General features: G+C 66.6%; 55 protein-coding genes (2 of these 55 cut by a window edge). 39 read left to right on the forward strand and 16 right to left on the reverse strand.

Annotated elements, in window-relative coordinates:
• Both ACFWUP_RS17755 and ACFWUP_RS17760 read right to left on the reverse strand, forming a co-directional pair.
• On the reverse strand, positions 1-11 hold the 5' portion of the coding sequence (locus ACFWUP_RS17755; RefSeq protein ID WP_379235497.1) for a PIN domain nuclease. Its footprint begins 391 nt before the window's first position; 11 of the gene's 402 nt are visible here — the first part of the coding sequence; the start codon lies at positions 9-11; its stop codon lies beyond the left edge, outside the window.
• Positions 8-232, reverse strand: coding sequence for a type II toxin-antitoxin system VapB family antitoxin (locus tag ACFWUP_RS17760; protein ID WP_379235499.1), 225 nt, complete (start codon positions 230-232; stop codon positions 8-10). Before ACFWUP_RS17760 ends, ACFWUP_RS17755 begins: the two co-directional genes overlap by 4 nt.
• Before the next feature lie 260 nt (positions 233-492).
• Here ACFWUP_RS17760 and ACFWUP_RS17765 point away from each other — a divergent pair, with 260 nt between their 5' ends.
• The 3 genes from ACFWUP_RS17765 (at position 493) to ACFWUP_RS17775 (ending at position 2227) form a co-directional block, all read left to right on the forward strand.
• Positions 493-639, forward strand: coding sequence for a hypothetical protein (locus ACFWUP_RS17765; RefSeq protein ID WP_379235501.1), 147 nt, complete (start codon positions 493-495; stop codon positions 637-639).
• Positions 640-1034: 395 nt separating this feature from the next.
• Positions 1035-1787, forward strand: coding sequence for a hypothetical protein (locus tag ACFWUP_RS17770; protein ID WP_379235503.1), 753 nt, complete (start codon positions 1035-1037; stop codon positions 1785-1787).
• Entirely contained in the window at positions 1784-2227 is a 444-nt protein-coding gene (locus ACFWUP_RS17775; protein ID WP_379235505.1) for a hypothetical protein, read from the forward strand. The genes ACFWUP_RS17770 and ACFWUP_RS17775 overlap by 4 nt, the downstream gene beginning before the upstream one ends.
• A gap of 76 nt (positions 2228-2303) precedes the next feature.
• On the opposite strand, the gene ACFWUP_RS17780 is transcribed toward ACFWUP_RS17775, so the two are convergent.
• Positions 2304-2957 (reverse strand): Uma2 family endonuclease, encoded by a 654-nt coding sequence (locus tag ACFWUP_RS17780; RefSeq protein WP_379235507.1) that lies wholly within the window; start codon positions 2955-2957, stop codon positions 2304-2306.
• 25 nt (positions 2958-2982) lie between these two features.
• Positions 2983-3423 carry a hypothetical protein gene (locus ACFWUP_RS17785; protein ID WP_379235508.1) on the reverse strand — a complete coding sequence of 147 codons (441 nt, stop codon included), beginning with the start codon at positions 3421-3423 and terminating at the stop codon, positions 2983-2985.
• A gap of 172 nt (positions 3424-3595) precedes the next feature.
• Between ACFWUP_RS17785 and ACFWUP_RS17790 the strand changes: the two genes are divergently transcribed.
• Positions 3596-3808: a hypothetical protein gene (locus ACFWUP_RS17790; protein ID WP_379235510.1), complete on the forward strand. Its 213-nt coding sequence runs from the start codon at positions 3596-3598 to the stop codon at positions 3806-3808.
• Here the strand turns inward: ACFWUP_RS17790 and ACFWUP_RS17795 are convergent.
• Positions 3801-5354, reverse strand: a complete 1554-nt coding sequence (locus tag ACFWUP_RS17795) for an alpha/beta hydrolase (RefSeq protein ID WP_379235512.1) — start codon at positions 5352-5354, stop codon at positions 3801-3803. The two genes, ACFWUP_RS17790 and ACFWUP_RS17795, sit on opposite strands and share 8 nt — an antisense overlap.
• A gap of 424 nt (positions 5355-5778) precedes the next feature.
• On the opposite strand from ACFWUP_RS17795, the gene ACFWUP_RS17800 reads away from it, so the two are divergent.
• The 10 genes from ACFWUP_RS17800 (at position 5779) to map (ending at position 12234) form a co-directional block, all read left to right on the forward strand.
• Positions 5779-6432, forward strand: coding sequence for a YoaK family protein (locus ACFWUP_RS17800; RefSeq protein WP_379235719.1), 654 nt, complete (start codon positions 5779-5781; stop codon positions 6430-6432).
• 256 nt (positions 6433-6688) lie between these two features.
• Positions 6689-7087, forward strand: a complete 399-nt coding sequence (gene rpsH / locus ACFWUP_RS17805; protein WP_194825885.1) for a 30S ribosomal protein S8 — start codon at positions 6689-6691, stop codon at positions 7085-7087.
• 15 nt (positions 7088-7102) lie between these two features.
• Positions 7103-7642, forward strand: coding sequence for a 50S ribosomal protein L6 (gene rplF, locus ACFWUP_RS17810; protein ID WP_379235514.1), 540 nt, complete (start codon positions 7103-7105; stop codon positions 7640-7642).
• A gap of 2 nt (positions 7643-7644) precedes the next feature.
• Complete coding sequence (gene rplR / locus ACFWUP_RS17815) at positions 7645-8052, forward strand: 50S ribosomal protein L18 (RefSeq protein WP_378903950.1); 408 nt, start codon at positions 7645-7647, stop codon at positions 8050-8052.
• A gap of 31 nt (positions 8053-8083) precedes the next feature.
• Positions 8084-8743, forward strand: a complete 660-nt coding sequence (gene rpsE / locus ACFWUP_RS17820) for a 30S ribosomal protein S5 (protein WP_379235516.1) — start codon at positions 8084-8086, stop codon at positions 8741-8743.
• A gap of 1 nt (position 8744) precedes the next feature.
• Entirely contained in the window at positions 8745-8924 is a 180-nt protein-coding gene (gene rpmD, locus ACFWUP_RS17825; protein ID WP_056819257.1) for a 50S ribosomal protein L30, read from the forward strand.
• Positions 8925-8926: 2 nt separating this feature from the next.
• The gene (gene rplO / locus ACFWUP_RS17830) at positions 8927-9370 is read left to right on the forward strand and encodes a 50S ribosomal protein L15 (protein WP_101464424.1); all 444 of its coding nucleotides are present in this window, start codon (positions 8927-8929) and stop codon (positions 9368-9370) included.
• A gap of 165 nt (positions 9371-9535) precedes the next feature.
• Complete coding sequence (gene secY, locus ACFWUP_RS17835) at positions 9536-10858, forward strand: preprotein translocase subunit SecY (RefSeq protein ID WP_379235518.1); 1323 nt, start codon at positions 9536-9538, stop codon at positions 10856-10858.
• Positions 10855-11400, forward strand: coding sequence for an adenylate kinase (locus ACFWUP_RS17840; protein WP_379235520.1), 546 nt, complete (start codon positions 10855-10857; stop codon positions 11398-11400). The genes secY and ACFWUP_RS17840 overlap by 4 nt, the downstream gene beginning before the upstream one ends.
• 36 nt (positions 11401-11436) lie before the next feature.
• Positions 11437-12234: a type I methionyl aminopeptidase gene (gene map, locus ACFWUP_RS17845; RefSeq protein WP_379235522.1), complete on the forward strand. Its 798-nt coding sequence runs from the start codon at positions 11437-11439 to the stop codon at positions 12232-12234.
• A 24-nt stretch (positions 12235-12258) separates the two neighbouring features.
• On the opposite strand, the gene ACFWUP_RS17850 is transcribed toward map, so the two are convergent.
• The 4 genes from ACFWUP_RS17850 to ACFWUP_RS17865 all read right to left on the reverse strand — a co-directional run bounded on the left by ACFWUP_RS17850 (position 12259) and on the right by ACFWUP_RS17865 (position 14967).
• Complete coding sequence (locus ACFWUP_RS17850) at positions 12259-12597, reverse strand: hypothetical protein (protein WP_379235524.1); 339 nt, start codon at positions 12595-12597, stop codon at positions 12259-12261.
• Between the two features lie 21 nt (positions 12598-12618).
• A complete protein-coding gene (locus ACFWUP_RS17855) occupies positions 12619-12915 on the reverse strand; it encodes a hypothetical protein (protein WP_379235526.1) in 297 nt (98 codons plus the stop codon).
• Between the two features lie 125 nt (positions 12916-13040).
• On the reverse strand, positions 13041-14291 hold the full coding sequence (locus tag ACFWUP_RS17860) for an amidase domain-containing protein (protein WP_379235528.1): 1251 nt from the start codon (positions 14289-14291) through the stop codon (positions 13041-13043).
• The gene (locus ACFWUP_RS17865) at positions 14275-14967 is read right to left on the reverse strand and encodes a hypothetical protein (protein WP_379235530.1); all 693 of its coding nucleotides are present in this window, start codon (positions 14965-14967) and stop codon (positions 14275-14277) included. The genes ACFWUP_RS17860 and ACFWUP_RS17865 overlap by 17 nt, the downstream gene beginning before the upstream one ends.
• A 251-nt stretch (positions 14968-15218) precedes the next feature.
• Between ACFWUP_RS17865 and ACFWUP_RS17870 the strand changes: the two genes are divergently transcribed.
• From ACFWUP_RS17870 to ACFWUP_RS17895, 6 genes are read left to right on the forward strand one after another with little or no spacing between them, the layout of a single operon-like run.
• Entirely contained in the window at positions 15219-16304 is a 1086-nt protein-coding gene (locus ACFWUP_RS17870; RefSeq protein WP_379235532.1) for a BMP family protein, read from the forward strand.
• A 9-nt stretch (positions 16305-16313) separates the two neighbouring features.
• The gene (locus tag ACFWUP_RS17875; RefSeq protein ID WP_379235534.1) at positions 16314-17825 is read left to right on the forward strand and encodes an ABC transporter ATP-binding protein; all 1512 of its coding nucleotides are present in this window, start codon (positions 16314-16316) and stop codon (positions 17823-17825) included.
• Positions 17826-17833: 8 nt separating this feature from the next.
• Positions 17834-19096 (forward strand): ABC transporter permease, encoded by a 1263-nt coding sequence (locus ACFWUP_RS17880; RefSeq protein ID WP_379235535.1) that lies wholly within the window; start codon positions 17834-17836, stop codon positions 19094-19096.
• Positions 19093-20370, forward strand: coding sequence for an ABC transporter permease (locus ACFWUP_RS17885; RefSeq protein WP_379235537.1), 1278 nt, complete (start codon positions 19093-19095; stop codon positions 20368-20370). Before ACFWUP_RS17880 ends, ACFWUP_RS17885 begins: the two co-directional genes overlap by 4 nt.
• 45 nt (positions 20371-20415) lie before the next feature.
• A complete protein-coding gene (locus tag ACFWUP_RS17890; protein WP_379235539.1) occupies positions 20416-20634 on the forward strand; it encodes a ribbon-helix-helix protein, CopG family in 219 nt (72 codons plus the stop codon).
• Entirely contained in the window at positions 20631-20975 is a 345-nt protein-coding gene (locus ACFWUP_RS17895) for a type II toxin-antitoxin system PemK/MazF family toxin (protein WP_379235721.1), read from the forward strand. Before ACFWUP_RS17890 ends, ACFWUP_RS17895 begins: the two co-directional genes overlap by 4 nt.
• Positions 20976-20979: 4 nt before the next feature.
• Here ACFWUP_RS17895 and dtd read toward each other — a convergent pair whose 3' ends face one another.
• Entirely contained in the window at positions 20980-21423 is a 444-nt protein-coding gene (dtd, locus tag ACFWUP_RS17900; RefSeq protein ID WP_379235541.1) for a D-aminoacyl-tRNA deacylase, read from the reverse strand.
• A 91-nt stretch (positions 21424-21514) separates the two neighbouring features.
• The gene (locus tag ACFWUP_RS17905) at positions 21515-23014 is read right to left on the reverse strand and encodes a hypothetical protein (RefSeq protein ID WP_379235543.1); all 1500 of its coding nucleotides are present in this window, start codon (positions 23012-23014) and stop codon (positions 21515-21517) included.
• Positions 23015-23270: 256 nt separating this feature from the next.
• Here ACFWUP_RS17905 and ACFWUP_RS17910 point away from each other — a divergent pair, with 256 nt between their 5' ends.
• The 3 genes from ACFWUP_RS17910 (at position 23271) to ACFWUP_RS17920 (ending at position 26454) form a co-directional block, all read left to right on the forward strand.
• Complete coding sequence (locus ACFWUP_RS17910; protein ID WP_379235545.1) at positions 23271-25229, forward strand: hypothetical protein; 1959 nt, start codon at positions 23271-23273, stop codon at positions 25227-25229.
• Complete coding sequence (locus ACFWUP_RS17915; RefSeq protein WP_379235547.1) at positions 25226-26020, forward strand: ESX secretion-associated protein EspG; 795 nt, start codon at positions 25226-25228, stop codon at positions 26018-26020. The genes ACFWUP_RS17910 and ACFWUP_RS17915 overlap by 4 nt, the downstream gene beginning before the upstream one ends.
• A gap of 116 nt (positions 26021-26136) precedes the next feature.
• Entirely contained in the window at positions 26137-26454 is a 318-nt protein-coding gene (locus ACFWUP_RS17920; RefSeq protein ID WP_379235548.1) for a hypothetical protein, read from the forward strand.
• 173 nt (positions 26455-26627) lie between these two features.
• On the opposite strand, the gene ACFWUP_RS17925 is transcribed toward ACFWUP_RS17920, so the two are convergent.
• The 3 genes from ACFWUP_RS17925 to ACFWUP_RS17935 are packed head-to-tail and all read right to left on the reverse strand — an operon-like array spanning position 26628 to position 27963.
• Complete coding sequence (locus tag ACFWUP_RS17925; RefSeq protein WP_379235550.1) at positions 26628-27074, reverse strand: hypothetical protein; 447 nt, start codon at positions 27072-27074, stop codon at positions 26628-26630.
• Positions 27071-27559 (reverse strand): DUF6301 family protein, encoded by a 489-nt coding sequence (locus tag ACFWUP_RS17930; protein WP_379235551.1) that lies wholly within the window; start codon positions 27557-27559, stop codon positions 27071-27073. The genes ACFWUP_RS17925 and ACFWUP_RS17930 overlap by 4 nt, the downstream gene beginning before the upstream one ends.
• 20 nt (positions 27560-27579) lie before the next feature.
• A complete protein-coding gene (locus ACFWUP_RS17935) occupies positions 27580-27963 on the reverse strand; it encodes a hypothetical protein (RefSeq protein WP_379235553.1) in 384 nt (127 codons plus the stop codon).
• 327 nt (positions 27964-28290) lie between these two features.
• Here ACFWUP_RS17935 and ACFWUP_RS17940 point away from each other — a divergent pair, with 327 nt between their 5' ends.
• The 15 genes from ACFWUP_RS17940 (at position 28291) to ACFWUP_RS18010 (ending at position 53623) form a co-directional block, all read left to right on the forward strand.
• Positions 28291-43110, forward strand: coding sequence for a hypothetical protein (locus tag ACFWUP_RS17940; RefSeq protein ID WP_379235555.1), 14820 nt, complete (start codon positions 28291-28293; stop codon positions 43108-43110).
• 22 nt (positions 43111-43132) lie between these two features.
• On the forward strand, positions 43133-43882 hold the full coding sequence (locus ACFWUP_RS17945) for a hypothetical protein (RefSeq protein WP_379235557.1): 750 nt from the start codon (positions 43133-43135) through the stop codon (positions 43880-43882).
• Positions 43883-43898: 16 nt separating this feature from the next.
• Entirely contained in the window at positions 43899-45095 is a 1197-nt protein-coding gene (locus tag ACFWUP_RS17950; RefSeq protein WP_379235559.1) for a hypothetical protein, read from the forward strand.
• 97 nt (positions 45096-45192) lie between these two features.
• Positions 45193-45669 carry a YbaB/EbfC family nucleoid-associated protein gene (locus tag ACFWUP_RS17955; RefSeq protein ID WP_379235561.1) on the forward strand — a complete coding sequence of 159 codons (477 nt, stop codon included), beginning with the start codon at positions 45193-45195 and terminating at the stop codon, positions 45667-45669.
• A 166-nt stretch (positions 45670-45835) separates the two neighbouring features.
• Positions 45836-47602: a hypothetical protein gene (locus ACFWUP_RS17960; protein WP_379235563.1), complete on the forward strand. Its 1767-nt coding sequence runs from the start codon at positions 45836-45838 to the stop codon at positions 47600-47602.
• Positions 47599-48381, forward strand: a complete 783-nt coding sequence (locus ACFWUP_RS17965) for an ESX secretion-associated protein EspG (protein WP_379235565.1) — start codon at positions 47599-47601, stop codon at positions 48379-48381. The genes ACFWUP_RS17960 and ACFWUP_RS17965 overlap by 4 nt, the downstream gene beginning before the upstream one ends.
• Before the next feature lie 29 nt (positions 48382-48410).
• Entirely contained in the window at positions 48411-48743 is a 333-nt protein-coding gene (locus ACFWUP_RS17970) for a hypothetical protein (protein WP_379235567.1), read from the forward strand.
• 25 nt (positions 48744-48768) lie between these two features.
• On the forward strand, positions 48769-49065 hold the full coding sequence (locus ACFWUP_RS17975) for a YbaB/EbfC family nucleoid-associated protein (protein ID WP_379235569.1): 297 nt from the start codon (positions 48769-48771) through the stop codon (positions 49063-49065).
• 99 nt (positions 49066-49164) lie between these two features.
• Complete coding sequence (locus tag ACFWUP_RS17980; protein WP_379235571.1) at positions 49165-49476, forward strand: type VII secretion target; 312 nt, start codon at positions 49165-49167, stop codon at positions 49474-49476.
• 2 nt (positions 49477-49478) lie between these two features.
• Positions 49479-50834, forward strand: a complete 1356-nt coding sequence (locus ACFWUP_RS17985) for a hypothetical protein (RefSeq protein ID WP_379235573.1) — start codon at positions 49479-49481, stop codon at positions 50832-50834.
• A gap of 27 nt (positions 50835-50861) precedes the next feature.
• Complete coding sequence (locus ACFWUP_RS17990) at positions 50862-51164, forward strand: PE family protein (protein WP_379235575.1); 303 nt, start codon at positions 50862-50864, stop codon at positions 51162-51164.
• Positions 51164-52144, forward strand: coding sequence for a PPE domain-containing protein (locus ACFWUP_RS17995; protein ID WP_379235577.1), 981 nt, complete (start codon positions 51164-51166; stop codon positions 52142-52144). Before ACFWUP_RS17990 ends, ACFWUP_RS17995 begins: the two co-directional genes overlap by 1 nt.
• Positions 52141-52929 carry an ESX secretion-associated protein EspG gene (locus ACFWUP_RS18000; RefSeq protein WP_379235579.1) on the forward strand — a complete coding sequence of 263 codons (789 nt, stop codon included), beginning with the start codon at positions 52141-52143 and terminating at the stop codon, positions 52927-52929. The genes ACFWUP_RS17995 and ACFWUP_RS18000 overlap by 4 nt, the downstream gene beginning before the upstream one ends.
• Positions 52930-52971: 42 nt before the next feature.
• Positions 52972-53301, forward strand: coding sequence for a WXG100 family type VII secretion target (locus ACFWUP_RS18005; protein ID WP_379235581.1), 330 nt, complete (start codon positions 52972-52974; stop codon positions 53299-53301).
• A gap of 28 nt (positions 53302-53329) precedes the next feature.
• Positions 53330-53623 carry a WXG100 family type VII secretion target gene (locus ACFWUP_RS18010; RefSeq protein ID WP_379235583.1) on the forward strand — a complete coding sequence of 98 codons (294 nt, stop codon included), beginning with the start codon at positions 53330-53332 and terminating at the stop codon, positions 53621-53623.
• Positions 53624-53877: 254 nt separating this feature from the next.
• Here ACFWUP_RS18010 and eccE read toward each other — a convergent pair whose 3' ends face one another.
• Positions 53878-55617, reverse strand: coding sequence for a type VII secretion protein EccE (eccE, locus tag ACFWUP_RS18015; RefSeq protein WP_379235585.1), 1740 nt, complete (start codon positions 55615-55617; stop codon positions 53878-53880).
• Positions 55618-55735: 118 nt separating this feature from the next.
• Between eccE and eccB the strand changes: the two genes are divergently transcribed.
• On the forward strand, positions 55736-57244 hold the full coding sequence (gene eccB / locus ACFWUP_RS18020) for a type VII secretion protein EccB (RefSeq protein WP_379235587.1): 1509 nt from the start codon (positions 55736-55738) through the stop codon (positions 57242-57244).
• A gap of 44 nt (positions 57245-57288) precedes the next feature.
• Here eccB and eccA read toward each other — a convergent pair whose 3' ends face one another.
• A protein-coding gene (eccA, locus tag ACFWUP_RS18025) for a type VII secretion AAA-ATPase EccA (protein WP_379235589.1) crosses the window boundary here: on the reverse strand, positions 57289-57671 show its 3' portion. 1459 nt of this gene lie beyond the right edge of the window; the window shows 383 of its 1842 coding nt (coding positions 1460-1842); its start codon lies beyond the right edge, outside the window — the gene reads right to left on this strand; its stop codon occupies positions 57289-57291.

Here is a 57671-nt window from a genome sequence, read left to right on the forward strand (position 1 = left end):
CGTTCGGTCACGCGGCTGACTCATGACCTGGGCGTACCGGCTCGGCTTCGGGTAGGTCGATCTCACCACTGGCCACCAGTGCCCGCATCCGGGCAATCGCCTCAGCACGGCGGCGGCGATCGATGATCTCGCGCAACGCGGCGTTGACGGTATCCTTCTTGGTCGTTGTTCCCAGGTATCGAGCCGCCTCGGCTAGCGCGGCATCATCGAGATCGACCACTGTCCGTGCCATCTGAACCTCCGGTTGATATCTACTTTTCAAAAAGTATATCCGACCGCGAAGGCCCAGCAATCCTTCGTCGGGGTTCCGGCACTCGATGCCGACGAACTGCGACGCGACCTCGACGCGCTGGTGGTTGACGAACTCGCCGACGATCCGTGGCCGGTGATTGTTCCCGCATCCGCGCTATCGCCGCAGTTCAGCTGTGGCGATTGACCGGCAGGCACGCGAAAGGCACGGATCTCCGGGATGGAAGTCCGTGCCTGCTGTCGATGGTCGACGACCAGCAGGAGCGGTACCTCCCGGTGCCCTCACACTCCTTCTGGCACAAGCAGCCCGAGGCGATCCGGTTGGTGATCGACCAGATGGAAGTGCAGGCACCGCACTACGCGCGGACCGCCGAGGAACCAGCGCGGTGATCTCGGTTCTCGGCGTGCATCCGGGACCGATAGGTTCTCCGGCCCGGCGATACACGCAGGATCAGCCTGCGACGCAACGGTTCTGCTGCCGAGGTCGCTAAGATCGTCGCTCGTATCTGCTGCTGGCTTCGGGCCGGGCAACAGCTGTCCGACCGCAGGGAGGCGCGAGCCAAAAGTGGGTAACCAGGGATCCTGGGAAGAGTCGAGTCTGGCCGAAGTACGTGCTGCGTACAAGGGGACCAAGGAGGTCCCGGCGACGGTCGAGAAGTGGCTGAAGAGGGGGTGGAGAGTTCGCAAGCAAGGGCACGGATACGGGCTGTGGCCGCCGGACCCAGGGTTTCGATGGGCTCCGCCCCCGGCGCCGTTCGCGAGGTTCGATCACACGCCGAAAGGTGATGGAAAGAGTCAAGCGCGAGTCCTCGATCGCCAATGTCAAGGGCTGGAGAAAACAATCGCTGAGCTGCGAAAGGATCGTGGCAACTGATAGTGCGCCGAGCCTGTTGTCAATTGACAACAGGCTCGGCGGAAGGCATCATGGTGGCATGACTGCTCATGAGTTCGAGATCGCGTTTGTGATCGAGACAGTCGAGGCTGACGATCCCCGCATCGATCAGGCGATGGAAGCGTTGCCGGGCACCACGATCAGCGGGGCGCTTGGCTTGACTGTTGCAACGACCCTGGTCGATGCCGAGACAGCGATCGAGGCTGGGTTACGCGCGGCGAAGGCGCTCGCGGCCGCAGGAGTAACGCCGCTGCGCACCTACCAGGATCTTGTCTCCAGACAGGACATTGCGGACCGGTTGGATATGTCCAGGCAGGCTGTCGGCAACTGGGTTCGTGGCGAGAGGCACAACGCACGGTCGTTCCCTGCTCCCGTCACACTGGCTTCCGGCGGGTTGTGGCTGTGGGCGAGTGTGGTTCGCTGGATCGAGGCTGTCGGCGTGACTGAACTCAACGAGTCAGCACTGCCGACACTTGAGGACCATTGCGTACTCGACAGGATGATCCAGCAGGGTGTTTCTCACTTCGACGCCTTCTCATTGCCAGTGAGCCAACCTAATTACACGCCCCTCCGGGTCGCAGTCGCGCTGCAGGGCGATGACGTTTACGGCGCTGTGGGCGTACAGCAGTTTGTGCTAGCAGCATGAGCGAGGCGACCGACGAGACTCGTACGTATGCGAGTGTCCACGACCTGGTTGACCATGCGGAACTGGTGGATATTCGATTCTACGAAGTTGCGGCGTCGCGGACGGACTCGGAGGAGAGTCGGCACTCGATACAGGTGGTAAGCCGTGTCGAGTCGGCTGAGATCGAAATCCGTTGCCGTGCCGCTGTGGATGGGGGTGGCGCGCAGTACAAGGTCGACGTCGGCGCGGTATTCACTCTCTCTCCGTCTGGAGCCGTGGTGCCTGAAATTGTTCGTGAGTTCACGGAGAAGGTTGGGGTGATGGCCGTGTACCCGTACGTACGCTCGGCGGTCAGTAATCTCGGCGCACAGCTCGGCGTCGATCGCCCAACCTTGCCACTCTTGCGCTTCGGGTCAATACGCCTGGATAAACAAGGGGCCTCGCCCGAGTCGACCGACTAGGTCTTGGCAGGCGGAGCGAAATCCACTCCCGACCGATGCTGAGGCCCGCCTGGTAGTGGTTGATTGTCGCGGGGTTTCAGAGCGACAGTTCGGCCCAGGTGATGGTGATCGGGAACGGGTTGGCGATGGTGATTTCGCTGGAGTTGGCCGGTGACCACGCGTCGGCGAGAAGGTAGTTGGCCTTGTGGAGCGGTGAGACGCCCGCAGGCAAGGCCCCGGTGCCTGATGCCAGGCCGTATGCCTGCACGTACGCGATCTCGCTGCGTTGTGGGTGCAGGGTCACTTCCCAGTACCAGGGGATACCCGCTGCCGCGTATCTTGCCCGCTTTTCGTCCATCTCGGCGGCTGTGTTCGAGGGAGAGAGAACCTCGCCGACAAGGACCGCGTCGTCCGCTCGGACGTAGGCGTACGGTTCGCCCAGGCATCGATGGATCATGAAGTCCGGTGTCACGAAATCGGATTTGCCGTGCTGGCCGAAGAAGACGTTCGTCTCGGTGCGAACCCCCCAGCACTGCTCGGGCTCGTTGGTCATCGCGCGCTTGGCATCTCGGCGGAGAGTGCTCCATAGCAGGTTGCTGGCTTCTTGATGTTCTCCCGGCCCACGCCGCGCCCAGACCACGCGTCCCTCCCACAGTTCGATGCACGAGGCGATTTCCTCGGGGAGTTGCTCGAGTTCTTCCCACGTCATGTATTCGGGCAGGTCGGGGCGCTGGTGGTGCGCGTTCGTCATGGCTCGATGATAGGCGCGGGGGTGGTCAGCGTTCGTGGTGGCGAGTCCATTCGGTCCAGGCCTCGTCGAGGAGTGGCGCGACGGCGTCGTAGGTTTCCCAGGTGTCGGGTGCGTGGTAGATGGTCTCGTGGCGGGCTATTTCGGGGACGTAGTCGTAGGCACGAAGATAGGGGCGGTAGGCGGCGTCGGCGAAGGCTCGGCCGCGATCGTTGAGATCGCCGTGGTCGAGTTGGCCGGCACAGTGGTCGAGTAGGTATTGGCCCGGTGTCTTGGTGCGATCGCGCAACTCAGCGAGCTCCGGTCGGGGCCGGGGCTCGGGTTCGCCCCAGAAGAGTCTGGTCGGCGAGTGCAGGTCGTGGGCGACGGCCCAGGCGTAGAAGATTCCGATGTGGGTGGCTGCGGCGTCGCGATCCAGACCTAGGTCCGAGGTCGTGTCCGAGTGCCATTCGCTGTCGTCGTAGGTCATGAATCCCCCGTGAAGTGATAGCGGTCCGAAGTCCGGCTCCGTGCGAACTCTACGGCGGCGGGGGTTCTCGGGGCGAGATCGATGCTTTCGCGGATTTGTGGGATGTCACCGACTTTGGATGAAATGTTTACATTTCACTCCATTGGCGGGGATTGATGTGTTCTTTGGGCGCATGAAGAAGTTCGCCACAGTCGCAGTCCTGTCCGTCGCACTCCTCGGTGCCCCCGCCGCCGTCGCATCCGCTGCCCCCAGTGCCGATTCCGGGTCGGGAGGGTCGGGGTCTTCTGAGACCTCGCTGATCTGCTCGCCGCTGGCGGGGATTCTGTTCGCTACGGGCAGTGTGGAGAAGCCGCCGCTCTACGATCTGCTGTGCATGTTCAGCTGAACGGGGAGCGGTCGATTCCGCAGCTGATGCCGGCCGGCGGGAGCTGGGCCGTGAACAGGTAGTCGCGTTTGAGGTGTTCGGCGCAGGTGCTCCGGACGTACATGGAGCTGTGGCCCGCGCCTTCGATGACGACTACCTGGGCCCGGTTCAGTTGGGCCGCACCGGCTTTCGCGCCACGTAGCGGGGTGGCGGGGTCGTAACGGCTGTTGAGGACGAGGATCGGGGCGGCGGTTTCGCGGTTCCATGGGCCGGTGTAGCGGTCTCGGTCCTCGCCCTGCCAGAAGGCGCAGGGGGTGGCGTTGAAGACCGCGGTGCGGCCGAAGTCGCGCGACTGGAGGTCCTCGGCGGCGGCCACCTGGCTGTAGACGGCGGGGTCGCGCGGGACGGTGCTGTCGGAGCACTGGATGGTGTAGAAGGCTTCGACGCGGTTGGCGGGGTGCTCACTCGAGAAGAGGGCATCGGGGGTCCTGGTGGGCAGGACGGTCGCCGAGTCGAAGAGATTCTGGAGCAGAATCGCCAGGTCGGGATAGGTTTCGGGGCGGGAGAGGCTGCCCGCGGCGCTCACCACCTGCGAGTACGTCCATGGGGTGCCGTCGACCGTGATCGGGGCGATGCGGGCGCGTTCGGCCAGCGCGATCCACTTGAGTTTCGGGTCGCCCGCGGCGAACGCGCAGCGTGGACCTGCGGCGGAGCAGTCGCGCAGGAAGGTGTCGAAGGTTTCGGCGATACCCGCCGCTACGCCCTGGCGAGTATCGAGAGGCAGGTTCGCGCCGTCGGCACCGTGGCCGTTGACATTGCCCTCGAAATCGAGCGAACCGTCGAACGCCATCGCGCGGACCCGGCCTGGGAACATATTGGCGTACACCGCGCCGACCTGGGTGCCGTAGGAGATGCCGTGGTAGGTCAGGGTTTCGTCACCGACCGCGCGGCGGAGTAGATCCAGGTCGCGGGCGGTATTGGCGGTGGAGGCGTGGTGCAGGATCGGGCCCGCGTTGCGGGCGCAACGGTCGGCGATGTCGGCGGATGCGGCGAAGAACGCGGGTTCGTCGTTCGGGTCGGTGGGGGTTCCGGGGAACGAGCCGAGGTAGTTCGCCTGCTCGGCGGTGCTGTCGAAGCACTGGGTGCCCGCGCTGCGCGAGACCGAGCGCGGATCCCAGGACACGAGGTCGAAGCGGGCGCGCAGTTCGTCGGAGAACAGCCATGGCCAGCGGGCGCGTTCGCGGAGTCGATCCACACCGGAGGGGCCGGGGCCGCCGAAGTTGACGAACAACGAGCCGATGCGCTGCGCGGGATCGGCGGCGGGCAACTTGATGACAGCCAGATCGATCTGCGCGGCTTGCGGGCTGTTGTAGTCCATCGGTACCTGGGCCAGCGCGCATTCGAAGCCGTCCGCGCAGGACTCCCAGGCCAGCGTGGGGGTGGCGGCGTTGTCGGCGAGCTGGTCGACATACGCCTCTGCCTTCGCGGGCGCGACGAGCGCACCGATCCCGAGCAGTGCGGCGAGTAGAGCGGCCGAGCCCCGGCGATACGCACGGTGGGAAAACAACGGCCGAGCCTCCTGCGCAGATCCGACGAACCTCGCGAAACTACCACACTCGTGAGCACGGCTTATGAGCGCAAAGTCGTTGTGATCGAACACAATTCGCGATGCGAGCGCGCCGCGGAGGTGACATCGCCGCAGGTCGAGCCGTTCATTGTTCGGAATTCAGTGCAAATTGTTCGGTTACCGCAGTATTACCCGCGCCTGATAATCCTGTGTATTTTTCGAGAGTGTGATCTCAACGCTGGTCGGCAATTTATTTCGCCGCTACTGTCGAGGGGGCTGCGTGAGAATGCAGCATGTAGATGGGTGTCAGTGTCGATCCCTTGCCGACCGAATGCAGAGGATGTGAATTGTGACCCTGACCACAGAAAATGGAACCCGTGACCTGGCCCACCGGGCGCCCCTACGCGGGATTCCGGCGGGTGCGATGCCGATGGTCGCCTTTCTTTCGATTTTGGCCGGATTCATCGGCGCGGCGGCTTATACGCATTCCGCCGGGTATTTCGTGACATTTATGACCGGTAATACCGAGCGGGCCGTTCTCGGCTGGTTCGACAACGATCATCTGCTGGCCGTCGGTGCCATTACCTTGCTTTTCTCGTTCGGCCTCGGGGTGTTCGTGGCCTCGATGCTGCGCCGACGGCTGTGGCGCAGCGGGCACTACGGCGCGTCCGTGGTGACCACCGTGGCGCTCGCCGCGGCCGCGGTCGTCGACTACGCCCTCGACCAGACCGGCGGCCAGGAGGTCGGCTTCATCCCGATCGCGTTCGTCGCCTTCGCGGTGGGCGCGCTCAACACCGCCTTCGTCAAGAACGGCGAGGTCAGTGTGCCGCTGAGCTACGCCACCGGAACGGTCGTGAAACTGAGCCAGGGCATCGAAAGCCATGTCAGCGGCGGCAGTTCGCGCGATTGGCTCGGCTACGGCCTGCAATACGGCGCCTTCGCGCTCGGCGCCCTGCTCGGTGGACTGATGAGCATGGTCGTCGGCGGTGAGATGATGCTGATCGTCGCCACGGGCGTCTCGGCTTCGGCCATCCTGATCACCTACCGGTCCACCGGGGCCGATCACACCGCCGCGTGACGAAGGTCGCCGTACCCCCGGGTTTTGTCCTGACCACGGGATTGCCTACACTAGAGCGGTTGCCTGGGCAGATCTGTGTCCGCTCCACGTTCAGCGTGAGTGGACCCCCAGGCGCCGAGAGCTCGCAAGAGAACTCATCCGGTCGGTAAGTGCCGACCGGACCAGCCGAATTGTTGTAGGCCCACGGTCACCTGCGCGTATGCGTGCCGGGGATGTTGCATGGGAACCGCAGCGAGAAAGGTGTCGAGGTCTAACCATGACCATGACTGATCCGATCGCAGACTTCTTGACGCGTCTGCGCAACGCCAACTCGGCGTACCACGATCAGGTGAAGGCTCCCCACTCGAAGATCAAGGTGAACATCGCCGAGATCCTCAAGCGTGAGGGCTACATCGCCGATTACCGCACCGAAGACGCGACCGTTGGCAAGGCCATCGTCGTCGATCTGAAGTACGGCCCCAGCCGTGAGCGCAGCCTGCAGGGCCTGCGTCGCGTCTCGAAGCCGGGTCTGCGTGTGTACGCGAAGTCCACCAACCTGCCCAAGGTCCTCGGCGGCCTCGGCGTGGCGATCATTTCCACGTCGACCGGTCTGCTCACCGACCGTCAGGCATCCAAGCAGGGCGTCGGGGGCGAAGTCCTCGCCTACGTCTGGTAAGGGAGGTCAGGACTAATGTCGCGTATTGGTAAGAAGCCCATCGAGATTCCGGCCGGCGTCGATGTCACGATCGACGGCCAGGTTGTCACGGTCAAGGGCCCTAAGGGCACCCTCTCGCACACCGTGGCCGAGCCCATCGTCGTCACCAAGGGTGAAGGCAATGAGCTCGAGGTCGCTCGTCCCAACGACGAGCGCGCGAACCGTTCGCTGCACGGCCTTTCCCGCACCCTGATCGCCAATATGATCGAGGGTGTCACCAAGGGCTACGAGAAGAAGATGGAAATCTTCGGCGTCGGTTACCGCGTTCAGGCCAAGGGTTCGAACCTCGAGTTCGCCCTCGGTTACAGCCACCCGGTGCCGATCACGGCCCCGGCAGGCATCACCTTCGCGGTGGAATCGCCCACCAAGTTCTCGGTGTCCGGGATCGACAAGCAGGCGGTCGGTCAGATCTCCGCTGTCATCCACGGACTGCGTAAGCCCGACCCGTACAAGGGCAAGGGCATCCGCTACGCCGGCGAGGTCGTTCGCCGCAAGGTCGGAAAGACGGGTAAGTGATCATGGCGCAAACTGCTAACCAGAAGGCGAAGCGGATTCCGCTGGGCAAGGACGCTTCCACGAAGCGTCGTCTGTCCAAGACCCGTCGTCACTTCCGTCTTCGCAAGAAGGTCGAAGGCACCACCGTGCGTCCGCGCCTGGTGGTCAACCGCTCCGCGCGCCACCTGCACGCTCAGCTGATCGACGATTCGGTGGGCCGCACCATTGCCGCCGCCTCCTCGATCGAAGCCGACGTGCGTGCGCTCGAAGGTGACAAGTCCGCCAAGGGCGCGAAGGTCGGTCAGTTGATCGCCGAGCGTGCCAAGGCTGCCGGTATCGAGGCGGTCGTGTTCGACCGTGGTGGTCACGACTACCACGGCCGTATCGCGGCGCTGGCTGATGCCGCTCGTGAAGGTGGGCTGAAGTTCTGATGACTGAATTTGCGAACGAAGGGAACGTCTGATGCCGGGACGTCAGCGGCGCGATGGCGGCGGCGGACCCGCCGGACCGAACAACAACAACAACAGCAACGCCGGTGGCCCTGAGGGCAACCGTCGTGGCGGTGGCGATCGTCGCGGTGGTAACGACCGTGGCGGCAACGCTGCCGAGAAGAACCAGCTCGAGCGCGTCGTCGCTATCAACCGCGTCTCCAAGGTCGTGAAGGGTGGTCGTCGCTTCAGCTTCACCGCCCTCGTGATCGTCGGTGACGGCAACGGTCTGGTCGGCGTCGGCTACGGCAAGGCCAAGGAAGTTCCCGCGGCCATCCAGAAGGGTGTCGAGGAGGCTCGCAAGAGCTTCTTCCGCGTCCCGATGATCGGCTCGACCATCGTCCACCCGGTTCAGGGTGAGGCGGCGGCCGGTGTGGTCATGCTGCGTCCGGCTTCGCCCGGTACCGGTGTGATCGCCGGTGGTGCGTGCCGTGCCGTGCTCGAATGTGCCGGTATCCACGACATTCTGTCGAAGTCGCTCGGTAGCGACAACGCGATCAACGTCGTTCACGCGACGGTGGCCGCGCTCAAGATGCTGCAGCGTCCCGAAGAGGTTGCCGCTCGTCGCGGTCTGCCGATCGAGGATGTCGCTCCGGCGGGCATGCTGCGTGCGCGTGCGGGACAGGGAGCCTGACATGGCTGATCTCAAGGTAACTCAGATCAAGAGCACGATCGGTGCCAAGTCGAACCAGCGCGACAGCCTGCGGACACTCGGCCTGCGGAAGATCCGCCAGTCGGTGGTTCGTGAGGACAACGCTCAGAACCGCGGTCTGATCAACGTCGTGCGCCACCTCGTAACAGTTGAGGAGGTCTAGACATGACCATCAAATTGCATCACCTGCGTCCCGCCCCTGGCTCCAAGACCGAGAAGACCCGTGTGGGTCGCGGTGAGGGTTCCAAGGGTAAGACCGCCGGTCGCGGTACCAAGGGCACCAAGGCACGCAAGAACGTCCCCGCGGCGTTCGAGGGTGGCCAGATGCCGCTGCACATGCGTCTGCCGAAGCTTCGCGGCTTCACCAACCGCTTCCGGGTCGAGTACCAGGTCGTCAACGTTGGTCGCATCGCCGAGCTGTTCCCCCAGGGCGGCGTCATCGGCAAGGCAGAACTCGTCGAGGCCGGGGCCGTTCGCAAGAACGAGCTCGTCAAGGTTCTCGGCGACGGCGAGATCGGTGTCGCCATCCAGGTGACCGCCGACAAGGTGACCGGCTCCGCCAAGGAGAAGATCACCGCAGCCGGTGGCACTGTCACCGAACTGGCCTGACGGTACTGTTAGTTAACAGCTGACACCGGACGAGTCGCGAGCTCGTCCGGTGTCACTGTTAGAGTTCCAAGTGTTGTCTGCCAAGCTCGTCATCGGCTGACGATTCCACATGCTGTCCAGTGGTTCAGTCGCATGGCATGACCATGTCGTTCGCCAGGAGGATTTGTGCTTTCCGCCTTCGTATCGGCCTTCCGGACTCCGGACTTACGGCGGAAGATTCTCTTCACGCTGGGGTTGATCGCGCTGTACCGGTTGGGTGCCGCGTTGCCGTCCCCCGGCGTCAACTACCAGAACGTCCAGGAGTGCGTGAAGCTGGTTTCCGGTGGCGATTCCGCCGGTATCTACCAGCTCATCAACCTGTTCTCCGGTGGTGCGCTACTTCAGCTTTCGGTGTTCGCGATCGGCATCATGCCGTACATCACGGCGAGCATCATCATCCAGCTGCTGACCGTCGTCATCCCGCGGTTCGAGGAACTGCGCAAGGAAGGCCAATCCGGCCAGACCAAGATGACGCAGTACACCAGGTATCTGTCGGTCGCGTTGGCGATCCTGCAGGCCACCGGCCTCGTCGCGCTCGCCGCGCGTGGTCAGCTATTGCAGGGCTGCCAGGAGGACATCCTCGAAGACACCAGCATCTTCGGCATGGTCATCATCGTGCTGGTGATGACCGCCGGTGCCTGCTTGGTCATGTGGTTCGGCGAGCAGATCACCGAGCGCGGTGTCGGCAACGGCATGTCGCTGCTCATCTTCGCCGGTATCGCCGCCCGTATCCCGCTCGACGGCAAGGCCATCCTCGACACCCGTGGTGGCCTGGTCTTCGGCCTGGTGTGTGTCGCCGTGCTGGCGATCATCGTGGCCGTGATCTTCGTCGAACAGGGTCAGCGCCGGATTCCGGTGCAGTACGCCAAGCGCGTCGTCGGTCGCAAGATGTACGGCGGCTCGTCGACCTACCTGCCGTTGAAGGTCAACCAGGCCGGTGTCATCCCGGTGATCTTCGCGTCCTCGCTGCTGTACCTGCCCAACCTGGTCGCGCAGCTCACCTCGTCCAGCACCACGACGGATCCGAGTTGGTGGCAGGAGATCATCCAGAAGTACCTGGTCGACCCGACCAACCCGGTCTACATCGCCATCTACTTCGGCTTGATCGTTTTCTTCACCTACTTCTACGTCGCGATCACCTTCAACCCGGAGGAGCGCGCCGAGGAGATGAAGAAGTTCGGTGGCTTCATTCCGGGCTATCGTCCGGGCAAGCCGACCGCCGACTACCTGAACTATGTGCTGAGCCGCATCACCCTGCCCGGCTCGATCTACCTCGGTGCGGTCACCGTGCTCCCGAGCCTGTTCCTCGGCGCGGGCAGCACAGGCCAGTCGGCGAACATGGCCTTCGGCGGTGCCGCGGTGCTCATCATGGTCAGCGTGGGTCTCGATACGGTCAAACAGATCGAGAGCCAGCTGATGAATCGAAATTACGAAGGGTTCCTCAAGTGAGAGTTGTTCTGCTCGGTCCGCCGGGTGCCGGCAAAGGTACTCAGGCCGTCCTGCTGTCAGAGAAGCTGGGCGTTCCGCACATCTCCACCGGAGACCTCTTCCGCGCGAACATCAGCCAGCAGACCGCCCTCGGTCGCGAGGCACAGAAGTACATGGACGCGGGCGACCTCGTCCCCAGCGACGTGACCAACCGGATGGTCGAGGCCCGCGTGGCCGAGCCGGATGCCGCCAACGGCTTCGTGCTCGACGGCTACCCGCGCACGGTCGACCAGGGTGACGCGCTCGAGAAGATCCTCGAGCACCACGGCACCAAGGTCGACGCCGTGCTCTGCTTCGTGGTGCCCGAGTCGCTGCTCAAGGAGCGGATGCTCGCGCGCGGCCGGGCCGACGACACCGAAGAGGTGATCGACAACCGTCTGCGTGTCTACCGCGAGGAGACCGAGCCGTTGCTCGAGTACTACGACGGTCTGGTCGTGACGGTCGAAGGAGTCGGCGAGGTCGACGAAGTCAACGCGCGGGCGCTCAAGGCGCTCGGCAAGTAGCTCTTCCCTTCCCCCCGATCGGAGTACTGAGGCCGGATGGTCTTCAACCGGAAGAAGAAGGTCGTGCCGTTCCGTTCGGCGGGCGAGCTGGATGCCATGGCTGCAGCCGGCGCGATCGTCGGCGCGACGCTGGTCGCCGTTCGCGCGGCGGCCAAGCCCGGCGTTTCGACGCTGGAGCTCGACGAGGTCGCCGAGGCGACGATCCGGGACGCGGGCGCCGTCCCGTCGTTCAAGGGTTACCACGGCTTCCCCGGCTCGATCTGTTCTTCGGTCAACGACCGTGTGGTCCACGGGATCCCCTCGGCGAGTGAGATTCTCACCGAGGGTGATCTCGTCTCCATCGACTGCGGTGCCATCCTCGACGGCTGGCACGGCGACTCGGCGTGGACGTTCGGCATCGGCAACATCATCGAGGCCGACCGTCTGCTGTCGGAGGCGACGATGTGGTCGATGGAAGCCGGGATCGCGGCCATGATCCCCGACAACCGCCTCACCGACGTCTCGCACGCGATCGAACTCGGTACGCGCGCGGCCGAGGAGATCCACGGTCGCCAATACGGCATCGTCGACGGTTACGGTGGCCACGCCATCGGCCGTGAGATGCACATGGATCCGTTCCTGCCCAACGAAGGCGCGCCCGGTAAGGGGCCGCGCCTGGTGGTGGGCTCGGTGTTGGCGATCGAGCCGATGCTCACCCTCGGCACCACCGACACCAAGACGCTCGGCGACGACTGGACCGTGGTCACCACCGACGGTTCGCGCGCCGCGCACTGGGAGCACAGCGTCGCCGTCACCGAGGACGGTCCGCGCATCCTCACCCTCCGCCCGGAGTGACTTCGGGAGTATGCTGATCGCCACTCAACTCTCGGACGGTCTTCCGAGCCCGTTGAGCGCCGTGGCGATGCGACTGATGCCGGTCGCGTTTCCGGCGTCCATGTTCTGGAGCTGGTTTGCCGCGGTCACGATATTTTGCCCGGCGGTGGCGAGGTCGGTGATGGAGTCGGTCAGTTCGGTTTTGAGCAGACTGGCCAGCGCGACAAGCTTTGCGCCTGTCTCGAAGCCCGGGTTTCCATTCTGTGCTGGTTCGGCGGAATCGAACATCGGTGCCAAGGCGGCCGTTGCCTCATCTGCCTCGGTTGTCAGTAGGCCACCTGACGTTATTACCTGGTCGGGGGCGATATCGATCTTGTCGCTCATCCGGACTCGCCTTCTCTCGCGCTAGGCACTGCTCGGGCACGGCCCATCGCCGCCCCCGAGGGGACTGTCTACACTCATGTCGAGGTCTATTGCCAACAGGGTCACGATTGCAATGAGCAGGTGAATTGCGGCATAAGCCGCTCCAATCGATGCGATCGCGACAATGAGCAGGCGCAACTTCTCGCGTTGCCTTATCCACACCACACCGATAATGACGGATATTGCTAACGCGACGAATCCACAACCCAAGTTGACTGCATCTAGAAGAATGACTTCGTCGCGCCACGGAACATCGCCCCGGCACTTCAGATCGCGCATGGCCGTAGTCCACTCGTCGACTCGATGTTGTCGAGCCCGAGCCAATAGATTGAGTGCGATAATCGCGAGTAGCCCGATGCCGCTCAGGAGCCATGTCCAAACAAGAGTCCTTCGGCGCTGTCCCACTACCATGTCTGCTTCGGTCGCACTATGGATATCGCCTGTTGCCCCTCTGAGAGCTCGACCATGGGTAGCCGATCCTGCAGGCTGAGATTCACCTCATTGCTGGTGTGCTGGGTGTAGAGCACCTCGCCGTTCGGCAACACGGCGCTCACGACCGCTGCATGGTGGCTTTCCCCATTATCGGGGCCGCCGTCCGCGTAATTGAAGTACACAATGTCGCCGGGACGGGCTTGGCTGACCGGGACCTCTGTGCCTCCGTTCTCGAGGAAGAATTTGCGGTTGAGGTCGGCCGCTGACCATGTATCGCTATGTGTCGCCCCCGGGTACGAGGAGATGACATCCGCCAATGGCGCCCTTCCCCAATTCTCGTCATTGTGAATGCCGCCGAACTCGTCCAGCTTCTGCTCCAGGCCACCATTGAGTAATGCATGTGAGACGAAAGTCGTGCAATTTCCGTTCTCGCCGTAGACGTCGATGCTCGTGTTGTTGACGTTGTTCAACGCCCACTCGACGGTTTTCGTCGGGTTGTAGCCACTGCTGTCATCTGACAGTGTCTTCTTCACCTCGTCGGGGATTCCGTCGAGATTCATGAGGTCGACCGGCAGCGCCCGCATCATGTCGGTTTGTTGCTGCGGCGTCAGGGAGTTCCACCAAGCCGTGACGTCGCCGGACAGCATCCCGACGGGAAGTTGATCTCGCAACGCCGCCAGGCCCTGATGGACGGCATCTCGCTGACGGATGCGCGCGTCGATGGTCGTAATGGTGTTGGGATCGACGGTCAAGGTGGAGAGCCCCTGGGCGCACGCGATGTCGGCCTGCGTCGCTGCCTGCACGGCGTCATCGATCAGCCGCCGTGCGCGCCCGAAAGCCAGCATCGTGTCGAAGCCGAAATTGCCCTCGGCTGATGTGATGTTGCCCTCTCCGTCTACCGCGAGCCCCGCACGTTCGGCGTTGGCGACGGCCGTAGTGAGTTCTCGCTGGGCCACATCAATCGCATCCTGGAAAACGTCGAGTACCGACGTTGCGCCACGGGCGAGCACACCGGCATTGACCAGGCGATTGGCGACTTCGACAAGAGTTCCGCGGGCGATGTCGCCGGTGCTGTCTTTCCAGTTCTCCTGCAATGCCGAGATGCCATTGGCATGGATGTTCGAGCTTGTTCGCTCAGATTGCTTTGCGACAACGAGCATGTCATCGGCCGCCACCTGCCACAGGCTTGGTTTCGCGGCTACGAGGTCAGCGAAGGTAACCATCTGGGGCTCCTAGATCAGCGAGGTACTCGGCGTGACGAGCCAACCTGAGGAACAGTTCCCCATCCGGTTGCGCGTCGAGTTCCGGGTCGGTGACGAGCACCGGTAGTTGCGCCTTGATTGCGGCTACACATTCGAGTAGTTCCGCAGTCAGAGCTTGGCCGCCTGCGACTCGTGCCCACCGCGCGTTGACTTCGATCGAGGTCAGCTGAAATCTGGTTGCCTCGACGCGCACCGTTGGCTCGATGTCCCCAGCGGGGATGTGGCCTTGCGCCCGGTGGACTATCTCGCCCATCAGATCCAGGTATGTCTGGCGATACTCCTCGGCGGTTCGGGCTAGTAGCAACACGGGCGCCGCTTCGCGGAACGAAGCGGACGTGGGTAGCCGGATCAGGCGGTCATCCTCGGTACGAAGCGCGCTCAGCGCGTCGTTATAGGCGTCCATGAGCGCACCGTCGTACCTACTGGGCGTAACGCGCAATGTCCAGTCATCCGCGGCGTGAACGTCTTGCGGAAAACACTCGTCGTCGAGGACGAATCTGATCACGCTCAGTTCTGGAGTGAAATGCTGCTGTACGGCAGCTCCGGTGCGTGGGCCGACTCGGTCGCGTTCTGGCTCTTCGCTCCAGTATTCGTCGTCTGGATCGTCGTAGTGGTTGTACCAACCAGCGACCGCCACTGTCTGCCCCCCGGCAATGATCTACCACGACAACTGATTTGCGTCGTCGTCTGGTCTGCACAGTAGCGGTGGCGAACTGGTCGGTCAATCGGTGGCGGCCCTGCTGCTGGCCGATGCCCCGTCTTCGACACCCAAGGCCAACTCACGAAAACGACTGGACCGTGGTGACCACCGAAGATCTTTCGCGACTTTTCGGTGAAGTAATGTTTCGAATGCGGGTTCGGGTGGGGGTGATCCTGTATCTCTGAGTAATGAGATCCGGGATCGCGATGGTCGTCGCCGGTTGTGTGGCGACGGTGTTGCTCGGCGGGTGTGGTGAGCCGCCTGCCGAGTCGCGCTACATGGGCTCGGGGAATACCTACGGGTCGGCTGGTGCGGGTTTCGAGACCTGCATGGTCACCGACGCGGGCGGGGTGGACGACAAATCGTTCAACGAATCCGGCTGGAACGGGGTCAAGGCCGCGATCGACGCCAACCCCGGCGTCTACGGTTCCTATCGCCAGTCCAACAGTTCCGCCGACTACGAGCCCAACCTGCGCGCCTCGGCCGATGACGACTGCGATCTGGTGATCGGCGTCGGCGGCCTGATGGCCGAGGCGGTGGCGCAGGTCGCCTCGGAATATCCCGATCAGCGTTTCGCGATCATCGACGCGCACATCGACATGGCCAATGTGTACTCGATGGAGTTCAACGCTGCCCAATCCTCTTATCTCGCAGGCTATCTCGCTGCGGGGATGTCGAAGACCGGTCGGGTCGCCACCTGGGGCGGCATGCAGATTCCCGCGGTGACGATCTTCATGGACGGGTTCGCCGCGGGGGTCGCGGGATACAACGCGGCGCACGGGAGCAAGGTCGAGGTGCTCGGCTGGAATGTGGGCGACCAGAACGGCTCGTTCACCGGCAACTTCGACGATACGAGCGCGGGCCGCTCGCTCACCGAGAACTTCATCGCCCAGGGTGCCGATGTGATCCACCCGGTCGCAGGCCCGGTCGGCATGGGTGGAGCCTCGGCGGTGCAGGACTCGTCGAATGTGTCCATGATCTGGGTGGATTCCGATGGCTACCTCGCGGTTGCCGAGTACAAGGACATCATGCTGTCGTCGTCGATGAAGGACATCGCCGCCGCGGTGCGCGTCGCGATCGACAACGCCTACGGCGGGGGCGTCAAGGACGGCCGGTACGTGGGCACGCTGAGCAATGGCGGGGTCGGTCTCGCACCGTTCCACGACTTCGACGCGAAGGTGCCCGAGCCGTTGAAACAGGAGCTCACCGCCCTGCGACGCGACATCGTCGACGGCAAGATCGTGATCGACTCCCCGGCCGCCCCGAAGCTGTAGAGGACCGTTATGCGACTCGAAGTACAGGGATTGACCAAGGCATTCGGCTCCTTCCTCGCCGATGACAGCATCGATCTGATCGTCGAGCCGGGGCAGGTACACGCGATCCTCGGGGAGAACGGCGCGGGCAAGTCGACGCTGATGAACATGCTGTACGGCATCCTCGAACCGACCACCGGGCAGATCCTGATCGACGGTGAGCCGGTGCGGCTGCGCTCGCCCAGCGATGCCATCGCGGCCGGAATCGGCATGGTGCATCAGCATTTCAAGCTGGTCGGGCCGTTCAGCGTCGCCGACAATGTGCAGCTGGGGCGCGAACACGTGAAGCGGGGGAGCCTGGATCGGGCGACCGCGCGGCAGGCGGTCCTGGACGTGTCGCAGCGGTACGGGCTCGCGCTCGACCCGGACGCGATCTGCGAGGAGTTGCCGGTCGGGGTGCAGCAGCGCGTGGAGATCGTGAAGGCGCTGTCGGGGCGGACCGATCTGCTGATCCTGGACGAACCGACCGCGGTGCTCACCCCGCCCGAGGTCGCCGAGTTGCTCGGGATCGTTCGCAATCTCACCGCCTCGGGAATGTCGGTGATCTTCATCAGCCACAAGCTCAAAGAGGTGAAGGCCATCGCGGATTCGATCACTGTGCTGCGACGGGGGAAGGTGGTGGCGCAGGCGTCGCCGTCCGATACCGAGGCGGAGCTGGCGGCGGCGATGGTCGGCAGGTCCGTGGTGTTGACGGTGGATCGGCCGCCCGCGCAGCCGGGTGCGGTGGCGCTGGACGTCAAGGATCTGACGGTGCTCGGTGACCGGGGTACGCCGATGCTCGACGGGCTGAATCTGCAGGTGCGCTCGGGTGAGATCGTCGGGCTGGCCGGGGTCGAGGGCAACGGGCAGACCGAGCTGGCCAGGGCGGTGCTCGGGACGGTCACGCCCGATGACGGTTCGGTCGAGATGGGTGGTGTGCCGGTGACCGGGTGGGATCCGTACCGGCGGATCGTCGCCGGGCTCGGCTACATCCCGGAGGATCGTGGGCGTGACGGGTTGGCCGCCGATTTCACCGTGGCCGAGAACCTTGTGCTCAACCAATATCGCGACAAACCGCTATCGCATCGGGGCGTGGTCGATACCGCGGCGGTTCGCACGTTGGCAGACAAAGCCATCGCCGATTTCGACATCCGCACCAGAGGGCCCGGCGAGTTGGTGTCGGCGCTGTCGGGCGGTAATCAGCAGAAGGTGGTCATCGCGCGCGAATTCTCCAGACCGCGTTCGGTTCTGGTGGCCGCGCAACCCACCCGTGGCGTTGATGTCGGTGCCATCGAGTTCATCCACCGTCGCCTCGTCGCCGAACGTGATTCGGGCACCGCGGTTTTGCTCATCTCCGCTGAGCTGGACGAGATCCTGGCCCTGTCCGACCGCATCGCGGTGATCCACAACGGGCAGATCGTCGGCGTGCTCGACCCGGATACGCCGCGCGAGATCATCGGTCAGCTGATGGCAGGCCACCGTCCCACAGACCCCGCGAGCTGAGGACATCCATGCCGAGTACGACTATCGAATCGCCCGGCGAACGTAAGCCCAAACGGGACGTCGGCCGGACCTTCATCGGGTACCTGACCGAGGCCAACAGCGTGATGGTGACGATCTATTCGTTGCTGTTGGCCTTCGCGATCGGCGCCCTGCTGATCATCTTCTCCGACGCGTCGGTGCGCGGCGCCTGGGGCTACTTCTTCCGCAAACCGTCCGACGCGCTGAGCTTCTCGTGGCAGGCGGTGAGCACGGGATATCGCGACATGTTCGAGGGCGCGATCATCGACTTCGCCCGCCTGCAACAGTATTTCGACGGCGACGCCACCCTCGCCCAGGTGCTGCGGCCGATCTCGGAGACCCTCACCTACGCGACCCCGCTGATCTTCACCGGACTCGCCGTCGGCCTCGCCTTCCGGGCCGGACTGTTCAATATCGGCGGGCACGGGCAGTTCATCCTCGGGATGCTCGGCGGGGTGATCGTGGGGTTCGCGCTCGATCTGCCGCCGCTGCTGCACGTGCCGCTGGCGCTGCTCGCCGGTGCGCTGGCCGGTGGATTGCTCGGCGCCGTCCCCGGCTTGTTGAAGGCGAAAACCGGTGCGCACGAGGTCATCTCGTCGATCATGTTGAACAATATCGCCACGTATTTCCTGCTCTGGGCATTGGGGACCACGTTCATCCACTCGACGACCTCGCAGGAACTGGTCTCCAAACAGGTGGACGTCTCGGGGCGGCTGCCGCGGCTGCTGGGCTGGGCCGGATCGGGGTTGCGGGTGAGCGTGGGGTTGCTGATCGCGCTCGCGCTGGCCGCCGGAATCTGGTGGCTGCTCAGTAAATCCACCTTCGGGTATCGGATCCGCGCGGTCGGCGCCAACAACCACGCGGCCGAGACGGCGGGCATCGATATCGGGCGGACCTGGGTGACCACGATGGGTGTCTCAGGTGCGCTGGCCGGGCTCGGCGGCGCCGCGCTGGTGCTCGGCCTCAACCCGTACACGGTCAATCCGGGCACGGTCGCGGAGTTCGGGTTCGACGGGATCACCGTCGCGCTGCTCGGGCGGGCGCATCCGGGCGGGATCGTCGCGGCGGCGCTGCTGTTCGGTGCGCTGAAATCGGGCACTTTGCACATGCAACCTGCTATTCCGGTCGAGATGTCGACCTTGCTGCAGGCGGTGATCGTGCTGTTCGTCGCCGCGCCCGCGCTGGTGAAAACCCTGCTGCACCTGCGAACACCGCGTGGTGGGCTCAACACTCTGGAAGCGAGGGGCTGGTGAGTACCGCTATCGCATCGCCGGTCGAGACCACCCGGCACAGTGTGGCCGGGGTGGTGCTCGTGGTGCTGGGTCTGGGTCTGAGTGCGCTCGGGGTGGTGTTCATCGCGGACGGGCGGACCACCACGTTCCGGCTGGATCAGACCGTCGAAAGTAGTTGGACGCTGCCCACCCTCGCGATCGTCTTGTCCCTCGGCCTACTCACAGCGCTGCTCGGCATCGCCCTGTTGGCTCGCGCGTTGTCGCCGCGTGTGCACGGGGTGATCGTCGGTGTCGCGGTGACGGCGCTGGTGATCGCGGTGCTGTCGTGGGTGGTGACGCCCGGTGTGGGGTTCCCGGTGGAGTTCGTGCTGGCGTCGACGCTGTTCCTGGCGCTGCCGTTCATCTTCGGCGCGTTGTCCGGGGTGGTCTGTGAACGTTCGGGCGTGATCAACCTTGGTATCGAAGGGCAGTTCCTCGCGGGTGCGTTCACCGCGGTGCTGTTCGCCTCGATCGCCGACAACCCCTACGTCGGCATCCTCGCCGCCGTACTCAGCGGCATGCTGTCGACGTTGCTACTCGCCTGGCTGGCGACCCGTTTCGAGGTCAACCAGCTCGTCACCGGCGTGATCCTCAACCTGCTCGCGCTCGGTCTCACCGGGTTCCTGTTCGAACGTCTCATGCGCATGGACCATTCGCTCAACCGGCCGAGCACCGTGCCGCGGATCGGCGAATTCCTCCACGACATCGGCCTCGGCTTCCTGACCGACATCCCTCTTTTGGGCCCCGTGCTGTTCGACCAGAACCTGTTCGTCTACGTCGCCCTTGCCTGCGTCTTCGGCCTGTCCTACCTGCTGTTCCACACCCGATGGGGCCTGCGCACCCGAGCCGTCGGCGAACACCCCGCCGCAGCCGACGCCGCGGGCATCGACGTGAACCGCCTTCGCTTCTGGAACGTCACCGTCGCCGGCGCCCTCTCCGGCTTCGGCGGCGCCTTCTTCACCATCGCCAACAACGTGGCCTTCAGCAAGAACATGACCGCGGCGCTGGGCTTCGTCGCCCTCGCGGTGATGATCGTCGGCCGCTGGAAGCCGATCGGCGCCCTACTGGCGGCCCTGCTGTTCGGCTTCTCCAGCGCCCTGGAACGCTTCCTCAACACCATGCCCGGCAACCCGATCCCCACCGAATTCCTCGGGATGCTGCCGTATGTGGTGACCCTTGTCGTGGTGGCCGGGTTCATCGGAAAGGCGGTCGCACCCGCTGCCGACGGCATTCCCTACCGGCCGGGGGACAAGTAGTCGACGGCATGCCACTGCGGTTCCTACTCTGGTAGCATTTTAGGTATGAAACTCAGTGTGAGCCTCTCGGAGGAGGATCTCCAGGTTCTCGACCAGGAAGTCTGTCGGTCGGGACTGCCGGGGCGTTCGGCCGCCATCCAGCGGGCGATCGCCCTGCTGCGGGCACGTGCACTCGAAGATGCCTACGAGTCTGCCTGGGAAGAGTGGGAAGCGGCGGGCGAGGATACGGTGTGGTCGGAATCGCTCGCTGACGGCCTCTCCTGATGCGCCGTGGAGATATCGTGCTTGTCGATTTCGACCCGGTTCGCGGGAATGAGGTCAACAAGACTCGTCCTGCAGTAATCGTCAGCAACGACGGAGCGAATCGGCGAGCGGATCAGCTCGGCCGTGGTGTGATCACAGTGGTGCCCGTAACCAGCAATGTCGACCAGGTGTACCCGTTCCAGGTCCTGCTCGACGATGTCGGATTGCGTGTGGCGTCGAAGGCACAGGCAGAGCAAGTCCGGTCGGTGTCGGTTGATCGGGTCGGTCGCGTAGTCGGTCGGTTGACTGCCACGCTTGCCGCAGATCTGGATCGGGCGCTCAGGGTGCACCTGAATCTTTAACGCGTCAGCTTTCGAGCAGGACTGTCACCGGGCCGTCGTTGGTGAGGTCGATGTGCATGTGGGCGCCGAATGTGCCGGTGGCGACGGTGGCGCCGAGTTCGCAGAGGGTTTCGGTGAAGGTGTCCACCAGGGGTTCGGCGATGTTGCCTGGGGCGGCGGCGTTCCAGGCGGGGCGCCGGCCCTTGTTGGTGTTGGCGTAGAGGGTGAACTGGCTGACCACCAGGATGGGGGCGTTCAGGTCGGCGGCGGAGCGTTCGCCGTCGAGGATACGCAGGCGATATGCCTTGTCGGCCAAGGCTTTCGCGATGGCGTCGGTGTCGGTGTGGGTGGCTCCGACCAGGGCGAGCAGGCCGTGCGGGGCGCCTGTTGCCGCCGGGTCGATACGCCCGACGACCTCGCCGTCGACACTCACCTGGGCGGTGGTCACACGCTGCAGCAGTACTCGCACAATCACCGATCATGCCGGGCGACCGCATGACGCGGCATCCGGGGCCACCCATTCCGGCACAGGCGGCTGGAGATATTCAGAACTGTTCCGGTCAGTCCTTGCCGAAGAAGAGGATGTTCGGGCCGTAGTCGGTGAGGGGGGCCTTCTCGGCGGCTTGGCGGATGCCCGCGCCGGGGAGTTCGGTGACCTTGGCGAACATTTCGGCGTTGCCGAAGGCGGCTCTTACCTGGGTTTCGGAGGCGTAGTCGGCGCCGTAGTCGGCCAGTGTCGCGAAATCCAGGGGGGCCAGCGGGGTGTCGAGCGGTGCCTGTCCGGCGGGCCTGCCGAGGGCGGCGTACTGGGTGGCTACGCCGTTGTCGTAGAGGCACAGCTCGTAGGAGATCTTCTCGATCGTGGCGACGGTGAGTACCGGCCATTTCGCTGAAAGGGCAACGGCGAGAGGGTGTTTGCCGAGTGCGCCGATCTCCCAGTTGAGGCTCTTCACCGAAATCCAGCTGCCCGAGGATTTTTCGACCAGCACGACGTCGGCACCGAGTTCGGTGTCGAGGTTGGTCTTGGGTTCCTTGACGCCCCAGTGCTTGTCGTGCACGCCTGCGAAACGGCCCGCGTCCACGGGCTCTGCGCCGTCGTCGGCATAGGCGGCGACGATGGCGGCGCGTACTTGGGCCAGCCCGTCCGGTGCCGAACAGCGGACGGCGATCGCACCGTAGGTCGCCGAGATCTCCACCGGGCGCGACGGCGGTTCCGGCATCGCCCCTGCGGCAAGGGGTTTGAGGCCCACCAGGGCCAGTCGCCAGTTGATCTCGTCGATCGTGGCCAGATCGCCACCCGACTGGTACAGGATCTGCTGCTGGGTGAGCCGCCCCGCGCGTTCCAGCGTATGAGCCCCGAGCTTCACCAGTGCCTGCCTGGCCTTGACCGTGAGATCCAGTTCCTCGACGCGGGTTTCGCGCAGTTTCGCGGTACTCGCGGTCGTGGTCACCTCGGAATACAACGCGCGATAACTCGCGATGGCCTGCTTGCGCGAGCGCCCGACCATCAGGGTGCGCAGCAGGCTGCTCAGGCTCGCCAGGTACTTGCCCGGCTGCTCGGACGTGCGCGCGTACATTCCAGCCCGAATCCGCACCGCCGACTCACTCGCCGCCACCGCCGCATCGTGATCGAGCCGCATCAACCACACGCCGCACTTGGACAACCCGTCGGCGCACATGGCCGAAACGTCGGGGTAGTCCTGCGCGACCTGCCGATACGCCGAACAGGCGCTGCGAATGGTGTTGGTCGCGAGCTGACGATGCCCGACCAGCCGCGTCGCCTGCTCGAACAACCGCAACGCGTCCTGCAACGCCCCCGCGTACTCGTAGGAGACGAACCCCTCGACCAGCCAGTGCAGGCGGATCGCCACCGCTTCCTGCGCGGGCTCCAACGCCTCGGCGGTGCGATCGCGACCCGACGGATCGTCGCGGGTGGCGAGCAGGCCCTGCGCGAATTCGGTGAGTGAGCCGGCCAGGCGAAGGTAGTCGTCGGCGTGCTGGCTGCGGGTGTTGGCGCGGTTGGCCACCACGCGCCGTTCGAGGTCGCCCAGGTCGGTCATGAGCAATTCCATCGCGGCGTCAAAGCTGGGCCCTATCGTTCGTTCGTTCATGGCCGTCCGGCGGCCGCTAGCGCTTCGATCGAGTCTGTCACAGATCGGTGTCGGCTGCCGGATCGTTCGGCGGAACCGTCTGTTCATCTCACGTCGGTGCCGGAGTTTCCTTGCTGCTGTGCATATTTCGCAATGCTCACTAGAATGCGAGGCGATCGAGTCGCCTGCGAGGGTCGGCGGCGGGGTGCTGCGAGGAGCGGTTGGCGTGGGCGATTCTCCCTTCGAGGGGCTGGCGGGCAAGGCGAAGGTCAAGGTCGAGACGGGAGCCGCGCTCGAGGCCGCCAAGGCGTGCAGTCAGGCGATCGAGGTGTTCAAGGGTTGCCAGAATCTGTTCCGCGACCACGACCTCAACAACTACGACGAGTCCAAGCTGGGCGGCAGCCAAGTCGATGCCGGACCGCCGCTGCGGACCAAGTTCATCTCCGAGGCCACCCAGGCCAAGGACCTGCTCGGGCGCTATATCGACTCGCTCGAAGACCTGGTCTCCATGTTCAAGGCCGCAGGCGAGTCGTACACCGAGACCGACAAGGGTTCGGGCGACAACATCGCCGCGCTCAAGGGCGATCTGAAGAACGTGAACTCCTCGCCCGGCGCCAAGGACATGAAGGGCGAGGTGTCCCAGGCCGGTGGCTACTACCCGGCCCACTGGGAAGTCGACGTCAAGGTGCGACCGGGCACCGGCATGGACATCAAGATGGAGAAGCACAACTACGACATCGAAACCGCGAACGTGCCCAAGCACGCGGGCACCGCGACGGCGGAAACGGGCGGTGTGCGGATACCCGTCCGCGCCGCCGACAACATGTCCTGGCGCGATATGTACGACCTCGGTCAGCGGATCTCCTGGCAGGAGGTGGCAGGCGACGCACCGATCTGGGAGGCGATGGCTCACGCCGTGCACGGCGCCGCCTACAACCTCGAGCAGAAGCTCGGTGAGATCACCGGCGACCGGTGGGAGAGCCAGGGCGGCGAGGCCGCTCTGGCCGCGATCACCACGTTCGGCAAGTCGGCGATGGTGGCCAGCGATTCCTTCAAGATGATGCAGCAGAATCTCGAGTACACGGCGAACTGGCTGTACGCGACCAAGGTGTCTATGCCGATCGAGACCGAAGACAAGTGCGATGACGATCTGCAGGAGAACCGGGATCGGTACGAGCGCCACTACGTCAACGGTGTGACCAATACCGAGAAGTTGTTCCCGGCGGCGGCGGAGCCTGCTGCGCCGAAGGGGCCGGTGAAGACGCCTGACAACAACAACGGCAACAACGGTAATAACGGCAACGGTGGAAATAACAACAACGGTGGCACCGGTAACTCCGGTGGTAGTGGCAATTCCGGCGGAAGCGGCAATTCCGGAGGCGGCAGCCAGCAACAGGCTGTCGCGCCCGAGGTGGCCAAGCAGCAGGCTGCCCAGCAAGCCGCTCAGCAGGCGGCGGCGGCTCTGCAGCAGAACGGCGCCAACGGTTCGCAGCAGGGTGCGAACGGCCAGACGTCGGGTTCGACAGGTTCGACCGGATCCGCGGCGGGGTCGAGCGGGTCCAGCTCTGGCGACATGTCCGGCATCCTGTCCTCGGTGATGTCGGCGGTCACCTCCGCGGTCTCCTCGCTCACCCAGGCCTTGCCGTCGTTGGCGACCGCGCTGCAGCAGGTATCGGCCGACACCAGCGGGACCGGCGCCACATCGGGCCTGCCCGATTTCACCCAGCTCGGCAACCTGTTGGGGCAGTTCCCCGACCTGTCCGAGCTGCTGTCGCAGTCACCTGAGATCAACCAGCTGATCGCGGACAACCCGGCCCTCTCGCCGCTGGCGGAACTGCTCGGCATCGAGACCGCGACGACGACCGTCGACGGGGCGGGCGTGCCGGAGGCGAGCACCGAAGCGGCTGCGGGAGAAGCATTCCCACGTGCCTCGCTGCCGGACTTCTCCAACCTGTCGAGCCTGGGCGATGTTGTCACCCCGCTCACCGGCCTACTCGCCGAGTCGATGTCGACCGAGGCGCCCGCGCAAATTGTCGAGGCGCCCGCGCAGATTGTCGAGGCGCCCGCGCAAATTGTCGAGGCGCCCGTGCAAGTCATCGAGGCACCCGTGCAAGTCATCGAGGCGCCGATCGAATCCGGCAGCACCGACTCGATCGCGCACGCACGGCCGGAGGCGCGGGCGTGACGCAGAAGTGGGAACTCACCGACATCGAATTCCGGGTGCTGTGGCAGCGATTCGTCGGCACCGATCTGCCGCGTCCGCTCACCTTCCAGACCAGGACTCGTCTGCACGAGGAGTACGAGCAGGAGAAGTACCAGGTCTGGCAGCGTCTGCAGCACGCGGTCGATCCGATGCTTCGTTCGGTCTTCGATGTGTTGGAACGGCCGGAAGTGTATGTGCGGCTGCGTGGTTGGAACGATCGGGCGCGTGACGACGCCGACCGGTGGCTCAAGGCCAGGGCGGCAAGGGCCGGTGCCAACGGCTATCTGATCTACCAGCAGCCTGGTGAAACACCCACGCACAGTGGTGGTTACACGGTGATCGACATCGGCCCCCACGGGCTGGCCGACGCCATTGTCGACCTGATGCCGACCACCGGTGCGGCCGTGGGCGGGATGATTCCGCTCGTCACCGACGCGGGCGGTGGCGACGAATACGGGCAGCGATCCTCGATGTTCTTCGAGGAAGCCGATACCTCGATCGTCGAGCGCAGCACCGAGTTCTTCAACCGTCCGGCCGACCGCACCGGCACCATCAACATCCTGCAGAACCAGTCGATGTTCGGCTCACGCGGCATGCATCGCGACATCCTGGTGTGGCGCGATCTTCCCGACGACGGACGCTATGTGATCGAGCTGCCGAGCGAGAACCCGATCGCCACCCCGATGTCGCGTTCGGATCTGACAGACAAGATCAATACCTCCATCGAGCGGATGATGTCGCGCGTGGAATCGCACTGGGAGGCAAGCGCTTAGGGAACCCGTCGTTCACGGCGGTGTCATCCGCGGTTCGTCCGATCATGCGAGGCTGTTGCGCACGCACACGAGTTGTGATGTGCTCGGCAGGCATCACTTGTGGAGGGATGAGCGCGATGACATTCGAATACAACGCCGACGACTTCCGGACCGCGGCAGGCAAGTCGCGCAGTGTCGGCAATCAACTCACCGGCATCATCAACACGCTGAACGCCTCGCTCAACGGCCGCGGAAATGTCTGGGGCAACGACAAACTCGGGCAGAGCTTCAACGACGGCCCCGGCGGCAACGACGGCTACGACTCCTCCTGGACCAATACCAGTGACAACGTCAAGACGATGGCGAAGTCCATGGGCGATTTCGCCGACGGCCAGACCGAAAGCGCCGACTACATCGACAAGATGGAAGACGGCAACAGGAACGGGCTGACTTAGTCAGTTCGGCAGTCCGTCACAGCAGGCCCTGCTGGGACAGCAGCACGCCATCGTCGAACAAGTCCAGCCAGTCGTCGGCCGCCAAGGTCAGGGTGATGGAGCGAGTGAGTCCAGTGTGCGCAGGCGACTGCCCAGCTCAGCGACCTCGTCAGGGGGCCTGGTTCGGAAGGCGGTCACCTCTGGTCCGGGATTCCGAGGCCGGGCAGATGTAGCCTGCTGTTTCCGGCCCGCTCCACCCAGCCTCGGTAGACCAGCTTTGCGGGGGAGTCGATGCCGAAGCCGTCGCGGAGTCCGGCGACGGTGATCGCGGCGAGTTGTCGGTAGTCGTCGGTGCCTGCCGACCAGGGGAATTCGATCCACCAGTTGCCCATGTGATCTTCGTTGGGTTGGTGCCAACCCGCGTCGGTGATGGCCTGTACGCCGTCGGCACCGGGGCGGAAGGCGGGCTCGAGCCATTCGTCGCCGCTGAGTTCAGCTGATACGACCGTGCCCGTCTTGAGGAACTGGACGAAACGCCGTTCTCCCGGCTCGGTTGTTTCGCCGATCACCAGCACCGTACTGTCGGGCGAATTCTGGAGCTCGGCCGCGAGCCCACTGGCGAACTCGGTCCAGTCGGTCACAGCAGGCCCTGCTCGTCGAGCTCGATGCTGCGGTCGTCGAGGGCCAGCCTGGCATTGGTGACCAGATACAGCCATACCGAGGCGGCAGAGCGTTCGAGTCGGATCGTGGCTTCAGCGCCGGCCCACCGGTACTGCATGGGTGGGCCGGCGACGCGCGCGGTCGGCTCGCCGAGTTGGGCGGTGATCGCCGCGGTGATGCTGTCGAAAGCTGTGGTGACCTCGGCGTTCTCGGCCGGGTTGTCGGCGAAGTCGGTGAGTTGTAGTTCGATCGAGGTGACCTGGCCGTTCTTGGCGCGGATCGTGCCGCTGTCCGGGCCGAATCCGACGTCGAGCATGATTCGGCGCGGTCGGCTGGAGATGGTGTGCCAACCGAACTTCTCGACGATGGCTGGGGCGTCGTCGAGGACCCACGACCAGTCGAGTGCGTACAGTGCGCGCGCTAGATCGGCTGCCTTGTCGGCAGGCATGGCGTGCCAGTTCGTCATTCGGTGCCTTCTCCTCTCGGTCAGAAGTACGACAGGAACGCCGCGTCGAAGTCGGGGTCGCGGGTGTCGAATTGTTGGGGGACGTAGTCGAAGGAGCGCACACGCTCGATGAACTCGGAAGGCAGGGTGAGGGGCTGTTCGGCGAGGTACTTCAGGGAGTCCTCGCGCCAGATCCAGACGCCGTCGGAGTACAGGGAAGGCCCGCCCTCGATGTCGGTGTCCTTGGTGAACAGGTCGGGGGATTCGCCCATGACGTCGAAGATGGCGCGGACCTTGCGCATGTAGTTCAGGATCTGGTCGCGGTCGTCCTCGACGGTGCCGGTGGGTGCGTCGAAGACCGAAGGCAGTTCGTCGTGCCCGCGCTCGTACATCTCGCGGTACATGGCCACCGGCTTCAATTCCATTGCGTGCGTCCCGTTCTCGATGTCATGGAGTCTGTGCCGGGCTCCCGTGCTCGTCGGCGCGGGTGCCCGCCTCGCGTCTGCACTTCGGCGAGCCGCCGACCTCGATCCTTCGCCCGCACCGGCTGGTCGTCAAGTCGCCCGTACAGCAGGAGTGGCGCGGGGCATTCCAGCCGCCTGGCGTTCATTTCGTCGTCACCGCGGCTTCGCCGGTGCCTGCCACTGTTGTTGCGGAGGCGAACGAGTTGTGGTGTGCTCGAACAGCATCACTATGAGGGATGAGGGGCGATGGCGACGTTCACGGACTCGAGTTGGTGACGTAGCGCTCCCATGATCGATCTCCCCGATGGGCTGCATTGGCTCTCGATTCTTGCCGGCATGGAATGGCCGGAGGGCAATGAAGACGAGATGTGGGCCATGGCCGAGGACTGGCGCACGGCCGCTGACGGTCTTCGTGGCCTGGTAGACGACGTCGATGCTGCCAAAGATGCCGCGTTCAAGGCGTATCCGCAGGGCGAGGGTGTCGATGACATGCTCAAGGCCTTCGAGGGGATGGCCCGCGGCGACCAGTCGGTGACCAAGCTGGCCGAACTGTTCGACATCCTCGGCGACTCGGTGTATCAGACCGGCACCGAGATCGAATACACCAAGATCATGTTCCTTTCCTCGCTGGGCTTGCTGGCGCTGGAAATCGCTGCGGCGTGGGTGTTTCCGCCGACAGCGCCCGCGGTGCAGGCGGCCGCGATCGGCGTGACCCGCATCGTCGCGCGGGGAATCTTCGCTCGGGTGCTTGCGGCGATCCTGCGCCACGGCGCGAAGGCCGTGATCACCCGGGTGCTGAAGTTCGTCGGTCAGCACGTGGCGATCGACACGGCCCTGGGGACACTCCAGGAACTCGGTGCCCAGCAGTGGCAGGTGGATCAGGGGCACCGCAAGGAGGTCGACTGGAACCAGGTGAAGGCGGCCGCGGTCTCCTCCGCCGCCGGTGGTCTGGCGGCCGGCCCGTTCGGCAACTTCCTCGGCAAGCGGCTCGGCGACGGAATGTCGCCGTGGCTCAAGGGCGCGATCACCGGCACCGGTGCCGGTCTGGTCGGCGCGGGCGGCGGCATGCTCGGCCAGTTCGGGTACGAGGGCGTCACCCAGGGCTGGGGCCAGGCCTGGAACAACCTGCAGACCGCGGCGTCCGACCCGCTCATGTGGAGCGCGGGTGCCAGCAACGGTGGTCTTTCCGGTCTGAACAAGGCCGGGGCGAATTCCGCGTGGTCGGCGATGAAACCCGGACTGTTCGAACGGCCGAGCTTCAGCTCCCAGGTTCGCGATGCCATGCCCGGCCACGACCTCGGAACATTCGGGCAGAGCGAGAGTGCGGGCGGGGACGGGTCGTCCAACCGTCCCGGCGGCGAGGGCGAGAACCGGGCCGGTGCCGATGAGGAGGGGACCGGGGCCGGTGGTGACGACGGCGTGCGCGCGGGTGTGGGCGACGACACCATGGGCGGCGAGGGCGCGGGTGAGTCGCGGGCCGGTGCGGGTGACGACAGTCAGTCGATGCACCCTGCCGGAAGTACGCAGTCGCCCGAGGGCGAGGCCCAAGGGCCGACGAATTCCGAAGCGGGACAGGCGAACCAGCAGACCGGTGACGACCGGCAGTCCTCGGCAGATGGTGGCGCGGGTACGGGCCGCCAGGAGTCGAAGCCTGAAGTGCAGGGTGGCGAATCGCCAGCGGGTGACGGCGGTCGTCAGGACGGCGGGAGCCGCGCCGAAGGGGAAAGTCCTGCGGCGCACACGGATTCCGGTCAGGACAGGTCGCGCGCGGGCGAGGCCGAGCAGCAGGCAGACGGGGCGAGCCTCGACGAGGGCACGCGCACCGACGCGCAGTCGAGTGGTCAGCCGGTTACGCAGGTCAACGACACTCAGACGACGAACCGGGACACCACGACGCAGGCGGGGGCGCCGGTTGCTGGGGGTGTGGCAGGCGCAGGGCCCGCCGCGACGGCTGGACCGTCGCCCGCCGCGACCGGGCAGGCGCCGGTCACCAGTCAGGCGACGGCGCCGACGACCGGTCAGCCAGCGGCCGGTGCCACTCAATCACCCACTGCACCAACACAATCGACGCCAGGCCAGTCGACACCCGGTCAACAGTCGACCCCTGGTCAGCAGTCGACGCCCGCCCAGGGTTCGCAGCCCGCTGCCCGTCCCGGTGTGCCGGAGACCAGAGCCGGGCTGACCGACGGTGCGCAGCCGGGGTCCGACATTCGTTCCGGCGCACCGGAAGTCAGAACCGACAGCCCGACTGTCGACGAGTCGCGGGTGGCCGACCCGCAGGGCACCGCCGAAGAACCCGATGCGAGTCGACCCGGTGGTGAAAGCCGCGCGGGTGTCGGTGAACAGCGCGGTGCCGGGGTGGCCGAGACGCCGCTGCAGGGGTTGCGGGCCGCGCCGGGAGAAGCGCCGCCGACCCGCGCGGGCGAGCCCGAGGCCACCGCCGATCGCACTCGTGCCGGGGACTCCGAGGTTCGGCCGGAGTCCGATCCGCTGGCCGATATTCCACCGGTGGTGCCGATTGTCGGAGCGGATCCGGGCGCGAGCCCGCGGCCGGGCCCGGAGGCGAGTCGCCCCGGTCGACCGGGCGCCGACGACCCCGCCTCGCCGCGGGATCGCGCCGATGCCGGCGATGACCGCAGGCAGCCGCGGCCCGACGAGGACAGCGGCCCGGTCTACGACAGCCGTCTGCCCAACGGCCAAGGCGTCGTCCATCATCCGACCGGCACAGCCATCGGTGAGGATGCCCGCACCCACCGGGTGAGCGAGAACGTGCGCAACGACGGCTCCCACGACGTGGTCGTGCACGGGCGGCGCGACGGTTCGGTGACCCCGAGCAATGGCGACCCGGTCCACCCGCGAGACATCGTCGACGCGATCCGCAGCAACCCGAATTACGTTCCAGGAACGCCTGTTCGGTTGCTTTCCTGCCACGCGGGCAACAGCAAGGGCTGGGCGCAGTACATCGCCGACCAGCTCGGCGTCGATGTCACCGCGCCGACCGATCGGGTGGGCGTGCGGCGCGAACCCGGCTCCGATCCGGTGATCGACAGCGGCGGCAAGTGGCGGACGTTCAGCCCGGAGTCGGCTACCGCGACCGGTGAAACACCCTCGCCCAGACCTGATTCCGATCCCGCCGATAACCGGGACCTGCTCGACGGCGACGGATCACCACGGGATCGCGAACTCGTCGACTTCATGAGCGACGAGGACCCGTCGACCCGCCCCGCCGCGATGTCGTTCCTCGACCCAGGAAACGGGACTGACAACGCACCGTTCAGCCGGACGCCCGGCGTAGACGCGCACCTACTCGGCGTGCTGGACACGAACGACCCGATGGTGCAGACCGCGGGCGATCCGCCCCGGATCACCCATGTCGGCGGCGAACCGATCGACGAGTTCTCCCACCGGCTCAGTGCCGAGCGTGGCCAGGCGTTCGTCGACGCGTCCACGCCGGACGCGGCCCTGGTCGCCGACTACGAGCAGCACAAGGCCCAGCAAAAGGCCCTCGAAACCGCGAAGTCCGACACGGGCCGGGCGGTGCGCGATGCCTCGATAGCTCTCAAAGATGCCAGGGCAGCACACACCCGCGCGGTCGAGGCCGCCTCGGACGCGCGTAACCGTGGCGCCGAGGATGCCGATGCGCTCGACCGTGCCGCCGACGAAGCAGCGGACGGCGTGCGCCGGGCTGAGGCAGGTGTCGCGGACGCCAAGGAGCAGGCTGCGGCGGCCAAGACCGCCCTCGACAACTTCCTGGCCGCCGACGCGGCCGAGACCAGGGCAGGCGATTCGCCCGCCAAGGGCTTGGAGAAGGCCGAGGCCGAGCGGCTGTCGGCGAAGCGGCGGGGACACGTCACCTCCATCACCATCGACCGTCTGACCGGTCGCGTCTACGAAGCCGCCAACGGCACCTCCGAGCAGCTGATCCACCCCTCCGAGCTGCACTCGACGCTGTACGACAACATCGTCCGCTACCAGTACCCCGAGCACGCCTATCATCACGGGCGTGACCCGGCGGGGTTCCCTCACCCGGACAACCCACTCGGCCACGCCGAGGTGCGCGGAACCAACGCCGCCCTGCGTGACCGGGAACTGCTCAACCAGCAACGTGATCCCGGCGATCAATTGCCGACCGACTTCGACGGCCTCGCCTCGATCCTCAACTCGCCGTTCGTCCCCAGCCGTGGCGTCGAAGCGCCCTGCTGCGCCAACTGCACCCGGGTGGTGCAGGGCACCGAAAGCACCGCGGGCCACATCATCGAGGAAGGCAAGCCTCGAGTCGACCCGCTGCGCCACGCCGATCTCGAACAGGCGGCGCGCGACGGCAAACCCACCGAACCCCGATTGGTCTCACCCGAATACCCGGAGACCGACTTCATGGGCGATGACGACGATGTCGCCGGTCCGGATCGTGGATCCGACGATTCGGTCCCGGAGGGGATGGTTCGCGGGGACGACGGGGTGTTGCGCAGGCCCGGTGACCGGCTGGACAGCTATCGGGATCCGGACGGGACCTGGCATCACGTCGACGACCCGGCCGGCACCAAGCGCAACGTCAACTTCCGCCTGTACGACTCCGGTGGGTTCGTCGAGGACCACCTCACCGGCCGCGAGTACCAGCACCGTGTTCAGAAGGGCGATTCGGAGCCGTACGAGATGCGGGATCCCGATCGCGCGGCGGAGCTGAGCGAGGCGTCCGACCGGCGTATCGAACTGCAGACCGAGCGGAACAACACTGGCAAAGAGCTCGGCAAGGTCATGAAAGAGTTCGGGCTGACGGACAAGCACGAACTCGCGCCCAAGGCGCTGCCGGAGAAGATCAAGAACCTGCGTCAGGAGCTGCGCGCCGACACCACGCTAAGCGAGGAGGAACGGACCCGCAAGCTCGAGCGGCTCTACGATCTCGAGGACGTCGCCACCGATTACAACGACCTCGGACTCGAGATGGTCGATGTCTCGAAGAAACTCGGTGAGCTGGCCGGCCTCGATTACGCCCTCGATCCGGATGCCAGGCCCGGCGCGGTCAAGCTCTCGCCCTTCGAGGGCGCGTTCGACGGGGCCGGCGTGGTGGACATCGCGTCGTTCGTCCCGCGTGGGGACGGGGACTCGGGACCGACGCTGTTGATCGTGGAGGCGAAGGGCGTGGGCGCCACCCTCGGTGGCTCCAAAGTCATCAGCGCAGAACAGGGTTCACCCGAATACCTTCGCCACATTCTGAGCAACGACCGCAACCTCGTGCGACTGCTCAACGAGACGCCCGAGCAGATGCTCGAGCGGGGCATCGACCCCGACAGCCCCGAAGGCCGGGCGATTCGAGACGCGGTGGCCCAGTTGCGCGCGGCCATGGAGGACGGCACGCTCCGGGTCGAGTACCGGCTGGTGCACACCGATATCGATGGGAAGATCACCGTCACCGAGCTGCTGCTCACCCGCGACCGAGTCGATCTGCTCGCCGACGTCCCGTTGCCTTTCGGGATCGACCCCGCCACGATCGACCGGTCCGCGGACGACGACTTCATCACCGGCGACAGGGACGTGCCCGACGACAGCGTGGACACGCCGGATCGGCCGGACGTCGACAGCGACAACATGGACTGGTTGGGCGTTGACGACGACGCATCCACCCGGCGCAAACCCGATTTCGCCGAACCGGAACCGCCGGAACGTGAGGTGCGGGTCGAGCTCGGTGCCAACGGGGAAGTCGTCGCGCTGCACATTCAGATGGCCGATGGGCAGTGGGTGGTCGCGCGCAACGACGGCGACGAGGCCACGCAGAATGTGCCCGCGCGCAACGACGCGAACATTCCCGAGGTCGACAACCGCAATGCTCTGCGCAAGCTGGTCGATGATCTCAATGCCGGGTATCAAGGGCTCAATCTCAAGTACCCGTCCGGATCCGGTCTCGATCATCAAGGCCAGACCGCGATCCGCGACGGTGTCACCGGTGGCGCGCAGCTGATCTCCGGTCCGGCGCCGACACCAGCGCAGCCGACACCGCCGGTGGACGGCCCGGTGATGGGCGAGGCACCGCCTGCGGGAGCCGATCCCGTGTTGAATGCGGCGCGGATCGGCCGCGAGGGCCTCACCTGGTATCACAACCGTGAGCACGTTCCGATCATCGGCGGACTGCTCGGGCGCGAGGCGGATTCGGCAGGCAATTACCGACCGGTGTACTTGCCCGACGGCACCGAATACCGGCCGTGGATCTCCGATGCCGATCCGAATGCCGTGCGCGACACCGTGATCAGCGAATTGCGCGCCAACCGGATGGACGCCGACGAGGTCCGCGACGTCCTGAAAAAGCTGTTCGGCGACGCGCGCGATCCGCGGCTGCGCCAGGACCTGATCGACGATCTGGAATTCAACGGGCTCATCGATACCGACGAGGCCAGGGCGATGGAGGATTCGCCCATCCCGCCCGTGGATCCGAGGCCCGAGCAGCAGGGGCCGCCGCCCGAGGGCGAGACGCTGACCGAGATGGCGGACCGCCTCGGCATCCACCTGCGTGGTGACGGTGTGGCGGAGATCCGCCGGGCGATCGACCGGGAATCTCACCGGATGTTGCGCGAGATCGGTGCGATCGAGGGCCTGGCCGATGCCGCGCGCCGTGCGGACGAAGAACAGACCCGCCCGTACCGGCGCGCCGACCATCCGGTCGACGCGGAACCGGTGGCAGCCCCCGACGAGCGGACTCTGTCGGGGTCACAACCCCTTCGCGAGGTCGAATCACGCGACGACACCGCCGATGACGACGACCAGGTCGATGGCGAACAGCCGCGGCGCAGCTACTGGGGTGACACGAGTTCCCCACGCCCCGTGCCGTTCTCGAACGAAGTCAGCTTCCTCGACAACGATCCGCTCGGCCGGTTCCTGCGCGACCTGATCGTCGCCTTCGACGGCGTCACCTCGCTGCGTGACTACGACCGGGTCGCCAACGGCGCGGACCGGCTGCCCGAATGGGCGAGTTTCTCCGACGATCGGGAACCGGGCCGGGACGAGGCTCGGGCCCGCGAGTTCTTCGAGCACGCGCTGCGCCGCGACCAGCTGCGTGACGAATTGTCCGGCTGGGCAGCGATGTTCGGCCGCGACCTCAGCGATCTGTCGGGCGACCGGATGGATTCGACGCTGAACGAACTGCGTGACGGGGCGCGGCAGCGAGCGCAGAATCTCGCCGATTTCATCGCCGCCGCACAGCCGATCCTGCAGGGTGACGGCGCCGAACCGGTGGGCATGACCTACGGCGATCAGGTCGCGCGGGTGCCCGATGCCGATGGCGGGCCGGACCGCCTGCTGGTCCTCGACGGTGCGCTCGATCGCGAACAGGCGCTGGCCCGCGCACTGCGGGACAACCCGGAGTTGGCGATCGACATCGACAATGGGATGCTGCGGCCGGACTTCCGGGCCGTGCACGCCGACGGTGCGGGCAGGCAGTTCCTCGATCCGGTGACGACACCGGAGGTGCACCACATTCGGCGCACGGTGGACGGTGCCGAACTGCAGGTGACGATGATGCGCGGCGAGGACGGCCAATGGCGGCCGGTTCAGCCGACGCCCGAACCGACGCCCGCGCCCCGCGACCGTGCCGACATGGTGCGCGAAATCGTCGATCTGGCAAGGCAACTCGAGCTGGGACCGGCCGCACTGCACCCGGACAATATCGACGCCACCATCCGTGCGCTGCATCTGGACAACGCGGTGCGCGCCGGGCAGGCCGAGGCGCTGGCCGATTACGCCCGCACGATGTCCGACATCGAAAGCTTCTATCTGATCGGTGACGCGCGCGATCAACTGGCGACTCGGCTCGGCATCCCCGACGGTGAGCTCACACCGAGGCGCATCGCCGAAGCCCTGGCTGATCCGAAGCAGCGCCGCGGCAAACGTCAGCAGCAGTTCGAGGACCTGCTCGATGGGCGCCAGCGCGACCCGAGCAAGACCGCCGGTTACTCCCAGCAACTGCGCAATGTCGACGAGGCGGCGGTCAAGGCGGCGCAGGAAGCGCTGATCAACGCACTGAGCCCGGGGAATCCGGCGGCGCTTCGCCCGACCGTCAGCGTGACCGACCCGCGCACCGGCCGGTCGAAGGTCGGCCCGGCCGATACCGGCATCGACCCGGCCAAGCTGCGCAAGCTCGTCACGCGGATGCACAAGCTCGGCGCGGGTGACCATGCGCGGGGTGCGCTGGCTGCCTACGCCGACGTACTGATGCGGATCGACCCGTACACCGATCATCCCGCAGGCACCAGAGCGGCCGATCCGCGCACGACCGGCGACCCGCACATCTACGACCACGACGCGATCCACGGACTGCGCGACGTGGTCGATGCCGCCGAGTCCGGTGCGAGTCCGGTCGATTTCGCCGCCATGGTCGCCGACAACGTCGCCCGTTCGTACGGCGCGGACGAGCCGGTCGGACCGAACGATCCACGGCCACAGCCGAATCGTGACTGGGCTCGTTTGGTCGGGGTGGACGTGTCCACGGCCGACGGCGCGAAGTTCGTCGAGATCTACGAGGCCTATCGCGACGGCAAGATCGAGAAGCACGAGGGCCTGAGCCCGGAGAAGCTGGCCGCCGAGATCGCGGCCATCCGCGAGGAGATCCGGCTCAGGACCGAGCGGCTCGAGCAGTTGAAAGCGCTCACCGACGAGTTCTACCGACCGGTGGCCGACCTGCCGCCCGGTGAGAGCACTCCGGCCAGGGAACACCCGGGCCCGCGGCCCGAAGCATTGCCCGAGGGGCGACGCGGGTTGCCCGCTGGTCCGGATAATGGTGGCTCGCAGCCGGATTCGGGCCTGCCCGACGTGCCGCCCGAACGCGGCCGCGACCTGGACGACCGGGCCGAGGCGAAGCTCGACCAGACCATGCGCAAGCTGGACGAGGTCGCCGATGAACTGGCCGAACCGATTCCCTCGCTGGACGACCTGGTCGGACCGGGCGAGCCGGTCGATCCGCTGGCGATGATCGACGACGCTGTCGAACGTCAGAACAAACTGCACGACCAGGCCGACGAGCGCCGCGCCGACCGTGCCGATGTCGCGCTGGACGAGGCGTTGCGTGATCTCGACGGTGTCGACGCGGATCTGGCGGCGATGGAGTCGTATCTGCGGGTGCAGCAGGAATTCGATGCTGCTCGTGCGGAAATGGCGGCCAGGTTCGACGCCGTGGTCGAACGACCGGGCGGGGAATCGACGCCGGACAGCGGGGACGGGGCGACGGGCGAGAGCGTCAATGGTTCGCGTTCCGAGGACGGTTCGCGAGAGAGCGACGGATCACGGGACGACGACGGTTCGCGCGAGGACGGTTCGCGCGACGACGACGTCTCGCGTGACGATGACGATGATTCGGGTGACCCGCCCGCATCGCAGACGGCGCCCGGCGGTCCACCGTCCAAGCCGCCGTCGCGTCCACCGACCGCACCGAGCCCGGAACCCGAAGAGCCGGCGAAGAATTCGTCGCCATTGGACTTCGGCCTGCCCAGGACGCCCGCCGAACTGGCGGTGCCGGGCGAGGCCGCGCTGGATCAGCCGGCCACCGACGGTATCGACACAGACGACGCACCAGGGCACGCGTACCAGCGCAGGGATTTCCTCGACGACGTCTTCCAGTTCCTCCGGGAACTGAGCGATCTGCCGCCCTCGGTACACGCCGACACCCCACCGCTCAGCCCGGACCAGGCCGAGCAGGTCCGCATCCTCGCCGAAGCCCTCGGCCTCGGTGACGCGCTCACCGGCCAGCGTGATCCGCTCGGGGCGCTCGCCGAGATCGCCGATATGGCGCGGGCTCGCGGATTCCTCGACAGCGCACTGGATCCCGACGCCGAACTCGGCAAGCCCATGCGGTACCCGGACGACTACGAACCGCTCGACCTCGACGAACTGCAGGACGGGCTCGATCACTGGCGGGTCGAGGGCGATCCGCAGGTACGTGCCGAGGTGGCAGAGGAACTGCGGCTGGCCGGACTCGACGAGGCACGACCCTCGCTCGGCACCGAACCGGAGCCGAGCCCGCGGGCGACGCCGGTGCACCCGACGTCGATCCTTCCGCCGGAAGACGGTGCGCGGCAGCCCGGCGGTCCGCGGATCGAGCCCGCGCAGCAGGCGATGGATCGCCTGGCCGCCAGATTCGGTGTGGATCTCACCGATCCGGGCGCGCTCGATGCCGCGCGGTACCGGCAGTTGTTGCGGGCGGGTGCGGTCGAGGCGTTCGCCGCCGCGGTCCGGCACGCCGAGGCCGCTACCGACCCGCGGCAGCGGGCGCTGCGCGAGGCCATCGCTCGACGCTGGGCTGCCCGGCTCGGTCTACCTGCCGACCCGGGTCTCGTCCGCGCCGCCGACGACATCAACCGGTTGCGCGCAGGGGTCACGCGCGACGCCGGTGATATGGCGCATCTGTATCAGATGGTGCGCACCGAGCTCGACGACCGCGTGCTGTCGCTCGACGTCGACGGCGACAAGATGCTGGTGCGGTTGGTGGCCGACGGACCGGATTCCTGGCATCTGGAACCCCTCGCGCGCATCGAACCGAAGCCGTTCCGGCCGACCGGCGACAAGGCGGTCGAGGTGCCGCCGCAGCGGAACTGGCTGCGCAAACTGTGGGACCGGCTCGTCAATCGTGGCTACTACGGCGACAATCCGAAGTACCCCTCCGGCTCGAGCATCGACGGTGCCGGGCAGTCGATGCTCGGTCACGGCGCCGGGCTGCCGCTGACCACCGTGAAGGACTCGACACCCGGTCAACCCGGCGGTGAGTACGACCAACTGCAGATCAAGTTCAACCCGGCACGCATCCTCAAAGAGGGTGTGCTCATGTGGCAGAACCGCGAACTGGTGCCGATCCTCAAGCACCTGTCCTCGCGGATCGCCGATCAGGCAGGCGAGTTCCTGCCGCTGCGCAATCTCGACGGCAGCGAGTACAAGCCGTGGATCTCCGATGCCGACCCGGAGCTGCGCCGTCAGATCGAACAGGACCTGCGCGACGCCGGGTTGGAGCATCTGCTCGAACCGGAGAGTTTGACGCCCGCTGAGCTGGCGGCGTCGGACGAGCTCACGGAAACCGATGAGCCGGGGCAGATTTCGGGCAAAGGCGAGGAAGTGCCCGCCGTCGCCGAACCGCTGCCGCCGTGGTTGCAGGACGTGGTCGAGGCGGTCAACGGGCGCATCTCCGACGCGACCGTGCTCGAAGCGCTGGCCCGCGAACTCGGGGTCCAGCTCACCGATTTCAGTGAAGACGGGCTGCGCAAGGCCGTCGCCGAGGCCGAATACCGGCTGCTGCGCCGCGACGGTGTGATCCAGGCGCTGGAAGCGGCCGCGCGATTCTTCAACTCCGAGCACGCGGACATCCCGTTCCGGCCCGCCAACTTCCACAGTAAGGACCCGCTCGGCGCCTATCTCAAGGAAGTCGTCGCGGCCAAGGGCGACGCGTTCAGCTTGCAGATGCTGAACTGGCGCGGGGTGAACAACGGTGGCGAATGGGTCAACATCTGGGGTGATCTCAGCGACGACGGTGGCGAGCCGACCGTCCACGCCGAGGACGCACGCAAGATCTTCGACGACGCGCTGCGCCGCGCCGGGCTGCGCGACGAACGGTCCACCTGGGCGCATCTGGCCGCGGCGGACTTGGCGGCGCTGGTCGACAATCTCGACGGCGAGATCGCGAGGTTGCGTGGGCAGCTGGACGGCAACGTCGGGGTACTCGATGAATTCACCCGGCGGGTAACCGATTTCAACGACAGCGACAGTGGCGACCGGCTCGTGGTCGACACCGAGGACGGCAGGATCGCGATCGTCGACACCGGGGCCGGACACGAGGCAGCACTGGCACGTGCGCTCGCCGACGCCGATGCCGACTTCGTCGACCGGCTCAACCGTGGCGAGGTCGACATCGAGATCCGGGTGGTCGGAATCGACGAGGGTGGCCGCGTGCACATCCTCGAGGCCGACGCGCCCGAGGTGCGGCACCTGCGCACCGAGGTCGACGGTCGCACGGTCGACGCGACGATGGTGCGCGAGGGGACGCAGCCGTGGCGGCTGATCGAACTGCCGCCAACGGGCACCGAGCCGGATGCGAACCTGCCCGCCGTTGCGGATGAATCGAATCAGCCTGTGCCGCAACCACGTTCGCTGGCCGAGGTGCGGGCCGATCTCGCCGAGGTGGCGCAGCGGCTCGGCATCGACGATCCGTCGAACCTGTCCGCCGAGCAACTCGACAAGCTGCTCGCGGAACAGGAACGCGCCAATCAGGTGCGGGCCAGGCAGGTCGAGGGACTGGTCGACTACGCGCGCAGCGCCGACGCGATCGACAACTTCAACGCGCTGCACACTGCGCGCAGTGCGTTGGCGCTGCGGTTCGGCGTCACCCCGGAGGCGCTGAGCCCGGAGGTGATCGCCCGCGGGCTCGCCGATCCGACCACGCGGGTGGAGCTGCACCGTCAGCGGTCGGCCAACCTCACCGACTACGCGAAGCTGTTGCGCGCGCTCGACCCGGCGGCCGTCGACGCCGCACGCGACGCGCTCGCCCCGCATCTCGGCCTCGCGCGCGGTGCGCTGCCGCTCGACGCTGCGGCGCTGGCCGAGGCTTTGTCCAACCGGGCCGCGCGCGGTGAAATCGACGATCTCGTCGGCCCGCTCGCCGACTACGTGCGGGCGCTCGCGAAGGTCGATCCGTACGCCGAAAACCTGGTCTACGACCCGGACACCGACCCGCGCGCCATCGGCGACGACCCACCGGTGCACGATCGCGACGCTCTCGACTTCCTGCGCGAGGTAGGCGCTGACGACCTCGGCAACCGCTCGCCGCTACCCGCCGCACCCTCCGACGCCGTCCCCGGCCCGAGCCGTGACCATGCCCGCCTGCTCGGCGTCGACCTGACCGATGCCGACGACACGCGGGTGGCCCAGGTCTACGAGTGGTTCCGCGACGGCCGCATCGACAAGCACGAACGCCTCACCCTCGAACAGTTGGCGCAAGTGCACGAGGAGATCCGCGACGAGATCCGGCAGCGGACAACCGACATCGCCCGCCTGCGCGCACTCCTCAACGAACCGTTCGTCACCGACCCCGAAATCGACGCGCCCACACCGACACCCGCGTTGGACGATGGACCGAGCCACCGTGCTCCCACCCCGGATTCCCCCGCACTGCTCACCCCTGACCCCACCGCACCCGCTCTCCCCGGTGTGCCCATGCCGCCGTCGTTGTCCGGACCAGATATCAACGGCAACAACAAGATTCCGCCCGCGTTGCCTGCTGGTCCGGATGTCGTCGACAACCAGGCTCCGCCGGGGTCGCCTGCTGGGCCGGGTGTAAACGACAACAACGAGCTTCCGCCAGGGTCGCCTGCGGGTCCGATTGTCAACGGCAACAACGAGGTCCCGCCGAGGTCGCCTTCGGATCCGGATGTCAACGGCAACAACGAGGTTCCGCAGTCGTTGCCTGCTACGGCGGATATTGACGGCGACAACGAAGTTGCACCGCGGGTGCCCGCTGGTCTCGATGTCGACGGCGAGAACGAGGTTCTGCCGGGTGCTGGTTCGCGGCAGGTTCCGGGCTCCGACTCGGCCGCCGAGAATGCCGATCCCGGGCTGTCGAGGGGGGCGGTGGACGATCCGGATTCGGGGGTCGATGACAGCGAACCGACTACGGCCGGAGAACCGGACGAGGGTGGGGACGACGTTGATTCGGGGGATCCGGACAAGAGGTTCGACCTGGATCGGGACGGTGATTCCGACGGGGACGGCAATGGTCCGCCGCGGTCGCCCGATGCTGCGGAGCGACCGGGAGTGCGTAGGCAATTGCCGGGGTCGGCGCTGCGTTCGCACATCCCGCATCCGCCGCACGAGTACGAGGTCGAGCTCGACGTGCCGGTTTTCGACGCCGTCCAATGGCCGGTGCCGCCGCTGACACTGACGCCGGAGCCACCGCTGCCACCGGAACCACCGCGCCCGCCGGCCCACCCGAACCCGCCGGACGAGCCGAACCCGCCCGTGCCGCCGAACCCGCCGTGCCCGCCGTGCCCGCCGGACGAGCCGAACCCGCCGGTGCCGCCGGGCGAACCGCAGCTACCGATACCGCCTGTGCCACCGTTGCCGCCGGTACCTTCGGAACCGCCTGTTCCGCCGCTGCCTCCGGCACCTCCTGTGCCGACGCTTCCGCCGGTCCCGACGTTTCCAACGCTTCCGCCTGCGCCGACGCTTCCGCCTGTGCCGCCGTGGCCGACCGAGCCGACGCCGAACGAACCGACAGTGCCGTCGTGGCCGGTCCAACCGACTCCGCCTGGCGGAAATCCGAGCCTGCCGTCTCTTCCGCCGTGGGGAACGCAGCCTCCTGGCTCGGGCATACCGGGCCGGCCGGGGAGCGGTCAGCCGTTCCCACCCGGTGATGGTCAGCCGTACCCGCCGGGTAACGGTCATCCGTACCCTGGAAATGGCCACCCCTACCAGCCCGGCGACGGTCAGTCGTACGGGCCTGGCAACGGCCATCCATACCCGCCCGGCAACGGCCAGCCATACGCTCCCGGTAGCGGCCAGCCGTACCCGCCGGGCAACGGCCGGTTCTTTCCCCCGGTCAGCGGAACCCCGACCCTCGACCAATCCGGTTGGCAGCAACCAGGTACCAGCAATCCGCAAGGTGGTGCGCCGATGTATCCACCACCTGCGATGCCGGCTGCCGGTGGGCAGGGTGACACCCGCAGGCCGTATCGGCCGGAGTATCAGCCGCCGACCGAGCACATCGTGTTGCGCGTGCGTCCGTATGGCGGTGGTGTGCTTGCCGAGTTCGATCCGCGGTCCGGTTCGCTGCGGCCCGCGCCGCCGGGACAGCTCGGGGCCGATGGCCTGTACGCCGATCTGGGTGGGGTGACGGTGATCTTCTATCGCCTCGCCGATCGGCTGATGGTGCAGGTCGGCGCGCAGCCGATCGAGCTCACCTCGGCCGCGCACGTGGGCTGGGAGCGGTCACCGCAGCGGATGACGCGGTTCACGGTCGCGGTCGACGGCAGGCCGATGGGCGAGCTGATCTACCGTTCGCTGCCGCCGGAAATGGACCTCGGCCTGCTGATCCGTAACGTGGTTGCCGATCCGGCGGGCCGGATGACAATCTTCAGCGACCGAGTCTGATGCGATCGGAGAGGTGTCGAAGGTGAGTGACGATCCGATCGAACTGAGCGATCCGGATGTGGTGATCGATGCGGTGACCGGCAGGTTGTCGTATCGGGGTGAGCCCTACAGCGGTGCGGTGATCCAGTCCCGCCCCGACGGTTCGTGGCGCGAGTACTGGAGCTACGACGACGGCGACCGCGAGGGCGACTGGACGGGCTGGTACCCCGACGGCACCATGCGCTACAACGGCGAGTTCTACCGCAACCGGCCCGTGGGCACGTGGCAGGAGTGGTATCCCGACGGTGCCCGCCGCCTCGAGGACGTCTACGACATCGAAGGCACACTGCTCACTCACTCGGTCTGGAACCCGGCGGGCGAGGTGATCGAATTCGAGGACGAACGCACCCGCAAGGGCATCACGGCCGACGCGGTGCCTGCCGACGATCCCGAATTGCGCTGGGACGACGAGCAGGCCCGCATGTACTACGGCGCCGAGCCGTTCACCGGTCAGGAGTTCCGCCGCCCGGCGCCGAGCAGCCCGATCACCGAGCTGGCCTCCTACACCGACGGCTACCCCGACGGCCCTTCGCGCGGCTGGTTCCTCGACGGCACCCCGCGCTATATCCGCGATTACGCCGATCGGCACCCGGTCGGCCGCTGGTGTGAATGGTTCCCCACCGGAATTCGCAAGCAGGAAACCGTTTTCGCCGCCGACGGCGCGCTGCTGACCCGGACCGAATGGGACGAGACCGGCGTCGTGACCGCGCGGTACGGCGAGAACCGGGACTAGGTAGAAGGAGTGCGCAGTGGCTGACGAGCTGGCCGGGGATCCCGATGTCGGATTCACCCTCACCAGGGTGGTGGCCGACGACGGGATCACCGATCGTGCCGCCGCGCTGAGTCATCGCATCGCGAAAACGGTTGCGGCGCTCGGCCCCCCGGGTTGGACCAAGGTCGATGCGTCCTTTGCGATGACGGCGGCGGCCGAGGTGTCGATGGTCGTTTTCCATGATGAGCAGGAACGGTTCGCCCGGGTGTTCCCGAGCCCGGAACTGCTGGATCTGCTGCGTGAGCACCGGCACCTGTCCGCGTCGATGGGCGACGGGCCGTGGTGGCGCTACCTGCTCACGCTGAGCAACGCGGGCCGGATGAACGTCGAATACGACTACGGCGACGACCCGTTCCCGGACGACCAACTCTTCCCACCTACGGTGTACCGCACCGACATCGAGATCTATCCGCGCGATCGGCTGCCGATCTGGCTGGCCGCCTATGTCGGTCACGGCAACCGGCAGATCCGCACTCCGCTGGTCGCGGCCGAGCAGGCGCGCGCCGATACCGCGGCGGGCCGCACCGCCGTCGGATCGGCGCCGGACGTGGAATTCCCGCCGCTCGATCTGCTGGCTCGGCGGTGGGCGCTGATCGCCGCCGCGTTCGTCGCGGTCGGCTCCAAGTGGGGACCGCGGGTGACACCGGCCTTCCACGTCTTCGAGGGCTCCAAACACAGCGGCTCCACCCTGTGCCTGCTGCCGGGCGATCGGGCGGTGCTCTCCGGCGGGGTATGGGACGCACCGGAACTCGACGCCGTCTACAACAAAGACCTGCCGATGCCGGAGTTCTACCTCGGTGCCCCCGACTGGGTCGCCGAGCCGGTGATCAACCGCCGCGCCGAGAACGGCCTGCTGACCTTCTGCTACTGGTGGGAAGGCGGCCGCTGGTACCGGGGTGCGTCGGCCGGTGCCGACGCGTTGGCGCCCGCCGTGCCCGGCATGTGGGACACCAGGACCGTGGTCGACGTGCTGACCGGCTTGCTGGGTGTGAAAGCCGGTGTCGCACAAAAGGAAGCGGTCCCCGGACTGGTCGAGGCCGCCGAACGCGCGGCCGTGGCGAGGGAGGCGTTCACCCGCGTCTTTCCCGAGGATGTCTACAACGTCGACTCCGCCTGGTTCCAGCTGAATCTCGCCGGTTCGACCGGCACCCACACCGTCGGTCTGGCGACCTGACATAGGCCGTCGTCCTGTTGCGCGGGTGTGGCAACTGTGGTGTGCTCGCTAACCGACGGGCTGGGCGCGACGGCTCGCGAGTCGGAGGGATTGCCGAATGGCCAACGAGCACGCCAAGGCGCAGATGGCGGACATCCTCGAGACTGTTCAGACCCAGATGCGCGCGATCGCGCAGGTACAGCAGGACCGCGCCAAGATCGTCGCCAGCGCCACCGTGCGCAAACGGGTGACGGTGACGGTCAACGCCGACTACAAGGTCATCGAGACGAAGTTCACCCCCGACATCGACGACCTCACCTACACCGAGATCGCCAAGGCCGTGACCGAGGCCGCGCAGCAGGCTTCGGTCGAGGTGGCCCGCAGGACACAGGCGCTGATGGCGCCGATCCAGAGCGAACGTGCCCGTCTGCCGAAGATCACCGAATTGGTCGACGACATGGACGGATTCGCCATTCCGCAGCCGGTGGAAGCCTCGCTGGAGCCACCCAACTCACCTGAGCGGGAACGGCTTTCGACCGATGAAGAGGACGGATCCCGTGATCCGTCGCGGCCGGCTACCGATGCGGGCTGGTGAGCGCGATGGTCGAACCATCGCCACCGGCGAGATCGCTGCTGTACATGCGCAATTCATGTGATGGACCGTAGAATCGTTAGCAAGTGCGTGCGATTCGGCGGTGGCGTGGTAGCGGTGCCGGGCGGGGCGCCAGGCGACACCGGTACGGACAGGGAGGGTCGACTTCATGACGGGACCATCGGCGCAGGATCAGTGGGCGGGTCTGCGTTCGGCAGCCTCGGACGGATCGCTGATGCTCGAGCCGTCGGCGCTGCCGAACCTGGTCGAAGCCGCCAACAACGCGCGCTACTGGGTCAACTCGGTGAAATCCCAAGTGGACATGGTCTCGAACCTGCCCGAGTTCTCCTCGCTGGAGTCGGGTAAGCAGCTGTCGAAGCAGTTCGAGGACAAGGCAGGCCAGTTGAAGACCGTGCTCGGCAAGCACGAGACGGTTCTCGACAATGTCGCCAACACCTTTCTCGACGCGGCCCGGCACTACAAGGGCGCCGAGGACGGCAGCAAGGTGGATCTGGAAGCGCTGCGCACCAAGATCGAGCAGGGCCGCAGCGCGGGCATGGCCAAGACGCCCCTGCCGCCCACGGTCGTCCAGTATCCGGCGGTGGCGACCGCGGTCAACCTGCCGAAGACCCTCGCCGACGGCAAGACCTTCGACGCGGCGGGCATGAAGGCCGAAAGCCCCGGCGGCTACAACTACAACGAGCTCCAGGCGATCATGAACTCGCTGTCGACGGTACCCGGCAACCTCGCCCACACCGCGTTGTACTGGGGCGATCTGGCGGGTTGGCTGAAAACAGGTTTCGACGATCTGAACGCCAAAGTCGAAGCGAGCAAGAAGAGTTGGACCAGCCCGGGCGGTGCCACCCGCGCCATGTCGGCGATGTCGGCCTACCACGAGGCCAACGGACTGCTGGTCGATCAGACCAAACAGGTCGCTGCCGCACTCGATTACAGCGTGGGCTGGATCAATGCCACCGCCAAAGGCTTGGCGACCGCGCTCATGCTGCCCCGGTGCTACTCCGACCCCAACGGCACGCAGGCGCAGGCCGACAAGGAGGCCTGCGCCAAGAACGGTCGCCAGGTCATGTGGAACACCTACGTTCCCGGACTCAACAGCACCACGAGCCACATCCCCACCCTGCCCGATCCGACCGCACCGTCCTCGGGCACCGGCACCGGTACTGACACCGGTACGGGAACCGGCACCGGGAACGGGAACGGGAACGGGAACGGCTCAGGCAGTGGCGGCGGGAGCGGCTCCGGTTCGGGGAGCGGATCGGGTTCGGGCGACACCTCCGCCGCGTTCAAACAGGCCATGGCGGAACTGCAGCAACAGCAGTCCGGTAGCCAGTCGGGCAACGGCAGCACAGGCAATGGCAGCTCGGGCAACGGTTCGCAGGGGTCGACCGGTTCGACGGGCTCGTCCGCGACCGATCAGTTGACCTCGGCCCTGCAATCCGGTCTCGAACAGGCCAGTTCCGCCGCGCAGTCGGCCGTGGAACAGGCGACCTCGGCCGCGGAACAGAGTGCGCTGGCGGGTATTCCGAGCTCCGCCGCGCTCGGTTCACTGCAGGACCAGGCCAAGAAGGCGCTCAGCGCGGCGAGCAAGGGTGGCGGTGGCGGCGGTGGCTCGGGTGCGGGCGGCGGTGGCGCCGGTGCGGGCGCCGCGCCACTGTCGCCGAGCCTGGACAGCGCGTCCAAGCTGTTCCCGCGGGCCTCGGCCGCCACGGGCATGGAGGGCATCCGCGCGGGTGTCGCGGCGTCGGCGGCAGGCTCGCCGATGGGCGGTATGCCGATGTCGCCGATGGGTGGTGCAGGCGGTGGTCAGGGCCAGCAGAAGGAGCACAAGCGGGCCGACTACCTCGACTCGACGTCGCACCTGGACGAAGCGCTCGGTGACGCGCCGATCGTCGCCAGGCCGGTGGTGGAACAGTGACGCCCACTTGGGAATTCACCGGCGATGAGTTCGACGCGCTGTGGACGGGTATCGACGAGGAGTACATGCCCGACCCGTTCATCCACTCCACCGCGCCGGGCGACGCGGAGGCGGCCGAATTCGCACGCAAGCAAGCATGGGCGCGGATCAAGCAGCGATGGGAGCACGAACTCGACGAGATCATCGACGTGCTCACCCATCCCGACATCCGGGTGATCGTGCGCGGTTACGGTGGCGGCGAGCGGCTCACCGATCCCGCGTTCTCGGTGCGCATGCTCGCCGCGCGCAAGGGCGATGTCGGCTATCTGGTACGCCAGCGACCGGGCCGAACCCTTTACCACGCAGAGGGATTCGTTATCACCCGCCACGATGCACTGTCGCTCGGTGACGTCGTCGCAGGCCACCTGCCCGACGCGGAAGCGGGCCGCGGCCAGGAGATCCGGCTCGACGAACCGGCCGACGACCAGTTCGATCACTCGTACGGCCGCTCGCTGGTTCAGCACTACGACGACGATGCCGCGGTGCGGACGTTGACCTTTCAGCAGGCGCCGCTGGACCGCGACGGCTTCATCGACATCGAGCAGGGCTGGTCGCGATTCGGTCCGCGCGGCATCGTGCGCCTGCGGCTCGGCTGGCGCGACCTGACCGATGACGGTCGCTATGTGCTGGTGCCGGGTACGCCGCCGGTGGCCGTCGGCGCCGATCGCAGGCGGGTGGTTTCGCTGATCAACAGTCAGATCGCGGAAGTTGTCAGAGCCATCAGAGATGATCGGGCGTGATGATGTCGGGCCGAGCGAAAGGGGCAGTCGTGGAAGAGTTTCCGACCGAGTTCGACGCGTCGTCGGTGACCGGCGCGATCGTGGTGCGTACCACCGAGCAGGGACTGCCGGTGGGGATCACGGTGGATCGCGAACAGCTGCGCCGCGACCCGGCCGAGCTGGCCGCCGAGATTCTGCGGTTGTGTCAGAAGTCGGCGAAGCGGGCAGGGCTGGCACGACGTAATCAGTTGGCGGAGGCGGGATTCGACCCGGCGCTGCTGGCGGCCACCGGACTGCCGACCGAGGCCGATGTCGCGGCGGCGGAGATCGTCGAGGAGCAGGAATACGACACCGAGCCGGACAGCTGGCTGCGGTCGGTCTAGCGAGCGAAGAGGGGAGGGCGAAGCGATGGTCGAGACCATGGACGAGCTGATCGAGAAGGTTCGAGGTCAGCTCTATCGGCTGCAGGATTTGTCCGAGGCCACCAACGGTATTCGGGCCGAGGAGGTTTCGCCCGACGGCGCGGTGACCGTCACGGTGGACGGAGCGGGTGCGCTGGTGGGGCTCGAGTTCAGCGCGGCGATCGCCAAGCTGTCACCGGAGGATTTCGAGCACGTGCTGGTGCAGACCGCGCGGGCCGCCGCGCACCGCGCCTTCGGTGAGCGGGCAGAGCTGGTGACGGCGTACAACCGGACCGGTACGTGAGTTCAACTGATCTTCACCGCAGATTTGTGTGGTGTCAGGACCTGACGGGTAGATAAAGTAACGAAACACCATGGGCTGTTTCGAGATTGGACGATAGCCATGAATCATGTCGCGGTAGTTCCGGATGCAGTTCGTGCCTACGCGGGTGCCTCGGCCACGATGGCCGCGGGGGTCGCCCAGGCGGGCGCGGTCGACCAGGTGGCCACGATGGCCGCCGCGGTGCCGGTGTTCGGCCTGATCGGTCAGGAATTCCTGATGTCGTTCGCGTACGCGCAGGCCAACCACCTCTCCTCGGTGGCACAGCTGGCTGCCGTGCACGCCGGCACCGCGCTGACCGCCACTCAGGCGGCCGCCACCTATGAGGGTGCCGACGGCGCGTCCAAGCTGGGCATCTCGGCGGTCGATCAGTAGCGATGACGTATTCAGGGGGAGATCAGGCCGGCGCGACAGCGTCGGTCGATCCGACTGTGCTCGAGTTGCTGCGTGGCAGTTCGCTGGCGCCGATGCTCGACCAGCCGGTGAGTCAGGCGCTCAGCTCGATGGGGTTGCCGCAATTGCCGCAGCTGCCCGAGTTCATCGGGCTGCCGGACATGCCCGCGCTGCCGACGATCGACCTGACGGCGCTGATGCAGCCGCTCACCGAGCTGGCGTCGGCGTTCGGCACCGGTGCGCTCGGTGGCACCGGCGCGACCTCGGACACCGGCACGTCGAGCAATCCCGCTGAGGCATTGACGAATATCACCTCGGTGCTCGAAACGGTGATGTCGCTCGGTTCCACCGCGCTGCAGACAGTGATGCAGTTGTGGCAGAGCTCCGCGGCGACGGAGGCCACGACCAAGGCGACCGCGGCACAGGCCGACGGCGCAAAACTCGCGACCCAGAGCACGCAGGAGAAGGCTGTGCTCGCCCATGCGGCGGGCAACGTCGCCGTCGGTGGCGCCAAGCTGGCGGCGGTGATCGCCCGCTACTCGGCCACCCTGGCGCTGGCACCGCTCTACATGATGACGCCGGGTGGTCAGGCGGTGCTGATCGCGGCGACCATGGAGGCGATGGCCGAGGGTCTGGCGATCACGGCCGAGACCAAGGCCGAGATGGTGGCGCGCAGCGGCGAGATGGCACAGGCTGGGGAGAAGGTCCAGGTGACCAACGCGCCGTCCGGTGTCGGGTCGGGCACCGAGTCGCTGAGTCAGCTGATGAGCCTGATCACGCCGTTGATCAGTACCGCGAGCACCGCGGTCTCCTCGCTCGGTTCGCTTGCCGGACAGGTGAGTTCGCTGTCGACCACCGGCGACTCGAAGAACACCGGTATCGAGATCTCCGCGACGAGCGAGGAATCCGCCGAGGAGTTGGCGGCCGCGAGTGGCGGCGGAGGCGGCGCGATCGGTGGGGTCGGTGCGATCGGCGGCGCGGGCGCGGCATCGTCGCCGCTGAGCCCGTGGCAGGGCGGTCGCGGTAGCGGTCTGTCCACCGTCGGCGCCATCGGCGGGGCGGGCGGCGCGGGCGGCTCGACCTCCGGCGGCGCGAACACGACCACGGCCTCGGCGGGCAGCTCGTCGCCGGGAATGCTGCCGATGGGCGGTGCCGGTGCGGGCATGCCGATGGCGCGCGCGGCCGACGGCGGCGGCAACGAGGCCGTGCACTCGCAGTTGGTCACCGGAAACCACGGCGACGAAGTCGTCGGCCAGATCGCGGGGGTGGCGACTCCGGTCGTCGGCGCCGCCGAACCGGTGGGCACCGACGCGCCGCCGGACAAAGAACTCTCACTGTGACGTGGCACGACCAAACAGGAGTGGCAGATGAGTAACACCTTCGAATTCGATGCGGCCGCGGCGAGCAAAGCCGCGGCGGCGCTTGACGGCATCGCCGACCGGCTCACCACCGAACTGACCGCTGTGGCACCGGCGCTGCACGTCGCACCGGCCGGTACCGAGGAGGTGTCGGTGCGCGCCGCGAATACGGCCAACGGTGTCGCCGACGACTACCTGACCGGCGCCGAGGCGGGTGCGCACGAGATGACCAAACTCGCCGCCACCCTGCGCGCGCAGGTGAGCGAGTTCGACCAGATGGAAACCGACAACACCAGCGGCTTCAACGGATAATGATCGAACCACCGCAGCCCGGCTTCACCGGAGTGGTGTGGGAGGCGCGCGAGCCGGACAAGCTCGCCACCGACCTCACCACCGGTGCCGGACCGATGCCGATGGCCGACGCGGCCGCCGCCTGGACGCGGCTCGCCGCGGCCTTCGGCGCGGCCGTGCTCGACTACGAGCAGGTGCTGCAGAGCTTGCGTGGTTCCTGGAAGTCCGGGAGCAGCGAGCTCGTGTGGGAACGGATCTCGACGCTGCGCGAGTGGTTACTCGAGACCGCGGCGGCCGCGACCGCCAACGCGGCCAGGATGCAGGCCCAGGTCCTCGCCTACGAGGTGGCGACCATTGCCATGCCCAATACCGCCGACCTCGCCGCGATCACGGCGATGCAGCAGGCGCTGGAACAGGTCGGCACCGCCCTCGGTGCGCCGATCAAGGCGATCGCGGCGCAGACCGACGCCGACGCCGATGTGGCCAAAGCCGTTGCCTCCCGGGTGATGCGCAGCTACGAGGCGGCCACCGAACCGCTGGCGACGCCGTGGTTGCACGCACCGCCGCCGTCGATCGCCCCGGAAGCCCCGCTGACCGGCGAGAAGTCGGGTCAGAGTACGGCTCCGACAACGAGTGCCGTGGCGATGCCCGGGATCGGCGCGATCGGCCTCGGCATGCTGCCGTCGATGCCGGCTCCGATCCAAACTGCTTACCGTGCACCGACTTTCGTTCAGTCGGCGACCACGGCAGCTGCCATGACACAGGCGGCGCCGGTCACGACAACACCGGCCGGACAGTCCGCACCGCTCGTCCCCGGTGCGATGGCGCAAGGCGGGGGCCAGGATTCGGCATCCCGTTTCCCGCGCGCCGGCCTCGCCTACGAGGAGTCCGACCAGTTGGTCGCCGAAGGCGAGATCCAGGCCGCGCCCGCGGTGCTCGGTGTCGCCGAGCGCGCCGCTGCGCCGACCACCGCCACCGCCCCCGCGGAGGGACGGCCATGACCACGCTCACCAACGACGCGCTGCTCGCCGTCGCCGACCGGCTCGGTGTGCAGACCCTGCCGCTGGTGCTCGCCGTCGGCCCGCAACAGGACACCTTCGACGCCTGGCGCGCGGCCCGCGACACCGCGGTCGCCGAACTCACCGCCACCGGCATCTTCGACGCCTACGGCGATGTCGAGCCCGAACTGGCAGGCGCACTGCACACCTTGGCCCAACCCGACGCCGAACTCGTCGCGCGTGGCTACGGCGACGACCGACGGCGAATCTGCCTGGCGCGGCGCGGTTCCGGTCACGCCAGCGCGGTACGCACCGGCGAGACCTTCGAGATCGCCACCGACACCATCGACGGATCCGACCGCGAACTCGCCCGCCTGCTCCTCGCCGCGCTGCCGACCTGCGCGCCGGCCGAGGTAGCCCCGGCGAGTGTCGCGGCCGACGACCTGGCCGCGCGTCTCGACGCGGCCGACACAACTTCCCAGTACGTGGATGCGATGTATGCGCTCGGAATCGACGCGCACTCCGCGACCGTGCTCGGCGCGGCCTTCGGCACCTGCCATGGCTACACCGAGATCGTCGCCGTCGTCCACCACGACGGGCTGACCACCCGAGCCCCTGGCGCGGTCGCGGTGTACGACACCGCGCGCGGCCGGATCGTCGTAGCGCCGATGACGGCGCCCGACGGGCAGCTGTGGTCCACCATCTCGCCGGGCACCGATCACCGCCTCACCCAGGCAATCGGTGCGCTCCTCGAGGGGCTTCCCGGTGGGGGGTGGCGGCCTGACTAAGCCATCTCTCGTTTCAACCATCAAGTAGGAAAGGTTCGGCACATGCCCCCTCAGGGACCAGTAGGTGTAGAAGCCGGCGGCGTAGACGGCGTCGTCTCCAAGCTCGAAGGCAGCATCAACAACCTCCGCACGTCGGTCGGCCAGATCGACGACGCGGCCCAGGCCGTGCTCCGCGGCTGGAAGGGTGACGCCTCCGACGAGTTCGTGAAGGTCGCCCAGGCCTGGCACGACGAGTCCGATGCACTGAACAAGAAGTTCGACCGGCTCACCGAGGCGGTCAGCTCCGGTAAGTCCACCCTGGTGAACATGGACGGCCAAGGCCTGTCCGGTGGTGGTTCCACCGGCGGTAGCGCCAACCTCACCAACCTCTGATCATCGCGACACGAACAGGATTCGAGCTATGACCATTCTTTATGATCCCGCGGCGATGAACGAACTGTTCAGCGACCTGCAGACCTACGGCGGGAAGATGAAGGGCGAAATCGACGAACTCGAAGGCGCCGCTACGGATTTCCGCAACAACCTGCAGGGTGACCAGGCGATCTCGACCTTCGACACCGCCCACAAGAACGTCACCACCGAGCTGACCGACACCCTCGACAAGCTCGACAGGCTCGCCGCTCAGGTCGAGTCCGCGCTCAACCGCGCCCTCGAAGCCGACGGCAAGGTCGGCGACGGTTTCGCTGATTTCTAGGAGCTGAGCTTCTGGAGCGCTGGCGCGCTCGAGCGCGGCCCCCTTGGGGCCACCCGAAAAACGGGGCGGGACTCGTGCCTTCGGCACATTGTCCCGCCCCGTTTACGCCTGTGTTGATCGGAGCGCTGGCGCGCTCGAGGCGGGGCCCTTCGGGCCCCTGATCTTCCCTCCCTCCGGGTACTCCTTCGTCGCACCCTCCACTCAGTCCAGATCAGGGCGGGCCCCGCCCTTCTCGCTAAGTGCTCAGCTTGAACTCAGCGGGCCGCGAGTGATTCGCCGATGTAGTGCATTTCGTCGGGGGTGGTCACCATCGACACCGTTGCACTGCCCGCGCTGGTTCGGACCGTGATCCGGTTCGGGGCGTGGGGGTCCTGGATGAGGGTTACGTCGGGCTGTAGCGCGTCCGGATCGCGTTCGGTGGCACGGACTTCGACGAAGGTCGCGCCGCCGAGGTGGGTTGTGGGGGCGATGCCGTCGAACACCAGGACGGTTGTGGTCGGGTACGGGGCGGCGGGGACCGGCGGTGGGCCGGGGGGTGCCTGCGGGGTGGCGCCTGCCGCTCGTGGTGCGATCGAAAGCAGCTGGGGGGTAGCCAGATTGGCGACCATCGAGTGCCATGCCTGGGGGCGTGTGGTGTGTACGACGGCGTGGGCGCCGAGCGCGGTGGCCCGCAGGACCACCTGCTGGGCCAGGTCGAGATTGCCGATCACATCGACATGGCGGGTGCCGGCGCCGATCAGTGGCACCGCGATGCCCTGGCCGCGTTCGTCGGCGCCGATCAGCTGGCCGCAGCCGGTGGTCGGCACGGCGATGTCGGTGAGCGCGGTGAGGGTGCCGCGGTAGCCGTCACGGCCGCCGAGGTCGTCGGCGGCACCGATGGGCAAGGTATCGAGCAGGATTCGGCGCTGGCTGCCGGGGAGTTCGCGCAGCCCGTCGATCGGCGCCTTCTCGTACGGCTCCGTCGAATCGAAGCGGACGACCGCATTGAGTACCACGGTCCCCGCCTTGTCGCCCGCGCGGCCGATCCGGCCCGCGCCGGGGTGCAGGCGCAGGGTGACGGTGGTCGAGAGCGTGGGCAGCGACCAGATCTCGGCCAGTCCGTTGGTGCCGATCATCGGCGCGGTGAGCTGATAGTGCGTCAGATGCCTGCCGAACTCGGACTCGAGGCCGTGCGCCGACTCGGTCAGCCGCAGCGGGTCGAAGCCGTAGGCCAGTTCGCGCACCGCGCTGTTCATCTCGGTCGCGGTGAGCACCGCGGCGTCGATGCCATGGGCAGCCAGCCGATTCGCGACCCGGCGGGTGGCGATGATCATGGTGCGCAACGCACCGGTCGCACCGCCGCCGCGCTTGTCCACCGCGGTCGCGTTGGCCACGGGGTCAAGGCGCAGCACGAGCCAGCAGGTGCGGTGCGCGATGGCGGGCAGCGGGCCGAGAATCCGGTTGTACAGCTGGGCGGCCGCGCCGGTGCCCGCGGTGCGCGCGCCGGTGGAGATGACGTCGATGCTCACCAGACCCACATCGAATTGCTCCAGGCAGCGCGCCACTTCGGTGAGCGGCAGCAACTGGTCGGCACTGAGCGAGCCGCGCCTGAGCAGGGTGAGGGTGTCCGGTGGCGGGTCGATCCGCAGCATGGTGAGCAGCAGATCGCCGTCCCAGCGCACTCCGCAGCCGCCGCCCTCCGGCAGCGGAACGTCGAACGCGGGCGCCCGGTCGAGGGTGTCGGCGCGGCCGCGAAGGCGACGTCCCAGCCAGTCACCGATGCGGACCGCCGGTGGCCGTCGCCGGATCGGCACGAGTCCGATCACCAGCACCGCCGCGGCCCCGCCGATCGCGCCGTACACCGAATCCGTTGTCGCCAGCACGATCCAGGCCACGATCGCCGCGAGGATCGCCGTCGGCACACACGCACGCAACGGGTACATCCGGAACAACCAGAATTCCGGGTCACGCAGAGTGTCGTAGACGTGTGCGCTGCCGGTTTGCCCGGCGTTCATTCTCTCGTTCAAAGCCGTTGTCCCCGCTTGGCATACGTCGAATCATGGTGAAGGACAAGTTCCGGATTTACGGTACCGTGTCCGACGAGATGGTGATCAACTCAGCAATGGAGTCCCTGTGCCGGCACAGCTGACAACCAAAGCCCAGGTCAATGGTTATCGCTTTCTGCTACGCAGGCTCGACCATGCTCTGGTCCGCCGTGACGTGCGCATGTTGCACGATCCGATGAGGTCGCAGAGCCGGTCCCTGATGGTCGGCGCGGTTCTCGGCCTGATCATCGTGGCAGGCGCGGCCATCCTCGGCTTTCTGAAACCACAGGGTGCGATCGGTGACGCGCTGATCGTCACCGGGAAGCAGAGCGGCGCCATGTATGTGGTCGTCGAGGCGAAAGAGGGCGAGAAGACCCTCCACCCGGTGCTCAATCTGGCCTCGGCGCGGCTCATCGCCGGTGACGCCCAGTCACCGAAATCGGTGAAGGACGACAAGCTCGGTTCGATGCCGCGCGGTCCGCTGCTCGGCATACCCGGCGCCCCGGCGGCCATGCCGGGTTCCAAGCAGGGCTCCAGCTCGAATTGGACGCTGTGCGAGACCACGAAGCTCTCGGCCTCCGGCAGTGCGTCCGGCGCTGGTGGTGGGCTCACCACCACCATCGTCGGCAAGCCGGAGACCGGTGACCGGATCGGTGCCGTCGGTGCCGATGACGCCATGCTGATGCGGCACGACAACAAGACCTTCCTCGTGTACAAGGGGTCACGAGCCGAGGTGGACCCGAACAACTCGGTGCTCGCCCGCACCCTCGGCCTGACCGGCCAGCAGGTCCGCCCGATCGGCAGTGCGGTGCTCGGTGCGACCACCCAGGCCCCGCCGCTCGCCGTGCCGACCATCGACCGCGCGGGCGAACCCGGCCCGGGCAAACTGGCGAATGTGCCGATCGGCGGCATCATCTCGGTGGCAGGCGTCGGCGCCGCGGGCGAGGAGACCATGTACGTGGTGTTGGCCGACGGTGTGCAGCGCGTCTCGCAGTTCACCGCCGACCTGTTGCGCAACGCCGATTCGCGGGGCATGCGCGAGATCGCCGAGCTGGCACCGGATGTGCTCGACCGGATGCCGATACTGCACACCCTGCCGATCGACGCCTTCCCCGAACACAAGCCGCGCATCCTGTCCGCCGAGGACGCACCCGTGGCCTGTGTGTACTGGGCCAAGGATCCCGGCGAGGCCACCGCGCAGGGCAAATCGGTGGACGGGCCGACCGAACGCGCCACCGTGACACTGCTCGCCGGAACGAAACTGCCGCTGGCCGATTCGGCCGAACCGGTGACGCTGGCGACCGCCGACGGTTCGGGTGACCGCATGGACGCGGTGTACCTGGCGCCGACAACCGGTGAATACGTACAGGTCACCGGGGTCGAGCCGGGTAGTTTGCGGCGAGAATCGCTGTTCTACGTGGCCGACAACGGAATTCGCTACGGCATTCCCGACGCCGCGACCGCCGCGGTGCTCGGCCTCGGTGCCAAGCCGAAGCTCGCACCGTGGTCGATCATCGGCAAACTCGTACCGGGCCCGACCCTGTCCGCGAAAGACGCGCTCACCAGCTACGATTCGCTGCCATCGGCCACCAAGTAGCCGAAAAGAACGGGTCAGGGCGCACTTTCGCGCCCTGACCCGGTTCAGCTCAGCGTCGGAATCTGTCCGATATTGAGGGTCGCGACGATTCCGGCGAGCGCGGTGCGCATGTCCGACTCCTCGATGCGCATCAGCACGTCGTCGTCGACCTCGGCCAGATCCAGCCCCTCGGTATTGGCGAGCCGGAACTCGCGTTCCTCTTCGGCCGACTCGATCACGTTGCGGATGAAGCGACCATTGCCCGCGAGGTCGACACCGCGTCGCGGTTGCCCGCTCTGATCGGTGCTCTCCAGGTTGTAGAGGTAGTCGCAGGTCTCGATGAGCGTGGCCAACGACTCAGGCGACAGCTGCGAATCCCGGCTGCTCGCCACGATTTCACCGATCTGCCCGAGCTCTTCGGCGGTGTAGGACGGGAACTGCAGCCGCT

It is taken from the genome of Nocardia sp. NPDC058658 (assembly GCF_042716665.1).
In the GTDB taxonomy this organism is placed as follows: domain Bacteria; phylum Actinomycetota; class Actinomycetes; order Mycobacteriales; family Mycobacteriaceae; genus Nocardia.

What these genes read in the sequence shown, in the direction of transcription:
- ACFWUP_RS17760 (WP_379235499.1), bottom strand. Translation starts at nt 232, where the DNA reads ATGGCACGGACAGTGGTCGATCTCGATGATGCCGCGCTAGCCGAGGCG.
- ACFWUP_RS17765 (WP_379235501.1), top strand. Translation starts at nt 493, where the DNA reads ATGGTCGACGACCAGCAGGAGCGGTACCTCCCGGTGCCCTCACACTCC.
- ACFWUP_RS17770 (WP_379235503.1), top strand. Translation starts at nt 1,035, where the DNA reads ATGGAAAGAGTCAAGCGCGAGTCCTCGATCGCCAATGTCAAGGGCTGG.
- ACFWUP_RS17775 (WP_379235505.1), top strand. Translation starts at nt 1,784, where the DNA reads ATGAGCGAGGCGACCGACGAGACTCGTACGTATGCGAGTGTCCACGAC.
- ACFWUP_RS17780 (WP_379235507.1), bottom strand. Translation starts at nt 2,957, where the DNA reads ATGACGAACGCGCACCACCAGCGCCCCGACCTGCCCGAATACATGACG.
- ACFWUP_RS17785 (WP_379235508.1), bottom strand. Translation starts at nt 3,423, where the DNA reads ATGACCTACGACGACAGCGAATGGCACTCGGACACGACCTCGGACCTA.
- ACFWUP_RS17790 (WP_379235510.1), top strand. Translation starts at nt 3,596, where the DNA reads ATGAAGAAGTTCGCCACAGTCGCAGTCCTGTCCGTCGCACTCCTCGGT.
- ACFWUP_RS17800 (WP_379235719.1), top strand. Translation starts at nt 5,779, where the DNA reads ATGCCGATGGTCGCCTTTCTTTCGATTTTGGCCGGATTCATCGGCGCG.
- rpsH (WP_194825885.1), top strand. Translation starts at nt 6,689, where the DNA reads ATGACCATGACTGATCCGATCGCAGACTTCTTGACGCGTCTGCGCAAC.
- rplF (WP_379235514.1), top strand. Translation starts at nt 7,103, where the DNA reads ATGTCGCGTATTGGTAAGAAGCCCATCGAGATTCCGGCCGGCGTCGAT.
- rplR (WP_378903950.1), top strand. Translation starts at nt 7,645, where the DNA reads ATGGCGCAAACTGCTAACCAGAAGGCGAAGCGGATTCCGCTGGGCAAG.
- rpsE (WP_379235516.1), top strand. Translation starts at nt 8,084, where the DNA reads ATGCCGGGACGTCAGCGGCGCGATGGCGGCGGCGGACCCGCCGGACCG.
- rpmD (WP_056819257.1), top strand. Translation starts at nt 8,745, where the DNA reads ATGGCTGATCTCAAGGTAACTCAGATCAAGAGCACGATCGGTGCCAAG.
- rplO (WP_101464424.1), top strand. Translation starts at nt 8,927, where the DNA reads ATGACCATCAAATTGCATCACCTGCGTCCCGCCCCTGGCTCCAAGACC.
- map (WP_379235522.1), top strand. Translation starts at nt 11,437, where the DNA reads ATGGTCTTCAACCGGAAGAAGAAGGTCGTGCCGTTCCGTTCGGCGGGC.
- ACFWUP_RS17850 (WP_379235524.1), bottom strand. Translation starts at nt 12,597, where the DNA reads ATGAGCGACAAGATCGATATCGCCCCCGACCAGGTAATAACGTCAGGT.
- ACFWUP_RS17855 (WP_379235526.1), bottom strand. Translation starts at nt 12,915, where the DNA reads ATGCGCGATCTGAAGTGCCGGGGCGATGTTCCGTGGCGCGACGAAGTC.
- ACFWUP_RS17860 (WP_379235528.1), bottom strand. Translation starts at nt 14,291, where the DNA reads ATGGTTACCTTCGCTGACCTCGTAGCCGCGAAACCAAGCCTGTGGCAG.
- ACFWUP_RS17870 (WP_379235532.1), top strand. Translation starts at nt 15,219, where the DNA reads ATGAGATCCGGGATCGCGATGGTCGTCGCCGGTTGTGTGGCGACGGTG.
- ACFWUP_RS17875 (WP_379235534.1), top strand. Translation starts at nt 16,314, where the DNA reads ATGCGACTCGAAGTACAGGGATTGACCAAGGCATTCGGCTCCTTCCTC.
- ACFWUP_RS17880 (WP_379235535.1), top strand. Translation starts at nt 17,834, where the DNA reads ATGCCGAGTACGACTATCGAATCGCCCGGCGAACGTAAGCCCAAACGG.
- ACFWUP_RS17890 (WP_379235539.1), top strand. Translation starts at nt 20,416, where the DNA reads ATGAAACTCAGTGTGAGCCTCTCGGAGGAGGATCTCCAGGTTCTCGAC.
- ACFWUP_RS17905 (WP_379235543.1), bottom strand. Translation starts at nt 23,014, where the DNA reads ATGACCGACCTGGGCGACCTCGAACGGCGCGTGGTGGCCAACCGCGCC.
- ACFWUP_RS17920 (WP_379235548.1), top strand. Translation starts at nt 26,137, where the DNA reads ATGACATTCGAATACAACGCCGACGACTTCCGGACCGCGGCAGGCAAG.
- ACFWUP_RS17930 (WP_379235551.1), bottom strand. Translation starts at nt 27,559, where the DNA reads ATGACGAACTGGCACGCCATGCCTGCCGACAAGGCAGCCGATCTAGCG.
- ACFWUP_RS17935 (WP_379235553.1), bottom strand. Translation starts at nt 27,963, where the DNA reads ATGGAATTGAAGCCGGTGGCCATGTACCGCGAGATGTACGAGCGCGGG.
- ACFWUP_RS17940 (WP_379235555.1), top strand. Translation starts at nt 28,291, where the DNA reads ATGATCGATCTCCCCGATGGGCTGCATTGGCTCTCGATTCTTGCCGGC.
- ACFWUP_RS17955 (WP_379235561.1), top strand. Translation starts at nt 45,193, where the DNA reads ATGGCCAACGAGCACGCCAAGGCGCAGATGGCGGACATCCTCGAGACT.
- ACFWUP_RS17960 (WP_379235563.1), top strand. Translation starts at nt 45,836, where the DNA reads ATGACGGGACCATCGGCGCAGGATCAGTGGGCGGGTCTGCGTTCGGCA.
- ACFWUP_RS17975 (WP_379235569.1), top strand. Translation starts at nt 48,769, where the DNA reads ATGGTCGAGACCATGGACGAGCTGATCGAGAAGGTTCGAGGTCAGCTC.
- ACFWUP_RS17980 (WP_379235571.1), top strand. Translation starts at nt 49,165, where the DNA reads ATGAATCATGTCGCGGTAGTTCCGGATGCAGTTCGTGCCTACGCGGGT.
- ACFWUP_RS17985 (WP_379235573.1), top strand. Translation starts at nt 49,479, where the DNA reads ATGACGTATTCAGGGGGAGATCAGGCCGGCGCGACAGCGTCGGTCGAT.
- ACFWUP_RS17990 (WP_379235575.1), top strand. Translation starts at nt 50,862, where the DNA reads ATGAGTAACACCTTCGAATTCGATGCGGCCGCGGCGAGCAAAGCCGCG.
- ACFWUP_RS17995 (WP_379235577.1), top strand. Translation starts at nt 51,164, where the DNA reads ATGATCGAACCACCGCAGCCCGGCTTCACCGGAGTGGTGTGGGAGGCG.
- ACFWUP_RS18000 (WP_379235579.1), top strand. Translation starts at nt 52,141, where the DNA reads ATGACCACGCTCACCAACGACGCGCTGCTCGCCGTCGCCGACCGGCTC.
- ACFWUP_RS18005 (WP_379235581.1), top strand. Translation starts at nt 52,972, where the DNA reads ATGCCCCCTCAGGGACCAGTAGGTGTAGAAGCCGGCGGCGTAGACGGC.
- ACFWUP_RS18010 (WP_379235583.1), top strand. Translation starts at nt 53,330, where the DNA reads ATGACCATTCTTTATGATCCCGCGGCGATGAACGAACTGTTCAGCGAC.
- eccE (WP_379235585.1), bottom strand. Translation starts at nt 55,617, where the DNA reads ATGAACGCCGGGCAAACCGGCAGCGCACACGTCTACGACACTCTGCGT.